Here is a 54509-nt window from a genome sequence, read left to right as displayed (position 1 = left end):
TCGGCATCCGGCTGCCGGACACCAGTCCGCTGGACGGCGGTACATCACCGATCTTCGAATCGATGTAGGCGGCATTGAGGCCGATCGTCAGGCGCTCGGCCGGGCGGACCATGAAGCTCAGTTCCGCCCCCTGGCTGCGCGCGCTGCCGGCGTTGCCCATCCAGCTCAGGCCGTTCTCGGAAACGCGCACCTGGATGTCGTCCCAGTCGATCCGGAACAGCGCCAGGTCGATCATCGCGCGGCGGTCCCAGAAGTGCGATTTGAAGCCGAGCTCGAGGTTGTCCAGCGTGTCGGCCTTGGTCATCGGCACCACGCCGGAGGTCGATACGTTCGGTCCACCCGGGCGATAGCCGGTGGCGTAGCGCGCGTAGATCATCGAACTGTCGTTGAGGTGCCAGCGCGAGGCCAGCTTCCACGTGGTCACGCTGTCATCGGCGGAGTCGGCCAGATCGATCGGCCGCGGGCCGTACAGCAGCCCGGTGCTGTGCTGTTCGAAATCCTGCTGGTTGCGCGCGTGCCGCACACCGGCGGAGACATCGAAGCGTGGGCTGAACTTATACGTGACGTCGGCGAAGATCGCCTGCTCGTCATAGGTGCCGGGCAGGCTGGCGGCACCGGGGTTGAACGGCAGCGGGACGCCGTTCGCATCGTAGGCACTGACCTGCTGGCGGTTGGTGTTCTTCTCGCCGGTGAAGAAGGTGCCGAGCAACCATTCGAAGCGCTCGTTCTCCTTGGAGTTCAGGCGGAACTCCTGGGTCCACTTGCGCGTGCCGAGGAAGACATCGAACTGGGCCTGGCCGGCCGGGTACGGGGTCAGCAGCGGCCAGGCCACGCCATAGACCAGCGTGGAATCCTGCACTTCGTCCATGCGGGTTTCGGAGAAGCTGGTGGCGGAGACGAAATCGACGTTGCCCAGATCCCAGTCCAGGATCGCCGAGTAGTAGTCGGTTTCCATCCGGTACGGCGTGGCGCGCTGGAGGATGCCTTCGAGCGGGCCGCGGATCGGCTCCAGCGTGGGATAGGTCAAGCCCACCGCACTGGAGTTGTCGGCATCCACGATCTGCGACAACGCCTGCACGCGCAGGTTGGCGGTGTCGCTGATGCGCCAGGTCAGCGCCAGGCGGGAGGCCAGCTGGTAGTAGCCGTTGCTGTCCTTGGCGTCCTCGCCGGTGAGGTCGGGTTGATCCACATAGCCGGGCGTGCCCTGGCGCGAAAGGCTGGCGCGCAGGCCCAGCTTGCCTTCGATCAGCGGCACGTTGAACGAGGTGCGCACGCCAGTGCCCACGTCGCCCGCTTCCTTGGTGGCATTGACGTCCATGCCGGCGCGGAACTCGAAACCATCCGGATCAGCCGCCTTGGTGACGTACTTGAACAGGCCGCCCATCGAGCTGGCGCCGTACAGCGTGCCCTGCGGGCCGCGCAGCACTTCCACGCTCTGGATGTCATACGGCAGCAGATCCAGTGCATAGGTGGTCGCGCGCTGCTTGTTGCTGCTCGGGCCGATCGGGGTGTCATCGATGTAGGTGCCGATGATCGAGCCACCGCCGAGGGGCGCGACACCGCGCAGTGCCATCGTGGTCTGACCCGGTGCGCCGCCGCTGTCCACCTGGAAGCCCGGCACGTAGGCGGCGAAGTCGTTCAGGCGGGTGGCGCCGAATGCCTCGAGACGCTCTTCGCTGATCACGCTGACCCCGGCCGCCACCTCCATCACGTTCTCGGCGCGCTTCTGTGCGGTCGCCACCACGCGATCAAGCTCCACCACATCGGGTGTGCTGCGGCTGCCATCGGCGTCGGCATCCTGGGCCATCGCCGCGGTGGCAAGGCCCATGCAGCACAGGGTGACGGTGGAGGCGAGGATCGAACGTTTCATCGGCTTGCGCATGTGGCGGGCTCTCCGGAATCAGGAACGGGGTCAAACAGGAAAAACGACGGCCGTGCACGGCGGTAACCGCCGTGCAGGGGTAGGGACGCGCGCGCTGTCGCAGCCGCGCCGGGTTGGCACGTCGGTAAGGGGAGGGGGCGTGGGGGAAGGAAACGGCAGGTAACGGGCGTTGGCAGGTGCAAGGCCGTGTTGCTGGCCAGCGGCGCGATGGGCGCGGAGGCTGGCGGTCAGTGCGGGTGCGCGGGCACACCGGCGGCTGGGGTCGTACGGAAACTGATCGGGCATTTCGACATCCCTACAAATCCTATGTAAGGAATATTTAGCCTGATCAGGTATATGTCAAGCGCAATCAGAAAACATAATCCCATTGCGGACTATTGCGCTGCAGCATTTCAGCGGGTGCCGAACGGCGTTGCCGCGCGGCCTGATCTGTCCCAGGGGCGTACGCCGGGAAACGGGTCGCTATCGGCCGCGATCGTCGCTGCGGCCGATCGCGATGCTCAACGCTGCCGGCTCAACCCGACGTCACGGCACCGTCGGCCGCGGCGGCACGCTGTGGTGCAGGTGCAGCATTGCCGGCGAGCAATGGTCGGGCACGTCGCTCCAGGCGCAGCATCAGCACCGCAACCAGCATGCAGGTGCCGGCCATCAGCGAGAAGAAGACGGCACTGGAGAGCGTTGACCACAGCGTGCCGACCGCGCCGGCCAGCAGATTGCCGCCGAACGAGGCCAGGAACCAGAACGCGATGATCGTGGCACCAAAACCGACCGGCGCCAGCCGTGCGAACAGGCCCAGTCCCACCGGCAGGATGAAGAGCTCGCCGAAGGTGAAGATCGCAAAGAACAGCACGGCCCACAGCCAGCCCACCTTGGCCGACGGTTCACCGCCCAGCATCGCCACCAGGGCAAAGGACAGGCCGACCACCGCAGCACCGATCGCCATCTTGGTCAGTGCGGCGGGCTCGCGGCCGTTGCGGGCCTGGCGGGTCCAGTGCTGCACCAGCATCGGCGTGATCAGGAACACCAGCAGCGGATTGAGCGAGAAGAACCAGGTCATCGGCAGGGTGAAATCGGCGGTGAGCACGCGGTCCACGCCGGTATCGAGCCAGATCGCGATGGTGTTGCCGATCTGCTCGTAGGCCAGGCGGAACACTACGATCAAGCCGGCAATCATCGCCATCACCTGCAGCAGCGGGCGGTAGGCTGGCTGCCACAGGGCGGAGAAGGGCAGCGTGGCGCGTTCGCTGCGCGGCGGATCCGGCGGCAGATGGCGGCGGCCGGTGATGTAGATCACCAGGCCGAGCAGCATGCCGATGCCGGCCGCGGAGAAGCCAACATGCCAGCCATACACCTCACCCAGCGTGCCGCAGATCAGCGGGGCGAGAAACGCACCGAGGTTGATGCCCACGTAGTACACATTGAACGCCGAGCCACGGCGCGGATCATCGCGCTGGTACAGATCGCCGACCTGGCCGGGCAAGGTCGGCAGGAACAGCCCGTTGCCGAGCACGATCGCCAGCAATGCCGGATACAGCAGTGCATCGAAGGCCATCAGGAAGTGGCCGAACGCCATGATCGCGCCGCCCAGGATCACGGCCCGCCGCTTGCCCAGCCAGCGATCGGCGAGCATGCCGCCGAACACCGGGCTGAGGTAGGCCAGCGCCGTGTACAGGCCGTAGACCATCGAGGCCTGTTCCTGCGAGAACAGCAGCTGCTTGGTCATGTAATAGACCAGCAGCGCCCGCATGCCGTAATAGGAGAACTTCTCCCACATCTCGGTGAGGAACAGGATGGTCAGGCCTGGCGGTTGCCCGAACCAGGCCTTGCGCGGTGCATCGAGGGTCATCGGGCAGGGCGTCCGTAGGTCAGAGCTGCAGACCGGTGCTGATCAGGCGCTGGGTAATGGCGACGAACGCCACCACCAGGCCTGCCAGTGCGACGACCCAGGCACCGTAGCGGCGCACGCGCGGCCAGCTGGCCGGCGCGCGGACGGCCACCCAGACCAGTGCGAGGGCGGCGATAACGCTGAGCCAGGACAACGCCTGCACCAGGATCAACGGCCCGTTGGTGTACGAGGAGATCGCGCCCGGACCAGCGATCGATTTCACGTACAGCGCCCAGGCGACGACGGTGCCCAGCTGCGTGGTGATCGACAACGTCTGCAGCCAGCGCAGGCCGCGGCGTTCTGCCGGCGCGCCGACACGGTAGTAGCGGCGCACGAACACGCCCCCGATGCGTAGCACGGCCGACAGCGTCAGCAACCCCAGCGCGACGAACAGCGCCGGGCGCAGCCACGCCGGCGAACGCCAGCCCGGAATCGGTTCAAAGCCGAACACCGAGGCGAACGGGCCACCGGAGAAGTACACCGGCCGGCCGTCCTTGACCTTCACTTCCAACAGGCCGCGGCCGTTCTCCTGCTGCCACAACCACGGCGACACCTCGCGCCAGCGCAGCAGCTGGCCGTTGAGGCCCTTCTGGCCATCCACGGTGATGGTGCCGTCATCCTGCGGGTGCACACGGATCGGTGCGAACAGCGTCAGCATGCGCAGATAGGAACTGTCCGAGCGGCGCGTGCTCTGCCAGCTCGTCCCGGCCAGCGCAGCGGCGTGCTCGCGCGCCATCGCAGCATCGACGCCCGGGCCGGCGCGTTCGATCGGCAGGGTCGGCAGGAAATTCTCGACGAAGCGCTCCCACACCTGGGCGCGCAGGGCAGAACCGGCCGCATCACGCCCCACGCTGTTGGTGGAAACGAAGACGCCGATGTTGCGTTCCGGGATCATCCACAGCCACGAGTAGAAGAACAGCATCGTGCCGCCGTGCGAGCGCGTGTCGTAGCCCCCGGTGTCCGAGGCCATCCAGCCCAGGGCCATGCGCGGCAGATGCGGCAGGATCGCCGGCTGCGGGGTCAGCATCTGTGCGTTGGTCTCGGCGCGCATGATGCGCTGGCCGTCGAGCTCACCATGATTGAGCGTGGCCATCATGAAACGTGCCATCGCCGAGCCGGAGGCATACAGACCGCCCACGCCCGGCGCGGTGTTCTTCTCGGCCGGGTAGCTTTTGCCCGAGCCCAGCAGATAGCCCTTGGCGGCGTGCGGCAGCAGCTCGGCCGGCAGCTTCTGTTCGAAGCTGGCGTACTGCATGTCCAGCGGCTGCAGGATGTGCTGCCTGGCGTAGTCCTCGAAGCGCTGGCCGCTGACCCGCTCGACGATGTACGAGGCGATGCCGGTGGCGTAGTTGGAATACGCCGGCGTGGTGCCCGGTGCGGAGATCTGGTTGGGCACCCATTCCTTGAGGTAGTTGTCGCGGTTGGCCGGATGGTCCGGGCCGAGCACGATCAGGTAGCGCATGCGCTCTTCCAGACCGCTGGTGTGGGTCATGATCTGGCGCAGCGTGATCGGCTCACCCTTGGCCGGGACCTTGATGTCCAGGTAGGTGTTGATGTCGGTGTCCAGGTCCAGCTTGCCCTGTTCCACCAGCTGCATCACCGCGGTCCAGACGAACAGCTTGGAGATCGAGCCCGGGCGGAACAGGGTGGTCTTGGGATCCACCGGCGTGCGCTTTTCAACATCAGAGAAACCAAAGCCGCGCTCGGTGACGACCTTGCCGTTCTCGACCACGGTGACCACGGCGCCGGCGAGATCGCCCTGCGCCATCAGATAAGGCACCAGGCCATCCAGGAACGTATCGACACGGGCCGCATCCAGCGTGCCGGTGGCGGCCGGTGCGGGCGTGAGGGTGTCCGGCGTCTCGGCAGCCACCGGTGCGGCGGGTGTCGCGACGGGCGTGGGTGCCTGCGCATGCAGCGGCGAGAACGCGGCGGTGGAGGCCAGCAGCAGGCCGCAGATCAGGGGGCGCCAGAGACTCATGCCTGCACTCCCTTGCCCCACACGGCATCTTCGCAATGCACCAGGCCCTCGTCGTAACGCAGGCCCGGCACGCGATCGTCGCGCAGGAACAGCGGGCCATCCAGATCCACCACGTCGCAATGCTGGCCCACGATGAAGGCCGGGCCCATCGCCCAGCTGCTGCCGATCATGTTGCCGACCATCACCTGCATGCCCAGCGAGCGTGCCTTGCCGACCATCGCCAGGCTTTCGGTGAGGCCGCCGGCCTTGTCGAGCTTGATGTTGATGACGTCGAACAGACCTGCGAGCGCTTCGATCTCTGAAACGTCCTGCACGCTCTCGTCGGCGGCGAACGGCAGCGGCCGCGCGAAGCCGTTGAGCTCGGCTTCGCGACCGCGCGGCAGGGGCTGTTCCAGCAGCTTGATGTCGTTCTCCAGCAGCACCGGAATCAGCGCATCGAGCACATCCACGCTGTAGCCCTGGTTGGCGTCCACGCCCATCCACACCTCCGGGCGCACCTTGCGCACCGCGCGCACGCGCTCGATGTCGATATCCAGGTCACCGCTGAGCTTGAGCTTGAGTGCCTTGGCCGGCGCATAGCGTCCGGTGGCGATCGACTGCATCGTCGCCGGGTCATCGGCGCCCAGCGTCCAGGTGGTCAGCAGCGGCCGGGTCTGTGAGAGTCCGGCCAGCGCCCAGGCATGCTTGCCGGTGCGGCTTGCTTCCAGATCCCATAGCGCGCAGTCCAGCGCGTTGCGCGCACCGCCGCGGGGCAGCAGCTGCTGCAGTTCGGCGCGGGTGATGCCGGCTTCGATCCGCGCACGCAGCAGTTCCAGCGTGGCCAGCATCTGCTCGGGCGTGTCATTGAAGTAGTACACGCCGCTGGCTTCGCCACGGCCGCGATGGCCGTCCTCTTCCAGTTCCACGCGCAGCACCGGCGCGTTTTCGAACACGTAACCGCTGATCCGGAACGGGGCCAGCAACGCAAGCGAGTCGATCTGCAGGGTCAGTTTCACAGGATGTCTCCAGCCCCACGGCGGGGCCATGGGTCAGTAGTTGAGAGCGAAGTCGGCCAGGCCCATCAGGACCAGGGCGTAAGCGAGCACGCAGGCCGACAGCAGCAGCAGCGCGGCCCACAGGCGCGCCAGCCAGCCGCGTCCAGCGCGGACCGTCTGCACCAGGTTCCAGGCCGTTGCGCCGATTCCGCCGATGATCGCGATCACCGTGGCGATGCCCAGCCCGATCACCGCCGGATCCAGACGATCGTCCAGGCGCGCGAAATCGGCAGACGCCCAAGCCATCACGGCCATCGCGGCGGCAGGCACCAGCAGCAGGAGCCAGCAGGCGGCGCGGCTCAGGCGATAGGCCAGCACGGTGCTGCGCGGCCAGCCCAGCACGCGGCCATGGCGGCGGCGGACGAACGCGGCGATCGGCCACGCCAGCGCGGCCAGTGCCAACACCGCCACCGCAGCGGTCAGCAACGGCTTGAGCCACAGCGCCGAGCGGTAGCCTTCCGCGACGAGGAACACGTTGAACGGGGAGGAGGAATCCACCGCGAAGCCGACCGGCTTGCCGTCCTTGAGGATGGCGGCCAAGCGCAGTTCGCCGTTGTTCGCCTGCCACAGCCACGGTCCGATCGGCTTGAAGGTGGTCGGCTGCCCGTTGGGCTGCTTCAGGCGCGGCAAGCGCAGGCTGCCATCGTCGAGGGCTTCCAGGCGCGTCTGGGTGAGGATGCCGGTGCGGCCGATGCCGGTCTCGGCGCGACGCGAATCGAGATAGCTCGGTGCGGCCAGCTGGCGGGCCTGCGCCTTGGCCAGCGCCGCGTCGACGGCCGCTGCCGGGGCCGAGGTGGCCGCCGGGAAGTAACGGTCAGCGAAGTTTTCCAGCAGTTCACGCCGGATCGGGCCGGTGATGCCATTGGCGCCGGCGCTGTTGAGCGAGACGAACAGGCCGACATCGTGATCGCGGAACAGGAACAGCTGTGAGTGGAACGAGTAGGTGTCACCGGCGTGTGACACCACGCGCTGGCCGTTGACATCGATCTCGTAGAACCCGAGCGCCATGGTGTTCAGTGGCGGCGCGAAGCGGGTCTGCGGGGTCAGCATCAGCTGGCTGGTCGCGGCCTTCAGGATGGCGGTGTCGTGACCGCCGGCTGCACTGAGGTGCGCGATCATGAAGCGCGCCATGTCGCTGCCGGTGGCCGAGAGGGCGCCGGCCGGCGCGGACGGGGTCACTTCGAACTCACGCGGCTTGCCCGAGCCGAGGGCATAGCCCTTGGTGACCAGGGCGCGCAGCGCCGGCGGCAACGGCTGGCGGAAGCTGGCGTGCTGCATCTGCAGCGGCACGAAGATGTGCTGCTCGACATACTCGGCGAAGGGCTGGCCCGACACGCGCTCGACGATGTAGCCGGCCAGGCTGGTGCCGTAGTTCGAGTACGCGGGCACGGTACCGGGCGCGAAGATCTGCGCCGGCACGCGGCGCTTGAGGTACGGCCCCAGTTCAATGCCACCGGCTTCGGCCACGGCCTCGCTGGTCCACATGTACTTGATGTTGGCCTCGAAGCCGCCGGTATGCGTCATCAGCTGGCGCAGCGTGATCGGCAGGCCGCGTTCGGGCACCTTGAAATCCAGGTACTGGTTGATGTCCGCGTCCAGATCCAGCTTGCCCGCTTCCACCAGCTGCATCACCGCGGTCCAGGTCATCAGCTTGGAGACCGAGGCCATCCGGAACAGCGTGCGGTCCGGATCCACCGGCGTCTGCTTGGCCACATCGGAGACGCCGTAGCCGCGGCGGACCAGGATCTTGCCGTCCTTGACCACGGTGACCACCGCACCGGCGATATCGCCGCGCGCGATGGCATACGGCATGAAGCCATCCAGCCAGGTGGTCGCATCGTCGGCGGTCAGCCGGGCAACGGAATCCACGCCGGCAGGCGGTGTGGCCGCCTGGGGTGGGGAGGATGGCCGCTGTGCGTCGGCCTGGAAAGACAGCAACAGCCCACAGCACAAGCCGACAAGCCCTGACAACGCACGCATGTGACGATCCCCTTCAAACCATCTCAATCAGACAACAATATTCCTGATCAGAGAAATGTCAAATGCGCGTGATCGTGATTGGATCGCGCGAACCGGGCTGAATGTGACGTTTGGACGCCCAGCGCAGGCCGTTTTTTGGCCATTGAGAACGTTTTCAGGGCGCAGAGAAGCGCTTAACGCGGCGAACGCGACAAGAAAGCATCCTGATCAGGATGGCATTCATCTCTACGTAGTATCGTATCGGCAACTTCACCAGCAATAGCCCAAAGGTCCTGTCGATGAGCCCCAAAAGCCCGACGCTCGGAACCCTGCTGCGCGGTCTGCGCACCCGCCAGGGATGGACGCTCAAGGAAATGAGCGAGCACACCGAAATTCCGCTGTCCACGCTGTCCAAGATCGAGCATGACCGCTTGACCTTGACCTACGACAAGCTGCAGCACCTGTCCCAGCGCTTGAACCTGCGCATGTCCGAGCTGTTCTCCGAGCCGGAGACCGACAGCGCGCCCAAGCCGGTCACCGCGCGGCGCAGCCTCGGCTCGCTCGACAAAGCGCTGCGGGTGCAGACCGACAACTACGATTACTACTACCTGTGCACCGAACTGCGGCGCAAGCGGATGATCCCGATCCTCACCAAGGTGCGGGCCAAGACCACCGCCGAGTTCGGTGAGCTGGTCCGCCACCCGGGCGAAGAGTACGTGCATGTGATCGAAGGCCGCATCCAGGTCCACACCGAGTTCTACGATCCGGTGGTGCTGGAGACCGGGCAGGGCATCTACATCGACAGCCAGATGGGCCACGCCTACATCGTCGATACCGGCTGCGAGGAAGCGGTGCTGCTGGCCGTCTGTGCCAGCGCGGACGAGGATCTGATGGAATCGCTGATCACCCTGCATGAGCAGGAGGGCGGGGTCTGACCTTCCCCAGTCTCACCACGTCGCCTCCAGCCGGCGGAACGGCTGCGTGAGCAGTACACCGCGTGCGTCGTAGTCAGTGAGCCTGCGCCCATCCGCCCGCACGGACGTCGGGCGTGTCCGGCTCGGCCACCACACGCGCACCGCGGTGTCCTTGCGCAGTCCCTTGCCCAGCGTGACCTGCAGCGCTCCGTCGCGCTGCCAGGCCTGCAGCGCCAAGGTGCCATAGGCGGTCGGCAGGCGATCCACGGCCAGCCCATCGCCGGCCAGCCATGACGGCGGGGTGCCCGGCAACAGTGACAGTGCGTCATCGTCTTCGCGCATCAGCATCCCGAACAGCGTGCGCCCGTATTCGGCACCGATCCAGGTATGCGGCATGTCGCCGAGGTAGCGCGGGAAGCGCAGCCGCGAGTGCACCACCTCGGCCAGCACCTGCCATTCCAGCGGGCGGCGGTCGTGCAGCAGGCCCTGCAGCAGTTCGTCGGCCGCCTCGGGCTGGTCCAGGTGCACGTAGCTCAGCACGTTGCGGATTTCATACGGCGTGTAGGCGTACAACGCGCCCGGCTCGCCGCGCTTGCGCACATCCTGCAGATACCGCGCGAACGTGGTGCGCAGTGCCTCGGCCGGCAGCACATCCTGTGCGCCGGTCGGGTCGAGCGCGATCGACACACCGGTCGGGTCGCCATCGCCAAGGTCGGCCGAAGAGGGAATGAAGTCGATGCCCTTCCACGCCATCGTGGCGCGGATCGAGGCAGCCAGCGCATCGTGCAGGGCGGTGTACTGATCGCGCGCCCACGCCGCGGTTTCGTGATCGCCCAGCGACTCGGCCAACCACGCGCCGTCATGCCAGCCCTTCAGGCCCCAGTAGTCGTCCCAGTAGCTGTGCGTGGGCGACGGGTAGCCCTCGTGGCTGATCGATGGCGCCAGGATGCCGGCGAAGCGTTCGGGCGCGGGCTGGCTGGCCATGTAGCCCGGCACCAGCGTGCGCTCGCGCAGTGCCTGCAGGAAGCGCATCGCTGCTTTCACCTTGGGCAGGTAGGCGCGCACCGATTCCGGGCCGCCATCCAGCCGCGCGACGTCGGCGACCAGACTGATGTACTGGCCTTGGCTGTCGTATTCGATATCCGAGCCGAAGCCGGTGTTGACGCTGCCGTCGTCGTTGAGGATCGGCGAGACCAGGCCGTTGGCGTGCACGCCGTGCTCGCTGTACCAGGCGAGGTAGTCGCGCGCGACCTTGGATTCGCCCATGCGCAGCAGCACCGCCGAGGTGGCCATGCCGTCACGGATGAAGGAGCGGTTGTAGTTGCGCGGGCCGGGCTGCATCGCCGGGCCGGTCTGGTTGATCAGCATGTAAGCGGCCTGCGCGCGCAGCATGTCCACCAATGAGGGGTCAGGCAGGCGCAGGCCGACCTGGCCCAGGCGCGCCTGCCAGTCGTCCGATGCACGTTTGGCCAGCGCGTCGTACGCGGCATCGGGTGCACGGGGTATGCCGGAGAGACCCAGCGCGGGCGCATCCGGCAGAGAGCCGTCTTTGGCTGCTGCCGCGGTGCCGAGCGGGAAGGCGACCACCACGGAGCGGCTGGCACCGGGTGCGAGCTGCACGCGGTAGGCCAGCGCCGCGGAGGCCAGACCATCGGTATCGCGTGCCTGCGTGACGGCGGGCAAGGTGCCGTTGGCGATCGCTGCGGTGATCTCGCTGCTGCCGTCCGGGCCGAATGGTGCCGCGCCGGCAGCATCCACCGGCGTCAGCGACTGCAGCAGGGCGCGACCATTGATGCGTACGCGTTGCCCCTCGATGTCGACTTCGCGGATCGGTGAGAGGCCACCGTTCTGCCACGGCGGATTCATCTGCATCGGCCGCACCGCCAAGGTCAGGGTGCCGTCAACGGGCGCACTGCCGGTGTTGCGCAGGCGGTGACGCACGAAGGTGACCGGCTGGCCATCGAGCTCGAGGGCGAATGCCTCGCTCTGCAGTTCAAGCCCGGGTTGTGGCGACCAGGTGGCCGAGGGCATCGGCTTCCAGCCGTCGCGCAGTGCGTGCTGCACCGGTTGGTCGGCGGCGCCTGCGGCAACACCGTCGGCATTGCGCCAGATCGGCTGCACCAGCGGCGCGCCCTTGAAGGCCTCGATGTTGCCGTACTCGTCAAAAATCGATTTCTGCCGGCCGGCATGGATGCCGACTGCGGTCCAGTAGGTCTGCTGCATGTGCAGCGAGGCCGGGAACAACGCGCGCTGCGCGCCACTGGCGGCAATCTGGTAACGCTTCATGGGCGTCATCACCGCCTTCGGCCCCAGCAGGCGCAGGCGGTCGACCTGTGGCGCGTCGCCCTCCACCGTCAGCCGCAGCGCCGTGGCGGTCACGGCCGCAGTGCCGGCCAGCCAACTCTGCTGGCGTGCAGCGGCCTGCGGATCGCGCGCAAGCTCCATCCAACTGCCCTGCGCATCACGCGCCTGCAGCCGTGCGGCGCCATGCGCGCCTGTCCAGTCCACGGCCAGGCCGGTGGTAGCCACGGCACGCGGCAAGGTGATCTCAAGCGTGTGCGTACCGTCCTTGCCACGTGGAATCGTGACCGCGCTGCCGCCTTGCCACAGCGCCGCGGCCTGGGCTGCATCCACCCCGGCCACGCGCGCACGGGTGGTGCTGTCCAACGGCTCCAGTTCGAAGATCGACACGCCCCAGTCCGACGTGCGCTCCGGGCTCGCCAGGCGAAGGTAGCGGGCCTGGCGCGGCGCGAAGTAGAGCGTCTCGATACCGCCGAGTGAATCGCGCATGGTATAGGCCGGCTGCCACTGCTGGCCGTCCAGCGAGGTCTGCAGGGTATAGCCCTCGGGATTGGAAACGTTCCAGGTGATCTGCGCGCCGCTGAGCGTGCTCGGCGTGCCCAGGTCCACCTGGAACCAGTGGCCGGGGCTGAAGGCGCCGCCGGTCACCGTCTTCGGGTCGCCATCGATCAGGTGGCTGACCGCCATCGCCGGCACCTGCTGGGAGGAACTGCTGGCCTGCCACTGGCCGCGCGGCGGCAGGGTCTGGGCGGCAGCGCCGAAGCTCAGCGCGAGCGCAGAGAAGAGCAGGGTAGCGGCCATGACGCGGCGCGGCCGGTGCACAACAGTCGAACGGTCAGCATGCAGCCCCATCAACGTGCTCCTGATCTGAACGACCCCGACGGCGGGGTGGAGGTCACGCTAGCAGGGGCTGTAATCGTTTACATGACGCGTCGCAATATCGAACGCGGCATCAGGTGAGTGGATTTGCGATCGGCTCGCGCGCGTCAGCGAATGTCCGTGCGCAGGCTGCCGCGGATCTGATCGCGCCAGACCCCGGCGACGCCGGCCTCGTCGGCAAAGTGCGGCCAGCGCAGCACGCTGTGCCGGACCTGCTCAATGATGTCCCGGGCGCGGCGGGCATTGATCGAGGCCGTCGCGGCACAGGCGGCCAGGTCGGCCACGTCGAACCCCTCGCGCTTGCCGTTGATCGACATCTGGTGCCGGGCCGTCCAGTCGCCGTCCGGGTTGTACGCCCAGGTGATGTCGAACGCCGGGGACAGCGACCATTGGCCCTGCCGGTCCATCAGGTAGGCGATGTTCTTGACGTGGTCGTCCTGGTTGCGCGCGATCACGTTGAACACCATCCGCCGGAACTGTTCCTCCAGCTGCGCCATCGGCAGGCGCAACTGACGCATGACCAGCAAGGCCTGCTCGTAGGAGTAGGCAGTGGGATCATTGAAGTCGAAGTGGGCCATCGCCGCCAACGACTGCATATGGTGCTTCCCACCGGCCTCGGTGCGGTCGAAGCGTTGGGTCATGAAGTGGCGGCGGCCGCCTTCCTCGAGCAGCCGGCACTCGCTGATCTGGATGCCCGCATCACGCGCCATCAGCGCGTACGCGTACTCGACCACGCCGTAGCCCTTGGGGTCCGCCAGTTCCTTGTCGCGGTTGTTCTGCACGCCATCGAACTTGAGCAGCCAATAGCTGAAGCCTGGCGCTGCCGCGGCTTGGCCCGATCGGACCTCGCCGGTGCTTTCGTTCCAGGCGATCACGGCTTTGGCCCGTGCGCCACCGGCCGAGGTGCCCACGCGCAGAATGTCGCGCAACGCATCGGCGCGTTCTTCATCGCCGAACGAGGCACGCAGGTTGTCGCGGTTGCTCAGGACCTCGGTGGCCAGCGCGACCAGGGCATCGATCTGGATCTTGTGTGCCGTGCGGACGCGCGGCCCATGCACAGGCGAGAACTCCAGCGCCCCCATGCCGCGCGTGCCGGTATAGCAGAGCCGCTCCACCGCATTGAAGCTGTCCGGCGTACGGCCCTGGGTCGCCAGCCACGCGTTGATCAGGGTATTGCCGTACTTGTCCGGCAGGGCGTCGGCGAGCAGGCCGGGCAGGCCATGGAAGCCGGAAGGGTTGAGGGAGGGGAAACCGTAGATCCGATCCGCCTCGAGCGGCATGGTCAGTGGGGCGACCTCAATGCTGGAACGTGCGAAGGCCGGGTCGTAGGCAAATTGTGCGATCCGCTCGCCGTCGGCCAGCGTCACCGCGCCGATCCGGCTGCCCCACAGGCGCACCTCGGCCGTGGTGCTCATTGCTCATCGCCCCAGGTCCACGGCTTGGCCGGTGCCGCCGCGGCCGCCCCCGGTCGCGCGCGCTGGCGCGGGTGGCCGCGGCGCTTCAGCAGATCGAGCGGATTGGGGCCGTCGCTGGGCAGCATCACGTCCAGCGCATCCAGCCTGCCGAGGGCCCGCAGGCAACGGATCAGGTTGGCCAGCTGGGCGGGCGTGCCGTCTTCGAGCCGCTGCACGGTGCGCTTGGAGACGCCGGCCGCATCAGCGAGCTGTTCCTGGGTGATGCCCTGCGACAGGCGCATGCGGGCAAGGCGGTGCCCGAGCTCCACCAGGACAGCCTCGTCGGTCATCAGATGTGTGATCGTCATAAAGTGCCCCTCTTGACGCTTTATCATCCACTATTTGGATGTAGCGTCAAGAATGACGCTTTGTGGCACTTAAATGAGATTAATCGAAAGCGTCACAGATGGCTATTTAACTGGCAAAAATCGCATAAAGCGCCACAAATGACGTTTAACGATACATGTATTAACTGAGGCCATTGGGACCCCGAAACCCTGCGCTCGCACAATGGGCACCGGCCAAGCAGCGGCAATCACAGGGATCGGGTCGACACGCCGTCCACCTGTGCCGGCGTTCAATGCACGGTGTTTGCTAAATTTCGCAGTCCACACTGGTCGCCGCGCACAAAAGGACCTTGAATGAAGATTGCCGTCGCCGGTACCGGGTACGTGGGCCTGTCCAACGCGGTGCTGCTCGCACAGCATCACCAGGTGGTGGCGCTGGACATCGATCCGGCCAAAGTGGCGATGATCAATGCCCGCCAGTCGCCCATCGAAGATGTCGAGATTGAAGACTTCCTCGCCAACCGCGCGCTGAATCTCACCGCGACGCTGGATCCGGCGCAGGCCTATGAGGGCGCAGATTTCGTCATCGTCGCCACGCCGACGGATTACGACCCCAAATCGAATTACTTCAACACCGGCTCCGTGGAGGCGGTGATCGGCGATGTGCTGCGGATCCATCCGTCTGCCGTCATCGTCATCAAGTCGACCGTGCCGGTCGGCTGCACGGCCGCGTTGCGGGCCAAGTTCAACACCGACGCCATCCTGTTCTCGCCGGAGTTCCTCCGCGAAGGCCGCGCGCTGCATGACAACCTGCACCCGAGCCGGATCATCGTCGGCGAGCGCTCCGAGCGCGCCGCGGTATTCGCCGAACTGCTGAAGGAAGGCGCGATCAAGAAGGACGTGCCGGTGCTGTTCACCGACGCGACCGAGGCGGAGGCGATCAAGCTGTTCTCCAACACCTACCTGGCAATGCGGGTGGCCTACTTCAACGAACTGGATACCTACGCCAGTTCGCACGGGCTGGATACGCGCCAGATGATCGAGGGCGTCAGCCTGGATCCGCGCATCGGCGGTCATTACAACAACCCGTCCTTCGGCTACGGCGGCTACTGCCTGCCCAAGGATACGAAGCAGTTGCTGGCGAACTACAGCAAGGTGCCGCAGAACCTGATCCACGCCATCGTCGAGTCCAACCGCACGCGCAAGGATTTCATCGCCGATGACATCGTGGCCCGCAATCCGAAGGTGGTGGGCATCTACCGGCTGGTGATGAAGGCCGGCTCGGACAATTTCCGCGCCTCGGCGGTGCAGGGCGTGATGAAGCGGATCAAGGCGAAGGGCATCGAGGTCATCGTCCACGAGCCGGTGCTCACCGAGGCGACGTTCTATCGCTCCCGCGTGGTCAACGATTTCGCGGCGTTCCTTGCCGAGGCGGACATCATCGTCGCCAACCGGCTGACGCCGGAGCTGGAGGGCGTGGCGGACAAGGTGTACACGCGGGATCTGTTCGGCTCGGATTGAGCCTGGAGAGCATCCACGCATGGCGTGGATCTACCCGTAGGCGACCGTTTGTCTCGGTAGGGCCACGCCGTGCGTGGCCGACTGCTCCGGGCCCCGCATCACCCCATGCGGGGGGCTATTCCCCCGGCTTGGCGGCCGCTGTGACTGCCTGTGATTTTGCCCGCCGTGCCAGCGTCGCTTCGCGGTGGGCGATGTAGGCGTTGGCGCCGAGGATGATGCCGGCGCCGATCACGGTCCAGCGGTCCAGCGCTTCATTGAACAGCAGCCAGCCCAACAGGCTCACCAGCGGCAGCTGCATGAAGCTGATCGGGGTCAATGCGGAGACCTCGCCCAGGCGCAGCGCACGGGTCCACAGCAGCTGGCCCAGCGTGCCGAGCACGCCGGTCGCGACCAGCCAGACCCACGCCAGGCCGGTCGGCCAGACCCATACGAACAGCGCGGGCACCAGCGACAGCGGCACCCAGAACACATAGGTGTAGAACACCACCGTATCGGCACTGTCCACGCGGGTGAGCTGCTTGATCTGGATCGCCACCAGCGAACTCAGCACCGCGGCGCCCACGGCGACCAGGGTGCCGGGGGTGAAGCTGGTCGAGCCCGGACGCACGATGATCAGCACGCCGATGAAGCCGATGATCACCGCCGCCCAGCGGCGCATGCGCACGGTTTCGCCCAGCCACAGCACGGCAGCGATGGTGACGAACAGCGGCGTGGAGTAGGAGAGCGAGATCGCCTGGGAGATCGGCAGATGCCCGATCGCCCAGAACGCGCACAGCATCGAGGCCAGCCCGATCGCACTGCGCAGGAAGTAGCGCGGCAGCTGCTGCGTCTTCAGCGGTGCACTGCCGGGACGGATCAGCATCGGCAGCAGCGCCAGCAGGCCGAAGGCGTTGCGGAAGAACGCAACTTCCTGGGTCGGCACGTACCGGGTGGCGTAGCGGATCGCAATCGCCATCAGGCCGAAGGCCAAGGTACTGCCGAGCATCAGCAAGGCGGCCCGCAGCGGCGTGGCCACCGGTAACGCGGGGGCGGGGTTCACCACTGTGCGCCGATCAGCCTGGGCTCCGGTTCGATCGGCACGCCGAACTTCTCCAGGACCGAGGCGGAGATCCGCCGCGCCAGCGCGAGCAGTTCTTCACCGGTGGCCTGGCCATGGTTGACCAGTACCAGCGCATGGCTTGGCGCCACGCCGGCATCGCCATCGCGATAGCCCTTCCAGCCGCAGCTTTCGATCATCCAGGCAGCGGAGATCTTGCGGCGGCTGTCGTCGTCGGCCGGGAACACCGGCAGCTCGGGGAAGTGCTGCAGCAGCACCTCCACCTGTTCCAGTGGCAGGATCGGGTTCTTGAAGAAGCTGCCCGCATTGCCGAGCACGTCCGGATCGGGCAGCTTGCGGCGGCGGATGTTGATCACCGCGTTGGCCACATCGGCGGCCACCGGCAGTTCAACGCCCATCGCCTCCATTTCTTCGGCGATCCCGGCATAGCCCAGGCGCAGGCCATGCAGCAGCGGCAGCCGCAGTTCGATCGCGGTGATCAGGTAACGGTCCGGGTCGTGCTTGAAGATGCTGTCGCGGTAGGCGAACTGGCAGCCTTCCGCATCGAAGCGCACCCAGTCGTTTTCGTGTCGGTCCCAGGCATCCACGGCCTGGATGAACTCGCCGACCTGCGCGCCATAGGCGCCGATGTTCTGGATCGGTGAGGCGCCGGCAGTGCCGGGGATCAAGGCCAGGTTCTCCAGGCCGGAGAGGCCGTTCTGCAGCGACCACATCACCAGCCCATGCCAGTTCACGCCGGCACCGGCGCGCACGATGGTGTGGTCGGCGCGGTGCTCCAGGATCTCGATGCCGCGGTTGGCGAACACCAGCACGGTGCCTTCCACGTTGTCGGCGATCAGCACATTGCTGCCGCTGCCCAGCACCAGCAGCGGCTGCTCTGCGACGCGTGGCAGGGCCAGCACCTCCGGCAATACGGAGGGATCGAACACCTCCAGCAGCTGCGCTGCCGTGGCGTCGACGTGGAAGGTGTTGAGCGCCTTCAGCGAGGCGTTTTCAGTGATGGCCCAGGCAGTCATGGCGTCGTTCACAGTGGTGCCACCGCGCCGCGGCTGGGCGCCTCTCTGCGGCGGCGGATCGCCTCCACGCAGTCATGCACCAGCTCCGGGCCACGGAAGATCAGGCCGCTGTAGCACTGCACCAGTGCGGCGCCGGCCGCCATCTTGGCCACCGCATCCGCGCCGGATTGAATGCCGCCCACGCCGATCAACGGCATCGACTCGGGCAGGCGTGCACGCAGGCGGCGCAGCACCAGGGTCGACTGGCCCAGCAGTGGCGCACCGGACAGGCCGCCGGCTTCGTTCGCCCGCGGGTCACCGGCCACCGCACTGCGGTCGATGGTGGTGTTGGTGGCGATCACGCCGTCCACCTTGAGCTCACCGAGCACGCGCGCGGCGGCATCAATGTCGCGGTCGCTCAGGTCCGGGGCCACCTTGACCAGCATCGGCACGCGCCTGCCGTGCTGGGCGGCCAGGCTTTCCTGGCTTTCGCGCAGCTGCGAAATCAGCTGGCGCAGCGCGGTCTCCTCCTGCAGCTCGCGCAGGCCGGCGGTGTTCGGCGAGGAGATGTTGACGGTGATGTAGTCGGCCAGCGGATACACCTTCTGCAGGCAGTGCTGGTAATCGTCGAACGCCTGCTCGTTGGGGGTGTCCTTGTTCTTGCCGATGTTGATGCCGAGCAGGCCGGTGCGGCGCTTGGCGCGCTCGACATTGCGGACCAGTGCATCCACGCCCAGGTTGTTGAAGCCCATGCGATTGATGATGGCCTGGTGGTCCGGCAGCCGGAACAGCCGCGGCTTCGGGTTGCCCGCCTGCGGGCGCGGGGTGATCGTGCCGATCTCCACGAAGCCGAAGCCCAGGGCCAGCAGCGCATCGATGTGCTCGCCGTTCTTGTCCAGGCCGGCGGCCAGGCCCACGGGATTCGGGAAACTCAATCCGAACGCGGTGGTCGGCAGCGGGTCGATGCGGCGGCCCATCAGCGGCGTGGTGCCGGTGCGATAGGCCAGGTCCAGCGCGCTCAGGCCAAGGCCGTGGGCGCGTTCTGCATCAAGGGCGAACAGGAAGGGGCGGGCAAGCGAGTACATGGCGTTCAATCAGTCCAGCGTGCCGACAAAGGCACGGGTTTGGTATTCAAAGGCAATCTGGCCGTCCACCGCATGGGCGTCGAACAGCTGTTGCAGTGCATCGAGCATCGCCGCGTGGCGCGGGTGGCCGGCCTGCGGTGCATAGGAAGAGGACAACAGGCGCCCGCGCAGGCCGTCGTAGTCCATGCGCTGCACGTTCGGCAGGCGGGCCATGCCGCGCAGGCCTTCGCCGAACCACGCGCGCATGGTGTCATCGTCCTGGTAGCGCTCGGCAACCTCGGTGTAGTCGGTGCCGAACTCCAGCAGCAACTGTTCGTAGCCGATCAGGAACGGCGAGGCATCGAGCAGACGCGAGTTCCAGAACACCAGCGCCATGCCTTCGGGCTGCAGGATGCGCGCCCATTCGCGGCGCACCGCGGTGGTGTCAAACCAGTGGAAGGCCTGCGCTGCAGCAACCAGGCCCACGCTGTTGTCGGCCAGGCCGGTGGCCTCGGCGGTGCCGTCGGCGACCTTCAGGCGCAGATAGTCCGGCGCCAGCAGCTGCTCGGCCGCCTCGCGCATGGCCGCGTTCGGCTCCACCGCGATGACCGGGTGGCCAGCGGCCAGAAACAGCCGGGTGGAAATGCCGGTGCCGGCGCCGATGTCGGCGACCAGGGTCTCGGCAGGTACACCGATGTCCTGGTGCAGCCAATCCAGCAATGCCGGGAGATAGTCGGGTCGGTAGCGGACGTAATCGGCCACCCGACTGCTGAAGCGTTCGGTCGAATCCGAGCGGCTCATGTGCACCTCACGATTGGGTAGCGGCAAACCAGGCCAGTCCGCCGAAGAACAACAGCACCACCACCAGGGCAAGCAGACTGCCGATCACGATGATCCAGCCCAGGATCAGGCCGGCCAAGGCCATGCCGTCGCCTTCCAGCTCCAGCGGGCGGCGGCGGATCTCGGCGCGGGCCAGGTGGCCGGTGATGATCGCCGCGACGCTGCCGATGAAGGGCAGGGCGGTCCAGCCGAGGATGCCCATGATCAGGCTGACCACGGCCATGGCGCTGGTTTGTCGGGGCGGAAGGCTCATGCAGGTCCTGGTCGCGGTGGGGTGGTTCGATGATAGGGCCAGCGGCGGTTTTATCCCATCAGGACCTGGCCACCATCGACATTCAAGGTGTGCCCGGTGATCCAGCCCGCCAGTGGCGAGCACAGGAACAACGCGGCGTTGGCGACGGCCGCCGGCTCGCCGAAGCGACCGAACGGAATCTTCGCCAGGGTGTTTCGATACAGCGCCGGGTCCTGTTCGCGCCGGCGCGCCCACAGCCCGTCCTCGAACTCGATCGAGCCCGGGGCGATGGCATTGACGCGGATTCGTTGCGGCGCAAGGGCCAGGGCCTGCGAGGTGGTGTAATGCATCAGCGCGGCCTTGGCCGCCGCATACGGTGCGCCACCCGGGCGCGGCTGCTGGGCGGCGATCGAAGCCAGGTTGAGAATGCAGGCATCGCTGGACTGTTGCAGCCAGGGCAGCGCCAGCCGCGAGGCACGCACCGCCGACATCAGGTCGACGTTCAAGCTGGCCTCCCAGCCCGCCTCATCGTCGGCCATGCCATAACCAGTCGCGTTGTTGACCAGCACGTCGATGCCGCCCAAGGCCTGCGCAGCATCGGCCAGCCAGCGGCCGATGTCGTCCAGCCGGGAGAGGTCGGCACTGACCGTATGCACGGCCAAGCCGAGCGCCCCGGCATCCTCACGCAGCGCGGCCAGACCGGCCTCACCGCGTGCGCAGACCGAGACGCGGGCGCCTGCCGAAGCAAACGCCAGCGCCATGGCGCGCCCGATGCCCTTGCTGCCACCGGCAATCAGCACCCGGCGCCCGGTGAACTCCAGGCGCGGGCCGGCCGGCAGGTGGGGCACGGGATCCATCACAGGTCGAACTTGATGCCCTGGGCCAGCGGCAGCGAGTCGGAGTAGTTGATGGTGTTGGTCTGGCGGCGCATGTAGACCTTCCAGGCATCCGAGCCGGACTCACGGCCACCGCCAGTGTCCTTCTCGCCGCCGAACGCACCGCCGATCTCCGCACCCGAGGTGCCGATGTTGACGTTGGCGATGCCGCAATCCGAACCGGCTGCCGACAGGAAGCGCTCGGCGGTTTTCAGGTTGGTGGTGAAGATCGAGGAAGACAGGCCCTGCGGCACGCCGTTCTGCATGTCGATCGCCTCGTCCAGCGTGCTGTACTTCATCACGTACAGGATCGGGGCGAAGGTCTCGTGCTGGACGACCTCGTCGCTGTTCTTCAGGCCGGTCACGATGGCCGGCAGCACGAAGTTGCCGGCGCGGTCGATGCGGGTACCGCCGGTCTGCACGGTGCCGCCGCTGGCCTTGGCCTTCTCGATCGAGGCCAGGAACTGCTGCACGGCGCCGTCGCTGTTGAGCGGGCCCATCAGGTTGGCCGGGTCGGTCGGATCGCCGATCTTGCCTTCCACCTGCTTGTACGCCTTGATCAGCGTGGCCAGTACGTCGTCATGGATGGATTCGTGCACGATCAGCCGGCGCGTGGTGGTGCAGCGCTGGCCGGCGGTGCCGACCGCGCCGAACACGATGCCCGGGATCGCCAGCTTCAGATCGGCGGTTTCGTCCAGGATGATGGCGTTGTTGCCGCCCAGCTCCAGCAGGCAGCGACCCAGGCGGTGGGCGACCTTTTCGGCGACCTGGCGGCCCACCTGGGTGGAGCCGGTGAAGCTGATCAGCGGCACGCGCTTGTCGGCCACCATCTTCTGCGACAGTTCGGTGCCGGCATCGTTGATCAGGAAGAACAGGTCCGGGAAGCCACCGTCGCGCAGCGCCTCATTGCAGATGCGCATGGAGGCGATCGCGGTCAGCGGCGTCTTGTTGGACGGCTTCCACAGGCAGATGTCGCCGCAGATCGTGGCCAGGAACGAGTTCCAGGCCCACACCGCGACCGGGAAGTTGAACGCACTGATGATGCCGACCAGGCCCAGCGGCTGGTACTGCTCATACATGCGGTGGCCCGGGCGCTCGGAATGCATGGTGTAGCCATAGAGCATGCGGCTCTGGCCCACGGCGAAATCGGCGATGTCGATCATCTCCTGCACTTCGCCATCGCCCTCGGGCTTGCTCTTGCCCATTTCCAGCGCGACCAGGGAGCCCAGGGCGTCCTTGTTGGCGCGCAGGGCTTCGCCACACAGGCGCACGGCTTCGCCACGGCGCGGGGCCGGGGTGGTGCGCCAGACCTTGAAGGCCTCCTGGGCGCGGGCGACGATGGTTTCGTAGTCGGCGTCGGTGGTCGCGTAGACCTTGGCGATGGCTTCGCCGGTGGTCGGGTTCACCGGGGTAATCACACCGGCATCGGTGGCCGAGGACCATTCGCCGTTGCCAAGGTAGGTGCCAGCGTTGGTCGCGTCGAGGCCGAGGGCCTTGAGCAGGTCAGAGGACATGCAAACTCCTGTTGCGTTGCGTTTGTAAGGCGCTGGCCGCTGGCAGGGTGGGGGGCGGCAAGCTGAACCCCGAATGGTAACAGAGGGGGGGCAATGCCTTATCTGGCCGTGCAGCAGACCATCTGTTCGCGGCGCCGCCCGCGGCGGCGGGCGACCCAAATCAGGTTGGAGCGGTCAAGGCAGATCGAGCGTTGGCTCGAGGACCTGAGTCATTCAGGCGATCTGGCAGGAGTGACCTGCAGGCGCGTAGTGGGGAGACCAGGTCGGCTGATCGCGGTGCCAGCGCCAGGCGCTCTCGATGATCGGCGCTAGTTCGGTCCAGCGGGGCTGCCACCCAAGCTGCTCCCGGGCTTTGGCACTTGATGCAACCAGGCGAGCGGGGTCTCCGGCGCGGCGCGCCGCCACTTCATAAGGAATTGAAGCGCCGGCCACCGATGCTGCCGTGGCGATCACATCGTGGACCGAGAAGCCTTGGCCGTTGCCCAGATTGAAGGTGTGTGCACCCTCATTTCGATCCATGAAATCCAGCGCCAATGCATGTGCCTGAGCGAGGTCTTGGACGTGGACATAGTCACGAACACAGGTGCCGTCCGGCGTGTCGTAGTCGTCGCCGAAGATCCTAAGGGATGGTCCTTGACCCAGTGCCGCCCGCAGAACGTTGGGGATCAAGTGCGTCTCACAGGCGTGAGCTTCACCAATACCGTGGTCGGGCAGGGCGCCCGCGGCATTGAAGTAACGCAGGGCCACTGAGCGCAGGCCGTAGGCGTGCGCCGCGTCAGCCAGGAAACGCTCAGCCATGAGCTTGCTGGCGCCATAAGGATTGATTGGCGCGTTGGGGTGCGCCTCGTCGATCACATCTGCAACGGGGTTGCCGAACACCGCTGCAGTCGACGAAAACACCAGCTTTCTCACATCGTGACGGCGCATGGCTTCCAAGAGGTTAAGTGTGCCAGTCACGTTGTTTGCGTAGTATCCATAAGGCTCCGTGACGGACTCGCCGACCAATGACCTCGCACAGAAGTGCATGACGGCATCGAACTGTCGCCCATTAAACGCTACTTCAAGCGATTCGGGATCAAGCAAGTCCGCTTGCACGAACTCTCCCCAGCGAACCGCTTCGCGATGTCCGGTGGAGAGATTATCCAAGACAGTTACAGTTTGGCCGTTGTCATTCAGCCACTGAGCCATGTGGCTACCGATATAGCCTGCGCCGCCGCAAACGAGAATGCTATTTGTACTCAAAAACCGTCTCCATAATCCGTGGAATGTGTCTGACGCCAGCCGGCGCCAGTCGAGAGAAATCGCTATTTTAACTGGGCGCGTGAAGGGCGTTTTGTTGTATCGAGAGTTTAGGTTACCCTGATAAGGCGAGCCTGTTCTCTTGCCACGTAAATCCCCGCTTCCGAGATTGATTTCGTAACCACTGAGCCCGCGCCGATAGTCACCCCGTCGCAGATACTCACACCTTTCAGAATCACTACATTCGATCCAATCCAGCAATTCTTTCCAATTTGAACTTTCTCGACATTGAACGAGTCTTTCATTGGGAGTCCGCTGGCAGAAAAGGAGTGATCATGGTCATAAATTTTGACTCCCTCCCCAAAAATTGTCCCATCATCTATCTGGATGAGCCCCATGCAATTCAATGAGCAATCATTATTGAAAAATACCCCGTCACCAATAGAAAGTAGGCCGCCATCACAGAATATTGATAGGTTCCTGCGGCAGTTTATTTGGCCATGGCAAACCTTTCCGCCGGCTCGGATCTTTATGCTAAGGCCTCGGCCGAATGCGGAGATGGGGCCTTGGACCGCGCCACCGTAAGCAATCCTAAAGGCAATCATCTTTGCGGCGGCGATTATAATCTCCAGCGCCCTTATCAATTTATATGCCATCATTGCTGCCTATATTGTGTAGCCAAGGGTGTACTGCGAGCTTTCGGCGAAGAATACCAATCCGGCTAGGACTAGAAAGAACCCGAAATACGCAAGGCTCTTAATGACTGCGGGTGCGTTCACACTATTTATGATTGCCGCGATCTGGAGGGGGAGCACTAGAAGTAGGAAGGGTATGTATCTCTCAGAAAAATCCGCCGTGTTGACGCCAAATAAGACGAGTGAGAGAAATAGGAGGCTGTAAATATGGATGGATTTATCTGCGTGAAGTGACGGTTTGCTGACTAATAGAAATGTAAATGACGACAGGGTGCAGATCCAGAAGTTTGCTGTCTTCCATACAGCGCCAATATGGGACTGGTGGTCGGCGGAAAAATATAGGTTGAACTTGTCCGAGATTTGGGCGACGCCGAGGGCATTAACCAGATCTCCAATGATTTGCGATGACAGAATAGAGAGGGCAAGCGACAGCAGCGGGATCAGGAGGTAGACGCGATCCCGATTAAAAAATGGAAGAAGGAGGGCGGGCGCCGTCAGAAATACCAAGCATGACCAATGAAGGCCAATAGAGATGGCAATGGCGAGGCTGGCAAACAAGAAGCGGCGTTGATAGAAAAGCCAGAAGCCCAATGCCCCAATCGGAACCGCCAAGGCCTGCCTCATGATGTTTCCTGAGTAAATCAAGAAGAACGTCAGGAAGACCAGCGCAAAAACCTGTGCATTCACCCCTAAAGTTCGCGCGGATTTCTTGTAGTACATTCCAACGAAGTAAAAAACCAAGAGGTAGTTCGTGATCAGCCACCCACGCGGGGAGAGAAATGGCTTAATTACACTCTGCAATGGCCACCAAAGAAACTCCGTGTTTCCGTAGGTCCGAATTCCAACGCTAACCGATGTGCTTAGTCCATTAAGCTGGTTGTAAGTGCTCACATAACGTGGCGTGTCGTTGCCTGCATCCAGTGATCGCATGGCTACAAGGGAAAAGCCGTAAATGAATACTGGTGCTACAAGGAGCAAAAGCATCATCAATTGCTTGCTTCCGCTTTTTTGATTTGAGTACGCGGGTTCCCTTGTTGCCAAAAGGCACAGCATCAGTGTCCCAAAGATAATTGGAAGTGCCAGGAGTATTGCTGCGTCAGTTCCCATCGGAAGTCACTGAATTCGTGAGTGTCGGGCAATAGGCCAGTAGAAGCTCTTCGGAGAAACGCTGAATGGAGAAGCGGGCTTTTGTCTCGTCCTTTGCGTTCTTTATCATCTCGGAAGGGTCAAGTCGCCTTGTAATGATATCCTCAATCAAATCTGCGCCTTGGAGACCGTTGTTGAACAGGAGTCCAGTTATTCCATGTACAACCACGTCTCTATTGCCTTCACAAGTAGTTGCTAGCGTTAACAGGCCACATGCCATTGCTTCAATTATGGATACGGGCAGTCCTTCCCAGCTCGCTGTCGAGAGATATATGTCACTGGACGCAAGTATTCCATACACGTTCGTCTTGTGCATCCAGCCTGTCACGTCAACTCCAGCATCATGAAGGACCTTGACCAGCTCCGGCTCGCCATCACCAATCCACACGAAATTAACGTTCAGCCCACGAGCTTTACAGTGGGTTGCAATCTCAGCGAATAGAGCGGGATTCTTCTGCGTTCGAATACCGCCTATTGTTGTAATGGTCCTGGCTCCCGGCTTCCTAGGCGAGGATTGGAGGGCGTGCGGGGAAGAGGTGTTCTGCACTTCGACAGCGTTCTCCAGCAACTTGGCATCTACGCCAAGCCAACGGCGGATGGAATCGCGCTCACTTTCAGAGCAGGCGAGATAGGTCGCTGGCTTGATCGCAGCAATTCGCTCGAGCAGAGCGTACACATAGACCTTCTTTCCAGCATCCTTCCGCATCATTGAGATGCAATGGGGGCTATAAAAAATTCGCGCTCGGCGAACCGCACCGACGGTGGCAAGTCGACCAATGAACCCAGCGAAAGATGAATGTAGATGGATGACATCAGGGTCGATGGCGATCAGCGCCCGGCGAAGATTTGCCCCCCCCGAGAGCGCAGCACCAGCGGACATGTCAATGCGCTGGAGCTTGACTGCCTCGTGAAACATTGAGCTCAGATCTTCCGGTGTCTCAGGTCTCAGGGAATAGATAACATGAACCTGCCAGCCTTTATCTGCCATCAAGTTGGCGGCGGTGCAAACCATTGAAAGAGTGCCGGTAGCGGTGGCCTCGACCACGTGTACGACGGAATTCATGGGGCCGCACGCTCTTTTTCCATGATCACGCTAAGCATGCTCTGGAATTCTTCCTTTAATTCGACTGGTTTAGCCCCATCTGGATATCGAAGGAGAAGAGTGTCTAGCTCTTTACGCAAAGAGTCCGAATCAGCTTCGGCGATGGAGACAATGTACGGGGCGCACGAAAGCCAGGTGCGAATAAGATTTCCGACCTTGCCATTACTGTTGTTAACTGCAACGCAGGGTGTGCCAGTGATTGCACAGAAGATCACTCCGTGCAGTCGGTCGGTAATCACGATCTTTGAGCGCATATAAGTTTGCCATATGTCATCAAGCACCGGCATGCGATCAGAGAGTGCGTGATGAAGATTGTCGACATTTGTATCGCGGAACTCTACCTTCATCCGAAGGTCTCGGGCGATCATTTCAATGCCCTCGATCTGCGCGCTAGATAGATTTGATTCGATATCCCGTCGAATTGAGAGTGTGATCTGGTCTTCTCGACGTGCGTGACATTCAATAGGCGAAAGATGAAGCACTGTATCTGGGCACAATCTGACTCTGTTTCTTGGAAAGTTCTCAAGCATGAGATCCAACGTTGGCTTGTCGCGTGCGATTAGCGTCAAGTCCGGATGTTTGCTATAGATTGCAATTGACTGTTCTAAGAAGCGCTCACCAGCTCGGGTCCGCTCAAAGAACATTGACTGCGGGAACTGGATGATCTTGTTGTGGGGGAAGGTCGCAATAAGAAATCGGCGCTGCAACTCTGCGTCTCTGTAAAGAGTGCCGAGGTTGCCGCCGCCAGTGAGGAAAATGACATCCTCGTCTTGAGCTTGCCTCTTTACAAAGCGAGCCGCCTCATAGGTGTCACCGTGTGGGATCTCAACGACAGAATACCCTTTCAAGTAATCTTGCAAGAACGTCTTCTGCGCAACGCCTATCGCCAAGTCACCTAGGTTGCCGAGATCCGGAACCATAAACACAAAAGCCGTTTTGCCTGTTCTATGGATTGCGTCAATGCCTTTCGGAGACATAAGGCGGTAACGTAGATGGTTCGTCAGCCCCGTTGGTAGGCATCCTTTGATTCCGTGCGCCAAAGCTAGCTCCAGGCCCAAAACGACGGTTGCAAGTCGATGTCTGAACAGAAAGGCGTAGACTCTTCCTTTGGTGCCAAGGTTCCGTGCGCTCGGGTGGCCTGATTCACTGAGGCCAGTCAACAGCGCCTTGATCGAGCGACGTTTCTCGAGCATAGAGAGTGATTCTTCTGCTACTACGCGCTTAATGTTCCATTTAGCGTCCATGTAACTGTCCAGCTGCGAGTCGTGTTTCACGAAACAAGGTCCTTCTTTTGGCCGAGCACAAATCGATTGCGAATTGCAATTACAACGTTAACTGGTAACAGACCCGCCAGGATGGACTTGGCGATGAAGAGATAGTCGTAGGCGCTTCCGCCAAGCATCGGGTAGTACTTCAGTCGGGCCCTTATCTCGCCACGCCTATTGCGAAGGGATCGCTTCTTGAAATCTGATGGGTTGACTCGATAGTCCAGAAGAATGTCGTCAAGCACATGGATTCTTTTGCCCGCAATGACCAACTTGCACCAGAGCGCGAGATCCTCCGCTCGGTGATAATCATCGTACAGGCCGACATCAACCACGTCCTGCCGGCGAAATATAACGGAAGGGTGAATAGGAGCGTCGCCTCGCATAAGTTGCTTGGCTGACTTCTCCCCAGGTGTTCCTAGCACGCGACCGGTACCCCTAGCATCGGAGAACTCTACCGCCAATGATGCTGCGACTGCGTATTGAGTGTTGCTTACCAGGAATGAGTACAGTTTTTCAATGCGATCTGGAGCTGAAATATCGTCGGTATCCATGCGGACGATGTAATCTGCTTTTGCGGCAAGAATTGCTGCATTGAGTGAGAATACGAACCCTTTGTTTCCTCCATTTTCAATAACCCTTAATCGCCTATCATTGAAGCCGGCGACGATTGACGTGACGTCGTTGCACCCGCCATCATCAACAATAACCAATTCGAAGTCATCAAACGTTTGTTCGACAATACTTTTAATGGATTGCTCTAAGTGGTGTGGTGCGGTATTGAACTCCGCCATAATTACCGAAACACGAGGGTTATTCATCTTTCTCCCGATTTGCCCTTGCCGCCGCTGGAGTCGAGGCCTGATATTGGATTTCGCTCAGCCAAATATTTGCTGGCGTCGTATGAAAGTTATTATGGAAAATAGCACTAAAAGGCAGAGCTCTGTCGCTACGGTGGAGAGCGCGGCGCCCATTGCTCCCAGCTTTGGAATTAATATTAAATTAAGCGCTATGCAAAGCACCGCGCAGATTACCTTGATTTTAATGCGGGTCATCATTTGGCTTCCTGTTGTCAGGATTGCGCCAATACTCGTACTGACAAACCGAAGGGGGGCGCAGAAGGCTAGGGTGAGAAGTATCGGCTCTGCCCCGGAAAACTGCTTTCCGTAAAGAGATTGAATAATGAAGTCACTTGCTAGCCAGACAACCAGGGTGCACGTAACGCCCAGGCAGAGCATCGCTGTTGCGCCAGCGTGGAGCAGCGTTTTTAGCTTCGCCCGTTCGTGGTGCGCCCATCGATGTATCTTTGATAGTAAAAATTTGGTATATAGGACGGTCGGTAGTAAGTAAATTGCATTCATTATATTGAACGCAGAGAAGTAAAGTCCTGCGGCGCGGTCGCCAGCGAGATAAATGAGGAGAATATTGCTGCACTGGAAATATGCTAAATATAGTAGTGCGTCGGCCCCAAAAGGCCAGGATTCACGGAAGACATCCTTGACACTTGGCGCAGGTGCCGCTCTATCCCGTGATGGGCGCTCTCCGTGCCCGCAAAGATTGAAATCACCCCGAGACATGCTTTTAAGTTGGCGATATGTAATGGTCGCCAGCACCATGGCCACCAGCGAATAGATCGCCGAAGTTCCCAGTAGCATTCCGCCTTGGTGATAGATTTGTATGAGAGCCAGCACCAGGCCGAATCGGAGGGCGTGGTGAGCTACCTGCCAAATTGATATTGCAAGGAAGCGTTCTTCGAGTTGCAGCTTCGACGCAGTCAACTCCACGGCGGCGAAGCCTAGGATGCTGGGTGCCATCCAAAGGAGGGTGGCAATGCTGTGTGGCTTATTGGGTGCGACCGCAACCATGGCGAGGTAGATCGCAATCGATACAGTCGAGGTGATCCCCAGCAGCTTTATAGAGCTCGGTAGCCACCTTGCTGCGAGCCACCCCTCCCTTCCGTATGCACTCAGCCAGAAGGTCTGTAGGCCGATACCTGCCACCTGCGACAAAAGAATCGTTTGAGCAAGGGCGCTGCTGAATGTGCCGTAGTCGTCAGGCCCGAGGTGGCGGCCTAAGGCGACTTGGGTGAGGAACGCGATTCCTGCTCCGGCGAGCGAGCCCCCCCACAGTAGTACGATGTGCGACAACGTTCGTGCATACTTCATCGTGTTAACTGTGATTCGTCTGTTGGCAGGGCGGGCATTGTGAACACGGTCCATGCACAGGCTTCCTTCCTGGGCTCAGTGGTCGACCGTTTCGCGGTCTGACTAACTAAAACTAAGGTGTGTGGTGTCGCGCCGAGGCCCGGAGGTGCTCGATGCTGCCATTGCCCTTCCTCCTACACACGCATATACACGGGGTGGGGCGTGGGGGCTGGTTCAGAGTTTAATACGCGTTCTTGTGCACAAAGCCTTTGAATAGCGTCATGAAAACGATCTTCAGGTCAAACCAAAGTGACCAATTTTCGATATAAAAGAGGTCGCACTCGATTCGCTTCTGCAGGTCCGTCGAGCCTCTCCAGCCATTCACTTGGGCCCAGCCAGTGATCCCTGCCTTAACCATGTGCTTTTTCATGTAGGCGGGGATCTCGTTCTTAAACTTATGCACGAAGACCGGCCGCTCGGGGCGTGGGCCCACGATGGACATGTCGCCCAGCAGCACATTGATGAACTGAGGGAGTTCGTCTAGGCTGGTTTTCCGCAGTATGCCGCCAATGCGTGTCGCGCGGACCTCGCCAGACTTTGCCCACACGGCACCGGAAGACTGTTCTGCGTCCACCGGCATGGATCGGAACTTCAGCATCCAGAAAGTCTTGTTGTTCCAGCTCATCCGCTCTTGGCGATAGAAGACAGGGCCGGGAGAGCTGATTTTCACAGCTACTGCGATGGCTAGCATCAGCGGAGCTATCAGCAGAAGGATGAGTGCCGCGAGCAGACGATCCTCGCTTGCCTTCAAAAGTCGGGCGCTGCCGTGCAGAGGAGTCTGCTGCAGATTGATCACGGGAAGGCCGGCGACCTGCTCCACCGAATGATTCATAAGATGAAGTCCGAACATGTCCGGCACGAATTTCACGTCCGCGGTGGAGTGCTGAAGCTGGTCCAGCGCAAGTCTGATCTGCGCTTCGTCGCGCATCGGTAGCGCAATCCACACTTGGTCGATCTGATTCTCTTCTACAAAGCTCCCCAGGCCTTCGACGTCGCCAAGTGCGGCTGCGCCACTCAAGGTGCATCGATCGGAATCGGCTGCGAACCACCCGTTAACAGTGATGCCAGTCCAAGCATTGTCCTTAAGGGTGTCGATGATGTGTTGCGCATCGGCGTTGGCGCCTACGATGACCGCAGATCTGAGGTCCATGCCGCGGGCCCGCACCCACGCAGAGCCGATGCGGACGACCACGCGCAGGGCAAACACGCCGACAAGGCTTGCGACGAACCATGTGGCAAGCCAGAGCCTCGAGAGCTCATCCGTAATTTGAATTGCGGTGGCGTAGGCCACGAGAGCCGAGAAGATGAGCGCCCACTTGAGCGTGAGCTGCGCGAACTCTGCGATCAGGCCGCGCCCTCGCCAGCTCCCGTAGAGCGTTGAGGCGCCCAGGACCAAGATCGCAAACACAGCTGTGATGGCAATCAGCCGCCAATAATCAACCGGGACCTGCAGGTCCTCGAAGCGCCATGCGTAAGCGACCAGAGCCCCCGCCACCAATAAGAGAGGGTCGCCAACACGAAGCATCAAGCTCAATGCTGCCCCAAATCGTCCAGCCGATAGGGTCCAGAGCCCAGAGTGTTGCCGGGACGGGGAGATCCACATGATATTCGTCTTCCTTGATTGAAATAACGATCCGCAACGGCCCGCGTTCTTCTTGGGCTGCGTTAAACTGGTGCGTGCCTTCGTGCGCCGGTTCCGTGACGGATGCGTCAAAATTTGAGCTCGAATAGTACCAGAAGGGCGGGGCTGATGGGCCAATGCTGCGTGGCCCATTAGGTTGTAATTGACGCCGTGTTGCCGAAGCGCCATATGAATGCCCTGATCGATGAAGCGGATCAGGGGCTCATGCTCTGATGTCCACATCTTGTCCGCACCAATGCTGTACACTGCTTGGCTGTTCAGCCTAGGCGCGGGCGTCCTGTGCGCTTGGTTCAAGGATGATGTCCCGGGGGATATGTGTTCAAGAAGTTGTTGCTTGTCTGCGTCGGAAATATTTGCCGTAGTCCTACCGCCGAGCTCCTCATGCGTCACGCGCTGCGTGACCGGGTGGGGGTGGAAGTTTCGTCGGCCGGCCTTCAGGCTCTGGTTGGGAAGCCGATCGATCCTATGGCGGCAGAGATACTACGCGAGCACGGCTTTGATCCGGACGGGCATCGTGCACGGCAAGCGACTCCTGAGGTGCTGTCTGCGGCTGATCTGATCCTTGTGATGGAGCAAGCCCACGTCTCACGCATCTTGCGCGATGCACCGCAAGTCAGTGGAAAGACCTTCCTGCTGGGACGTTGGGATTCGCTGGAAGTGCCCGACCCCTACCGGCAGCAGCGAATCGCGTTTGAACATGTTTACGCCTTGATCGATAAGAGCGTCGATCGCTGGTCCAAGTACATCAAGTAACGATCCGCCCGATCGCGGTGGAAATGAATGAAATGGAAGCCAAGATGAAGGAAACGCCCGCGCGTGCCGTCCGTGAGGACGACGAGTTTGATCTGCGAGAGATGTTAGGGGTTTTGATCGACCGAAAATGGTGGATCATAGGGACGACATTGATTTTTGCGATCGTTGGCACCGCTTATGCGTTGCTCGCCACACCTGTTTATCAGGCGCAGGCGATGGTGCAGGTGGAGTCGAAAATGCCCACGATTCCTGGTTTAGCTGATTTGACCTCTCTGGCCGGTGGCGGCAGTGCCGCCGCTACCACTGAGGTTGCGTTGTTGACGTCACGGTCCGTGGTGGGGACCGCGGTGGATGAATTGCAGTTGGACATCGTCGCCAAACCCATACGATTCCCTGTTGTTGGGGGGTTTTTCGCACGTCGTTTCGAGGCGCGCGCTCCCGATGAACTCGCCCAACCGCTGCTGGGCATGTCGAGTTATGGGTGGGGCGGCGAGTCTCTGACAATCCATCGTTTCGAAGTTCCGCGTGCCTACCTTAATGAGCCGCTGACCTTGGTGGTAACGGCTGCCGACGGTGCATTCGATCTGGTGGACGGTGATGGCGAGCTTGTGGTCAAGGGTAAGGCCGGTTCGGCGGCTCATGCGAAGGACTTCCGTATCGAAGTGGAAAGCCTTCGCGCACATACGGGCATGCGCTTCACTGTCACCAAGCTACGTCGTCTGGATGTTGTCTCGGGTCTGCAGGAAGACATCAAGGCCGGTGAGCAGGGCAAAGAGTCCGGCATCTTGCGGGTTGTCTATGAGGGTGCCGATCCGGTACTCGCGCAGATGGTCGTGCAGAAGGTCGCCGAGGCGTATGCGCGTCAGAACGTGGACCGTAGTTCTGCTGAGGCTGCCTCGCAGCTGCAGTTCGTCAAAGACCAGCTGCCCACCGTGCGCAAGCAGGTAGAGGATGCCCAAGCGGCAATGGCGAAGTACCAGTCGCGCGCCAACTCGGTCGACATCACCATGCAGACTAAGGGTCTGCTGGAACAGGAAGTGGCGGTTGAAACAGGCATCCAAGAGCTGCGGATGAAGCAGGCTGAGATGGACCGGAGCTTCACTCGCGAGCATCCTGCTTATCGTGCGCTGCTTAAGCAGCTTTCCGATCTGCAAGGGCGCAAGGACGGTTTCCGCCGTGAAGTCAATGCGCTACCAGACACGCAGCAGGAGCTGCTGCGACTCACGCGAGACCTTCAGGTCAGCAATGAGCTCTATACGGCCCTGCTGAATCAGGCACAGCAGCTGGACGTGGCCCGGGCGGGAACGGTCGGTAACGTCCGGATCGTCGATGATGCGGTTGTTGATGTCAGCAAGCCGGTCAAGCCCCAGAAAGGGCTGATCGTCCTGGTTTCGACGTTGTTGGGTCTCTTCTTGTCTGCAGGTGCTGCTTTCCTGGCTCGAATGCTCAATCCTGGCGTGGAAGACCCCGCGCAGATTGAAGAGCTTGGCCTGCCGGTATATGCCGCCATTCCGCTGAGTGTCTCCAGTAACCTCTTGAAGATCCAGAAGGGTCGGGGTGGCAAATCCCGCGTGGTGGCTGACGGTCGCTCGCATCTGCTGGCCGCTGCGGAGCCGGCAGACCTTGCCGTAGAGGCCCTGCGCAGTCTGCGGACAAGCCTGCACTTTGCGATGATGGAGGCGAAGAACAACGTCATCGCGATCTCCGGTCCGCGCCCTGGCGTCGGCAAGACCTTCATCTCCGCCAATCTGGGTGCCGTCGTTGCCCAGGCAGGTCAGAAGGTGCTCGTCATTGACGTGGATATGCGCAAGGGGACTTTGCATAAGGTGTTGGGCGTAAGCCACGCCAGCGGCCTGTCGGATGTACTGTCTGGAAAGCTGGCCGTGGGTGACGCAATTCACGCTGTTCCCGGGTTGGAGCAGATGCACTACATGACACGCGGCGATATTCCGCCGAATCCTTCAGAGCTCCTGATGCACCCGCGCTTCGCGAGTCTCTTGGAGGGACTGTCTTCTGAGTACGACCTGGTCATCGTGGATACCCCTCCGATTCTTGCAGTTACCGATGCTGCGATCGTCTCTCACCACGCTGGTTCAACGCTGATGGTGACTCGATTTGGCGTAAACCAGCCGAAGGAAATCCTGCTTTCGATGAAGCGGTTCGAGCAGAACGGTGTTCAAGTAAAGGGTGCGATCTTCAACGCCGTTGAGAGGCGCGCAACCGGCTACTACAGTTATGGATACTACGAGTACGCTTCCAACGAGAAGTGATTCGACGAGGGGCGGCCCTTGCCGCTCCCTCTGCTGACGGGCTGCAGAGCCATGATGTGATATGCCAAAAAGGCCAGGAGCATGCTCCTGGCCTTCTTTTTTACTTCCACCATGCTTGTGCTGAGTGCGACGATCAGTCGTCGATGGTCTGTAGGTTATCGAAGAAGAACTCCGGATCACGCTCCGATGTCATCTGGTAAAGCCCATAACTGCGCGCCAGGCGAGCGCCGCCATCCCGGTAGAGCGGGTTCCAGGCGAAATTAGCCCGGGCCCGCGTGGAGCGCGGCAGCAGGAAGTCGAAGGGTACGGACACATAGATGCCCTTGTCGAAGCTGCCCTCGCCGAAGTCCTTGGAGGATACGTCGGTCTTGGTTGCGTAGGCGCCCATGGTCACGCCATTGTCGAAGGCGCGGGAGACAGCCAGGGTGGCACCCCAGTCCTTGGCCAGATAGCGGCCGGCACTCAATGCAGTCACCACGCGCCGTTCTTCGCCCCACATGTAGTAGAAACTGGCATGGCCGGTGGCGACACTGTAGTCACGGAAGCTGAAACGCTGATCGAAATCGCGTTGCTTGACCCAGTTGGCCTCCACGCCTACTGCCCAGCGCTCATTGAGCGGGCGATAGAGCACTTCACCGCCGGCGCCGGCGTACATGGATTCGAGCAGGCCCGCATAGACCATGCCATACGTATCCCGCGCAAGTTGGCGGGTGCCGGTCACCTGAAGATTTGGTAGTGTCAAGTCCTCCGCCGTCATGTACCGGCGGATATTGGTGCGTACGCGAGGCAAGCGACTGGGAGCGTCGTAGCGGAACTTGTCGTAGTTGTTGTAGGCGTTGTAGCTGACGGTGCCGCTGAGCCACAGATTCCGGGCGAGGTAGGCGCTGGCGGTGTAGGTGCCAGCTACCTGGAACAGCACAAAGCCGTCAGGTCCGCCGAGCGATTGCTGATAGCCGATGTTGAACCCGCCGTCGAAACGGCGCAGCGGTGCGCTGTAAAGGGTCTCCCGGCGCTGAGCGGCGGGAGGAGCCATCTCAATATGACCGGCGAGAGTGCTCAGGTCGGTCTTGTGTTCGATGTAGTCGACGAGGGCCTTTCGTTCGATGCTGGTTTCCACGATCGGTACGCCCAACCGGGCGTTCTGCACGGTGAACCACGTGATGTCGTCAGGTAGCGCACCGTCGAGAATACGCCCCATTCTGCCTACGCCCTGTGCCGGATAGTAGAAGCGGCGCTGCTCTCCGGTAACGATCAGTTCCGATCCACGTCGACTGATGCTCTGAACGCGCAGCCCTGCATTCTGCTCCAGCTGGTTGGCGACGCCTGACCAGTCGAACAGTTCAGTGACGACATTTGTGTCGTGCTCAGACTCGGCCACGGCGGTCGTAGGACGCTGTTTCAGTGGCATCGGCAGGGGATCCAGGACCTTTGCCATTGAACTGGCTTGGGCAAGGTTCGTCCGAAGGGTGATGCCGAACATCGCCAGGTCGCCGCGCTCCCAGCCCAGGTGTAGATGCACGTTGTTGTTGACCGCGTAAGATGCGCCAACGTTGAACGGGCTCTTCTGGTGCTGGTTGTTCCCCTGCGGCTCGTGCTTGTAGTCGTTGCCGTCGTACTCCAGCTTCAACTGAAGCGCGTCCCACGGCGTCTGGTACGCGACGCCACCGAAGACGCCGACGGGGCCGCGGAACATCCCATCGCTATTGAGGCTGCCGGTACCTTGCGCTCGCGGGCGCGTTTCGAATCTATCGTCGATGGAAGTCAGGGGGTTCCTGAAATCACCTCGATTACCGATGTAGCCGGTGGCCAGGCCCACGCTGGCATCGAAAGAGCCAATGCGCTTGCTGGCGACGAGGTACTCACTTGAGAACAGACCTGTGCCGCCCAGATCGCGAAAGCCCGCCGCAACTTCGGGAACCCAGCGACTCTCTTCAAGCAGGCGGACCTTCAGATCGATCGACTTGTCCTTGTAGTTCTGCGTTCCGCTCAGCCATTCCGGACCATAGCGCCGATTGGCCACCGAAACGTAGCGAAACGCGCCCTCCAGCCAGGGCAGCGGCTGCAGCACCATGTTGTAGCGGCTGTAAGGCGAGGTATGACTGGCCGTGAAGGCGAGTTCGCCCTCATCGGCCATGCGAGCGGTCGGGGTCTGTAGCAGGCCAATGCCGCCCCAATCGCTTGCAGTCGGAGCGGGGGCACTCTGGGCATGGAGGGCGGTGCTGATGCTCAAGGTGAGCAGCGCAAGGCTCAGGCGAGCGGCCTGTGATCTGGCAAAACGAGTCACTTCGGTGCTCCGGGCGCATCCAGCACCTGGGTGGCGAGGAAGCGTGCGGCGTCCTCGTTGAAATCGGGGTTCACGTCGCGCGTTGTTCGTGCGTTGAGAGGAACAAAAATGAGGGCGCCGGGAGCGAGGGTGGACTCACCGCTGCGGTTCCAGAGTGCAACGCCAATTTTCTGTACCTCGCCGTCAGGCTGAATGACAAACACATCCTCCTTGCTGGCAGCGAGCAGGGCAGGGCACTGCCGCACATAGTCCAACGGGCGCTGGAAGGGATGATGCGGTATCGAGCAGGGCTGCTCCACCGTGCCAAGGACGGTCACTGTGCTTGGCCGTGTCGGGTAGTACAGTCTGTCACCATCGGCCAATGGTCGATTGGCGCTGAGGTCCATCTCCAGTACACGCGGGGCGAGTCCTTGGCGAATGCGGCCGGTCACTGGCATCGCAGATACTTCCCGGGCGATGCGTGTTGCGGCCGCGGCGCCTTCCGGGTCGATCCTCTGCCGACTTTCAATGGCCGCAAGGTCGAACAGCAGGCCTGTTTTCAGGCGGGTCTGCGCAACGAGCTCGCTGCGCTTGAGCAGGGCCGCTCCCAGCATGTAGCTGCGATCATCCGGCGCGCCCGCGAGCGCTGCATCAGACAATCGACTGGTTCCAGGGAGCGTCAGCACGCCCGGATTTCGGACGTTGCCGATGACCTCGACGGTGATGGCTGGTGCGGCGTGCAGGGAAACAGAAGCGGCCACGCTCAGGGCGAGGGCGGCCAGACGCAAGGTGATCAACGGTTCAGATCCGGCAAATAGGGTTTGAGCTGGATGATTTCCAGGCTGGCATCGGGTGCGATGGCCTGCACGCTCTTCCAGATGAACCCGTTGGCCGGGTCAACCCAATAATGGTTGTCGCGCTTCCAGTTCTGGCCTTCCAGCCGTTCGCGGACATGCAGCAACGGACGGGTTCTATTGAGAATCTCGACATTCTCGGTGCCAAGGCGTTCGAGAGTGCCGCTCACCATCATGCCGAAGCGATAGCCAGGCATGACGTCATACTGGCGCTGGACGGTGATGGGCGCTTCGATCTGGTGCAGGGCGTGGAAAGGATTCTGACCCTCGATCCGCATGCCCTGGAGCTCAGGGGTGCCACCATGCGTGCCTATCAGCAGCCCATCTTCAAGGAAGACGACGCTACGATCGTTGCTGTACCAGGCTTGGCGATCACCATCGAGGTTGCCCAAAACCAGAACCGCCCCGCCTCGCGGGCCGGTGACCTTGATCTGGGCATAGCGGTTCGCTGCCACGTCAGCGGCTGTGGGCTGAACGTCTGGTTTGCCCTGCATTGCCAGTTGTACGGTCTTGACGCTGGTGCGGCCCACCACGCCGCAGCCTGACAGCGCAAAGCCCATCAGTACGAGCGCGGCCAGGCCGCGCAATCCATGGTTCCGTTGCGGCGCAACGAGAGCGGTCCTGCTCATCATTGGCCAGCCGTCAATTGTCGAGATCGTTACGCGCGCTTGCCGCGTTGCTGATGATCGAGGTGAACGGCAGCAGTTGGTTCACGAAGCGGCTCCAGCGCGTCACGCCTGCTGCGCCAACGAAAACCACGTCGCCGGGCAGAAGTTCGAACTGGCTGGCAACGGCGAAGGCGGCTGGGGATTTTGCTTCCAGCTGGAATATGCTGGAGGGTGCGCTCTGCAGATCACTCGAGCCCCGGATCACATAGACGGCGTTTCCGTTGGACGTGGACTGCTGCAGGCCGCGTGCACGGCCAAGCGCCTGACTCAACGAAATGTCGCTGGTCTTGAAGCTCATTGCACCGGGCTGGTTCACTTCACCGACGACAAAAATCTCCTTCCGGTCCAGATACGGGACGTAAAGATGATCATTTGCCTTGAGGAAGACGTTGGTAGCGCCGCCGCCCTGACGGCCGAGCCGGTCGAGGTCGATGGTGTACGTCACGCCCTCGCGCGTAAGGCGCACGCCTGACAGATCTGCTTGCGCCGGATCAAGCCCGGACTGGCTGATGGCATCGCCAAGGGTCAGCGGGGTCACGGTCAACGGCACAGTTGCCGCCTGGCGCGACGCGCCGGTAACCCATACGCGCTGACTGGCGTAGGTCAGCATGGAAACATCGACCTGGGGCGCTTCGATGACTCGCGCCAACTTTGAGGTGATCTCATCGCGAAGCTCGCCGGGCGTCTTGCCGGCAGCGGCAATCTTGCCGATGTACGGATAGAACAGCGTGCCATCGGACTGGACAAGTCGACCGGCTGCATTCAGCTGCTGCTGTGGGCCGGCGGGCACGGTGAGTTCGGGGTGATCCCATACAGTGATGTACAGGATGTCGCCTGCGCCAATCTGATACGGACCAGGCTGATAATTTGTCAGGGCGATCGGCAGCGTCGGAACATCGCGCGAGGCGCGGTCCATGGCGATCAGCTTGGGCGTGATCTGGATCAGCTCGATATTGTCGTTGCCGACCGGCTGATCATCACTGGCCAGGGCGCTGGAGCGCATGTGTTGGCCGGGAGCGAACACGCAGCCAGACAGGGTAAGAGCGAACGCCAGAGTGGCGCCAAGACGTTTGCAGTCCATCGATGATTCTTCCTGGCCCTGTCGGGCAAAACAAAAACCCCCGCCGGACCTGCGCCCGGCGAGGGCGTAATGACCTGACTCCGACTAGCGGATCAGTTGGTGCCGGTGGTGCCGGTGGTGCCCGTCGTCCCGGTGGTGCCGGTCGGCGGCGGGGTGGTGCCACCGCCATTGTTGTTGCCGGCGTCGTCGCTACTGCTGTCGGATACAACGCTGTATGCGACTGCAGCGACGGCGATGCCGGCGCCGATCAAGGCAGTCGTGGTGAGGGCGCCGGTGGCAGCACCGGTGGCGGCGCCAGTGCCGGCGACTTCTGCGCTGGTGGCAGCGGTGGTGCCTTCAGCACCAGCAGCCTGCTCAACCTGGGCTTCCTGAGCCAGAGCCATCGGGGAGAGAGCCACGAGGGCGAGAGCGGCAAAGATCTTCTTCATAACGGGGTTTCCTACTCCGTGAGGTAAATTTTCGCTGTCATCATCGCTTCGAAGGCTATTCAGTGTCAAGCCAGTTTGAGCTGGCGGGAAGGGTTCTGTGCGCCGATTATTTGACGGCTATCGCACAAAATGGTGGCGGTTGAAGACCTGTTCCCGGCCAGAAAGCTCGGTCGCTATGCGCATGACTATGTCGTGCGTGCGCACGGTGGGCATCAACAAGGGTATGGCCGCGCCTACCGCCAGCGACAAGGCAAAGATTGGTAGGGGCGTGCGCCACTCCCGGCGGCTCGCAAACAGTGCGAAGGCCGTCGCCGCTGTGCCCAGCAGCCATCCGCTGACCACTTCGGATACCGAGTGGGCGTTGAGCGGAAGGCGCGAGTACGCAATGGCCGCGGCAAGGAGCGAGCCGAGCAGCGCCAAGGGCAGGGAAGGGCGGAGCCGTCCATGCGTGGCGAGATACACGGCGACCGGATATACCGCCGCCGTCATGGTCGCGTGGCCACTGAAGCCAGTGAAGTCCAGCCGGGCCCAACCAATACCCCAGCCCAGGAAGGCCAGCTTGGAGGCCAGGGTTAGGCCACCGGCGATAGCCAGGCCGGCGGCCCAGCGAATGCGAAGGGCGCGGCTTTCTTTTGGGCCGAAGAGGATCAGCACCAGGCTCAGTGGCAACAGCCAGCGGCTGTCGCCGAGTTGGGAAAGGGTGGCCCAAAGAGGATGCATCCATGTCACTCATCGCAGGGGACGGAGGAGCATAGGGCAGTTGCTGCGGTCGGGGATGAGTGGCGGGCAACCGGTCGAGCATGGATGAGGCCCCTCGTTTGCCTGTATCCTTTACGCCCTCCGTGGCCCCGTAGCTCAGCTGGATAGAGCGTCCCCCTCCTAAGGGGAAGGTCGCCCGTTCGAATCGGGCCGGGGCCACCAAAATCAATAGCTTACGATGAGGCTGTTCGGGCGATTTCGGCTTATTTTGTACAGTTTCACATTGAGTTAGGCACAGTTGGCACAGTTGTGTGATCAGCTAAGTGACTCGCGAAGCTTGCACGAACATAGCCGAGTGGTTGTCCCTGCCACTCTGTAGGCTCGGGGTGTCGTCACAAGGAGATGTGCCGTGGGTAGTGTGCCGATTCGTAGTCTTAGTGCAGGCCAGATAGAAATCATCCGCAAACGTTGGATGAACGACTCCTCTTTTATTGGGTATCCCAATGCTGAGCGAGATTCGACGCAGGACGGCTGGTACAAAGATCTTGTTGTTCGACCTGAATGGTTTTCGAAGGCGGTATCCGCCACTACTACCGTCGCAGTGGCTCGAAAAGGTGCCGGAAAGTCCGCTGTTCGTATCGCTAGTAGCGATATGCGTAGGAGTAGTCCGAAAACACTGGTAATCGAGGCATCTGCTGATGAGCTCGCTTCTTTTCACTCAGAGCGGCTTGCGAAAGCTGCGCAGAGAGGATACGGCGCGGTAGCAGATTGGGTTCAGATCTACGCAGAGCTAATTGTTCGGCATCTCGCTCGGACGATGAGTGGCACACTTCTAACCGGCGACGATGAGATCGCTGTCCGAGCATGGGCTAAAACGCAGGGCATCACCGAGCGTGACTTTGGTGAGCGAATCGTTGATGCGGTTAAAGTTCTGGTTCCCTGGGCTAAGAAGCTCAGCGAGGAGAACTCAGGGCAGGAGAAGTTTAGCCCTGATCGAATTGATCGAGTTGCCAATGCCACAAGCTTCGTGCTGTACATTGATGATTTTGACAACCTTCAGGAAGAGGGTGGTGCCACTAATCTGCGACTGATCCGAGATGCTGTCGAGGCAGCTGACCGCATCACGCACAGCAATAAAGACGGCGAAGTCCACCTCTTTATGAGGCAGGACTTGTGGCTGAATATTAATCCCGGTTGGCATTATTCAGACAAGGTCGGTGGTGTTGTTCACCTCAATTGGGATGTTGGTGATCTAAAGCGTTGGACGCAGCAGAGGCTTCGGTACGCAATTGGGCACGCGCTAGATGTCGATCTTCATACAATTAAAGTGCCTTTCGATGACATGTGGCATGTTTTCTTCCCTCAGAATGTCAGGCTGAAGAACGGCGCGGAGAGCGATTCGTTTAGCTATTTTGTACGGCGCTCTATGTATACGCCTAGAAGTTTGCGCAATATGATTAAGTTTGCACTTGATGGCTCCGATGGCTTTCCTGTTACGGGTCTTGTAATTGATGAGGCGGAATCAAACTACTCTACGGATCAGCTTGAGTTTCTAAAGACGGAGTTTGGGTCTCTTTGTGTAGGCTTGGATATCTGTCTGCAATCTTTTACGGGCAAGCCTCTCGAGTGGATCGCCTCGGATCTGTACAAGCATCTCCGGGGGTTGATCGGAAATGGTCAGGTTAAGCTTCAAAAGGGTGTCTCATCTGGCGACGCGGATATAGCGCTGGCTAGGTTTCTGTACAGAATAGGTTTCCTGGAAGTTAGGTATCCACAGGAAGACCGCTATGAGGTCAGAGACGTAATGAGATATCCTGACCATTGGAAGAGTATTCGTACCGATGATGCCGTTCGTTGGGCAGTGAGAAGCGCATTCTTTAACGGCCTGAAGTCCTACGGTAGGTGATCTTGTTTGTTAGAACGCTAGGTGTTTGACTGCTAGATCATTTCCAGAGGGCGAGAGGTGCGCGTAGTATTTCTCTGTGGTTCCATAATCTGCATGGCCGGCCAGCACTTGCACTCTCCGCAGCGGCACACCACCCATCACCATATGGGCACAGAAGGTGTGCCGCAGCCGGTGCAGATGACCGCCGATGCCAGCAGCTGCGGCGTCCTTCGCGAACCAATCCGACACCGTATCCTTGTGAACCGTCACCAGCGGGTCCGGCAGGTGCCGCAGCGCCCACCTGGCGTAGCGGTTTAGGGGCACTTCCCGCCACTTGCCGGACTTGGTCCGCCCGGCGCCGGTCTCGTCGGGGTCACTCTCGACCAAGAGGCGGCCGGCGACCACCGAGAGTTTCTCCAGCCCGATGACTTCGCCTCGGCGCAGCCCCGTGTGAGCCATGAACAACCACAGCGGGGCACGCGATGGGTTGGCCCGGTACAGTCGCCGCATCGCGGCTCGATCATAGAACTTGACCGCTACGCTCCGTACGCCGCGCGGTGCCTTGACCGAGGCAAGCGGGTTCACGTCGAGTTCCTTCCATTCGACGCCGCGGTTGAATGCCGCTTTAAGTCGTCGAATTTCCTTCCCGACCGTTTCCTTCGCTGCCTTGTCGTCCAGGAGGCGCGAGCGCTTGTATTGCTCCACTTCGACGGCTCGGATGCTGTCGATCGGGCGGTGGCCGAAGCGTTCTAGGAAGCGCTTCACCTCGCTGCGGGCTTTTGTGATCGTGGTGGGGTGCTCGGCCTCGTACCAGTCTAGATACCACTCCATGTAGTCCCGGAGCTTGGGCAGTCGCGCCAAGATCCGGACCCCGTGCGTCAGCTCGGCTTCTTTCGCGGCACGAATTCTCTCCGCCTCACGGGCGTCAGGTTGCCCAATGGACCGGCGAAAGCGCTCACCGCCTTCCGCCCAGTCGAGGTAGGCCTTTGTGCCACGCCAGTAGAGTCGAACCTTTGCCATTCCTCTGCACCTTCGATCGCGGCATAGAGCGCCGCCTTTTCGTACAACTGCTTTCCCATGAAGCGCCGGGGTTTGAGTCCGTAGCTGAGGGCGTTCTTGCGGAACTGGCCGTTGGAGACGCCGCAGTAGTGCGCGGCTTCCTCGACCGTCAGCCAGTCCTTGCCTGATAGGTCGAGCTTTTCAGCGGCGCCCATGGCCACCTCCTGTTCCTGCTCGCCGGGGCGGTGCTGGCGGCGCCAGGCCAAAGTCCAACTGAACAACGTTGTCTGCCCCGGGCGCGTCGATCGTGGGCATGACCTTCCGGGCGCTGCGGGCAGGGCGGTTGATGCGCCGCCACTGGTCGAACGCGCCGCTCGCCTCAGGGTGGCGCTGGGTCGCCCTGCACCGGCACTCAACGAAGTGGCCGCCGCCGCCGGCGGAGATGCTGCGCAGGTCGTGGATGTGGCGCGCGCTGTGACCGGCGGCGCAGGCCGGCAGCGGCTCGGGGTGGCTGATGTGTCGCTGGGTCATAGGGAGCTCTCCTGATTGGCGGCAGTTATTCGAAGATGCCTGGGCCGGATCGAACCGGCGGGTCGATGCCGTACGTCTCAGCAAGGGCGTTGGTCCATCTATACGCCGTGGCCTTGCTGACGTTGAATCGGTTCTGCACAGCCGGGACCGTCGGGAAGCGGTCCTGTTCGTGCGCCCACTTCATGAATTCCATGACCGCGCGGACGCAGCCGTAGTCCGCATAGTCGTGCTGAGCCAGCGGCCTCTCGCGCTTGGCGATGCGCGGAACTTCCATGGTGGCCGAGAACGCCAGGGCTCCCAAGCCAAATGATGGGGTCATGTTCAAGCGAACAGCTCCGGTTGGATGGGGAGTGCCGGCGGCGCCGGGCGGGGAAGGGTTGCGGCGCGGCGGCGAGCTGACTGGGCCATGCGGAACATGCACCAGAAGCCGTGGCCCGCCAGCCGCCGGGCGCGCGCCTCGCCGATAAGCACGCGCGTTGTGTGCTTGGCCTGGGTGATGGGATCCATCAGACCTCCTCCCGCAGCCTGGTGCGCAGGCCACGCGGCGGCTTGACCGTAGCTAGCGATACGGGCGCTCCAACCCCAGCAGATGCCGTGGCAAGATGATCGGCAGGCGAATGGGGGGCATGACAGTGGACTTTCTTGACGCATTCAGTTCCTGCTGGTGGCTGAGCCAGACTTGCTTGCCGAAGTGGGAAGCTTGGTCCGTAGCAGCAGGTGTTGCCGCTGTGGTGACGACAGCCATCTTGGGATTTGTCACCTACAGACTCGGCAAAGCCGCAAATCGCGCAAGCGCCGTCGCGGTAAAGATCGCGAGTTCCCAAGCAGAGAGGCAGGCATATCGAGACGAGTCCGAGCGCTTGCTGGTGCTCATGCAGATCACAGCGGAGGTATCCAGCAACGCCGGATTGTTGTCGCACCTGCTGGGGCTTCTCAATCACCCAGGTTGTGAGGTCGCCTTTGTATCCAACAAAAGCTATCAGGATCGTATTTTCGGCAGATTGAACAAGCTCTCCTTCCCATCGACGGAGCAAGTCAAGGATCGACTCCACTATCTGGACAGGGCGACAGGTGCTTCCCTGGTCCGTGCAGTTGGAATGTTCCAGCTGTTGCAAAGCAGTGACAGGCACCGCGATGGCACTGAGACCGAAGATGAACTCCGCGCAGGTCTCTCCGCAATGCGTGCAACTATTCCGTTGATAGTTTCCGATCTTCAACGTGTCGAGGCGGAGTGTGTCGCGGCTGTGCATCGCCTCGGATTGAACAAAGAACAGTTGTAGGCCGACATCCACGCACGTGGCGCGAGATAATTGATTGGCAATCCGTTGGGCAGCCACGTTGGCTGGATTTGGGCGTCTCGCTATGGACACGGTCAGACCTCCGTCGTAGCAAAAAGGGTTGGCTGCTCGGTGGCCTCGCCATTGGCGATCGCGCGCCCCAGCGCCGTGCGGAAGGTGGCCTGCTCGGTGGGCAGCTCGTCCTCATCGGTGTACGTGTAGGTCATGGCATCCAGCTCGGCGTCGGTGAGGAGGCGCGGGTACTGGCCGTCCGCCGTGACCTCGTCCTCGTCGAGCCCGGTGTCGTGGATGTAGGCGGTCAGGATGTCCGCAGCATCACCAGCGCCTGCGTACCACTCGCAATCGCTGACTTCCCAGATGCGGATCTTGGCGGCGTTGGCGGTGTCGTTGTGCGTGTCGGTCGTCATGGCTGGCTTCCCGTCTCGTGGTCTCTGATACGGTCGATGAGGTATGTGGCTTCGTTGCGCCACTTGGCGCGGTCGGTCGGGCCGAGGTGCTTCGTCAGGTACTGGAGCTTTTCGAGCGGCTCGATCAGCCAGGTGATCCTGAAAGGCATGGCAGAGCGGTGGTCGCGGAGCGGGGCGTGCGGTCGGCAGTCCGGCCCTGCGAGCCATTCGGCTTCGTCGCAGTCCAGGCATCTGCCGTCCCCATTGCTTCCTGGCGGCCAGCGGTGCTGCTGCTTTCCGACCGGCGGGTGCAGGTAGAGCGCGCGGATCACCAGGTTGCGGCGGCGCGGGTGTGTCACGTCGCCCGGCTCGGCCTCTTCCCATGGATCGTTGCTGCCGCGGCGCCGGCACTCGTAGCGGACCGGCTTCTGCATCCCGTACAGCTGCTCCATGAGGGCCTTTGCCCACGCGGCTGCGACCTCCGCCGGCACCGGCTGGCCGGCGGCACCTGCGCGTCGCATGGCGCGGACTGTGGCGGCTACGGTCGGATCAGCCATCGCGGCCGCGCCTCCACGCGTCGGGCACCTGGGTGGCGCAGAGCAGGGCGCCCATGAGCAGGTAGACGCCGGTGTCTTCGATGCCGGCCCAGGCCATGGCGAAGGCGACCGCCAGGAGCAGGGCGCCCAGCAGCACCAGCCCGCCGGCGCGCCAGTGGCGGATCAGCCCGCGCATCGGATCTGCTCCATCAGGGCGGCGAAGTGCTCGTCGTGGCGGCGCTGCAGCCAGGCGGTGGCCACGAGGGCGCCAGCGGCAAACCCGACGATCAGGCCGAAGGCGAAGTCGATCCCGCTCATGCGGCACCCGGGGTGTGGTTGCGTGCGCCGTGCGCCAGGTCGCGGGTCATGTCGGCGACGGCGCGGGCAGCGCTCTTGTGGCCGTCCAGAACCTCGCGGCGGGCGAGGGCGGCGGCACGGGCGATGTGGTGCGGGCGGTAGCCCATGCGCTTGGCAGCGATCGCCACGGCCAGGCCGGCGCCGTTGGCGCGCTGGGCGGTGTTGGTGGGGAATGAAAGGATGACGGCGCTCATGCGGCACCGTCGTTGATGAGGATGAGGGCGGTGACCAGGTCAGCCAGAGATTCGAAACTCACCAGCATCTCCCCGTCGGTCACCGTTCCAGTGATCTTTCCAGCGGCTTCGATCAGCGCATCTACGTTGGCGCCGGCTTCCTGCAGGGCAACCGCGTAGCGGCGGGTATCAGCGCCATCGTCAGCGGCACCGTGAAGCGCACTGACGGCGTGTCGGATGGCTGCGATCTTGCACGGGGCGCTCATGCCTGCGCCTCGACCAGGTCGGCGTTGCCGAGCTGCAGGGGGCCAATGCGCATGCCGGTGCGGATGTGGTTGGCGCGCAGTTCGAGCGCGGCGCTGGAGCCCTTCATGGCGAGCTCGGCCCATTCGACAGGCGAGAGGTTGATCTCGACGGTGCCGAAGGAGATGGCGACGGTATCGGTGGCGTGCACGGCTTTGACCGTGACGGGACCGGAAGCGGTGAAGGCAGCGAAAGCCATGGAGGACTCCGAGCCCCGGCCCGGATGGGCTGTTACTGGGGCGACAGAGAAAGATTAGTGGCGCTAATTCTATTCGTCAATAGGGGCGCTTATATTCACCCGTACATTTTTTCTGAACATGGTCAGGGGTGCGTCTGCATCGCCGGACCCCGTACCCGCGCGAGGTGCACTGGTAGAATTGGGCCTCAATGCAAGGCTAGGGACAGTCAGTGGAAACCATCTTCGGCAGCGTTTCGATCTTCGCAGTGCTCTTCCTGGTAGTGCTCTGCATCCTCTGGATCCTGATTCCCTTTGCCATCTTCGGGATCAAGCCGCTGCTCTCGGCCATCCTTGCGGAGCTCCGAAGGGCGAACGAGTTGAAGGCGCATGAGCTTTCAGTCCGCGGCGGTGCCGGTGTGCCCGTGCATCCTCCCGTCGAGGCGGACCGCCCGACGCTGAAGAACATCTTGGCGGAAGTGAAGCAGCCATAACGAACCCCGCTTGGGCGGGGTTGGTTTAGGGTGAGGGGGCAGGCGCCGTTGGCGCGGGCGAGCCCGGCATCTGGATCACGATAGGAGCTGGCGCGGACGTCTCAGTCTTCGAAGGTTGGATCGAGCGCACCTGGGTGATCATGATGTTCGCGATCGTGAACATACCGACCAAAACAAGAACAGCAGTGGCAATAAACCACCCTTTCATGTCGCTTGACACCTTGTGAAGATCGGCACGGACAGACTCAATGTCCGACTTCGTGGCGAGCGTCGGAACAAGGGTCTCGATCTTTACAAGGCGGCCTTCCATTCCTCCATTCTGGGGCGGGCCGCCCCCACTAGCAAGGCCCCGCGAGTTCACTTCTCCCTGGGGTGGGAACATCTGTCTGACGTTGTTGCCATCCTTAGACATCATTCTCGCCTTCTCTGGCTGTGGCCTCTAGACCAGGGTGCTTCTTAATCCATTGCGATATCGTGGTCACGTTGAATAGTTGGACGTATCCACAGTTCTTGCACGAGACCGGCAGCATAGGCAGCGCAAATCCGGTGATTGTTGTTGAAGCAGGGATGGTGTCCAGGGGCTCGCGGGACTGGATGAGCCCATAGTAGCCGGCGACCTCTGGTAGACCGCCACCGCCTCGTATGAACATGAGCTCGATGCCAGCTAGCTGTTTGCAGACCGGACATTCGTTGTTTTTATATTTCTCGATCAGGAAGCGCTTGAAATCATCGAAGGTTAGGGTCAAGGCTAGATCGTCAGGGATTGTCATTTAATTTTTCGCATCGGCAAGCGTGGATGTAGGTGTCCTGCGATCATGTGAGTCATGTGATCCCTCAATCAGCCCATCCGCCAATCCAGTGCACCCGGCCAATGACCGTGATCGGGTGCCGTTTGGAGACCATGGGTTTTGGCTTTCGCCACTGATGGTCGCCATGCGGGTTGTCGCTTTGGAAGTAGACGCCGGTGTCGAGCACCATGGCTCGCTTCACGAAGTACTCCGGGCGGGCCATGCCATCAACCTGGATCACGTACAGAAGTCCATCCGTCACTCGGGTGTCTGAGGTGTCGAATAGGATTGCGTCGCCGTCCTTGATGGTCGGCTCCATGCTGTCGCCCTTACCGTAATAGACAGCCAAGTCGCGACCGTAGATCCCGCGGCGGCGCAGGCTGGTCTTCTTGAACTTGAGGCTATGCGTCTCCGCGTACTCGGCGGCTTCCGAGCCAGCCCCCAACCCTGCAGCCTGAGAGTACCCGACGACGTCATCCCAGCCGTCGTCGGAGGGAGCGGGGGAGCTGTACTGCTGCTCGGGCAAATCGTTCCTGATATCGGTGTCCTCAATTCCTAGAGCTGCCGCGAACACCTTGAGAGTTCGGTAGTTCATCGGGATCTTGCCGTTGAGGTACTGGCTGACCGCGCCCTGGGTGATGCCCAGTTCGTGTGCCAGCTTCTCTTGGGTGATGCCGAGTGAACGAGCCTTGTCAGCCCACGCCGCCTTCAGCCGCGCTGCGGCGGCGATATCAGCTGGGGTCGGCTTCGCTTTGCGTGATGCTTCCATATGAGGAACGCTAATTAATGCGTTCATGATTTGCCAATAGCGGCACTATTGACCGATATATCAGCGGCACTCATAATCGAGCAATGGACATCCCCACCTACCGAAAAGAGAAGGGTCTGTCGCAAGCAGCTTTCGCCGCTTTGCTGACAGCTACGGGCACGCCCGCCACCCAAGGCCTCGTCTCCCAGTGGGAGAAGGGCACTACGGCCATCAAGGCGGAGCGAGCAATCCAGATTGATCTCGCTACCGGGGGCGCGGTTAGCCGGTTTGAGCTTCTTCCCGCGGTGTTCGGCCCGATGCCGGTTCAAACCGAGCGGCAGGCCATCGCGGCGGAGGCCGATAGCCGCATGAGCAAGCGCGCGCTGCGGGCCAAGTTCGGTTTCAAGGCCGACGCGCCCCTGGCGAAGCTGCTGAAGCTGCCCGTTGAGCAGGTGGAGGCCTGGCCGGAAGAGCAGAGCGTCCCGGCGCTGCCGCAGGTGATGAGGCTGCTGGGCGTGCAGGAACAGCAGCCGGTCGCCAAAGAGGCGCCGCACGACCCGGACGCTGACCGAATCATCAACGTGGAGGCTGCCTGATGGCTTACACGCGCACAAGCCGCTCGCAGGTTGAAACGACCTCAAAGCCGTCTTCAACCGCATTGACCGCACTGCCGTCCGCCAGCGTGTACCGGGCAAGGCCTTCGACCCAGCTTCGGCCGCTGAGCCCTGAGGTTTCGATGCGGGTTCGGTGCTTGATGACCGATACCACGCGTCCGTCTTGCCCTCGCGTTTCGATTCGTTCCATGTCCATGGAGAACCCCAATGTCTGAGTTGACCCCCGAGCAGGCCCGGGAGCATCACCTGTCGCGCATTCGTGAATACGCAGTCAAGCGCGACCTGAGCGGTGAGCATATCGCACTGATCTTTCAGGCTGGCATTGCTGCGGCGGGCCAGCTGCGGCCTGACCTGATCAAGAGCGAGGCTGCCTGACATGCGCGCTCGCTTTCCGCGGATCTCGTCGCTGCTGGCCAAGGAGCCGCCGAAGAGCGCGGGTATTCGGCCTGCCAAAGCGTTTCCTTCCGCAACGACGGATGCAGGCATCCAGTGGACCCTCACTGAAGAACAGGTGAGGGATTCACTGGAATGGTGGGCCGGTGCGATCACCGCTGAAGAAATTGCGGCGTGGCAGCGATACCACGCGGCTAGTGAGTCTCGCCGCGCTCCGCGAAGGTTTCGCGTAGCCGCGCGATGTGCGCATCGAGTAGCGCTGATTGTTCGTCGTTTCCGTTGGCCTTTGAAAGCAGGGAGTTGAGCGAAAGCCTGGTCACGTAGTCCTCCACGTCCAGGACTTTTCGGTGATCCAGCGCCATCGCCAACGAAAGAACCGCCGTCATAGCCACTTCGTACCTTGCTTCGTCCATGTCGCCCTCCTTGCGGGCTGTGTTGTTCGCACTTCCAGCGTAACGCAAGGCGGGCGACGCCTTCCTTCCCTGAGTAGTTGTTGTCCATGGCGCGAATCCTGCGCCACCCGGGCCAGCCCCGAAACCTTGAAACACCCGCACACCCAAGGTGAACCCATGACCTGCCGTACCTCCGCCCTCAACTGGATCGACGTCCTCTACAACTCCGTGCGCCGTACGCCCGGCGGCGTGGCCGACGCGGCCGCGTTCCTGGCCGATCGCCGCGGCAAGACCATGCACCCGGAGACGCTGCGCGCAAAGCTGCGCGGCCTGGAGGGTGAGTCGGTATCGATCGAGATCGCCGAACTGCTGACCGAGTGGATGCAGGAGAAGGCCGGCGGCAGCGAGTACGCCCTGGAGTGGATGCAGGCGCTGGCCGGCCGCTTCGGCATGGCCGTGGACGTGGTGCCGCCTCCGCCGGAGGGCGGCTGGTCCGACGAGATCGGAGCGCTGCAGCTGAAGCTGCTGGACATCACCACCCGCGTGGGTCGCCTGACCGGCACGGCGGTTGAGGCAATGCAGGACCGCTGCATCGACAGCGACGAGGCCGAGCTGATGGTCAGCGAAGCCCGCGCGCTGCGGACCATGGCGCACCGGCTGGAGCGGAACGTGGCGCGCGCTGCATCGAAGGGCAAGCAATCCAAGAGGGCGACCCGATGAGCCATCTGGCCCGTTCAACCGATATCAGCGGCAGCCATGAGGCCGCTGCGCTTCTTGTCCGGAGCGGGCGCCACGCCGCGCAGAAAGATCGCACCGAGGCTGCGGTGAAGCGCTATCCGGGCATGACCAGCATGCAGCTGGCGCGCGCCACCGGACTGGACCGGCACATGGTTGCCCGCCGGCTCCCGGATCTGATGAAGGAGGGTCGAGCGTTCCGCGGCGCCAAGACCGTGTGCCCGATCAGCAACATCACCGTCTGCACCTGGTGGCCAGTGGCCCAGGGCGACAACTACACCCTGGCGGTCTGAACCATGTCTACGATCATCATGAGCCAGTGCTGGCCGCTACAAAGTCTGAGCGTCACTCAGAAGGCTGTGCTCATCTCCCTGGCCGATCAGGCCAACGACGATGGCGTGTGCTGGCCGGCCATCGGCACGATCGCTAAGCGCTGCTGCATGTCTGAGCGAGCAGTGCGCACCGCCATGGATCATCTCGAAGCGGTCGGCCTGCTGAGCCGTGAGCGGCGCTTTAACAGCAGCAACGTGTATTCGGTGACGCCGAGCAAGTTCGACGCGTCGGCGGCTGGCACAAAGGCCAAGCGCAAGGCCAAGAAATCGGGTACTGCACCGGGCGCACGGGGTGCAGTAGATGCAGGGGGTGCGCCCGATGCACCCGGGGCTGCGCCCGATGCAGGGGGTTCGGCACGGGGCGCAGGTCTGGAGGTGCGCCCCGTGCCGCCTAACCGTCATATAACCCTCATTGAACCGTCAGATGAACCGTCATCTCCGGCGGCCCTGCCGGGCACGCCGCCGGTGGTGGATTCCGAGACCGAGCTGCAGGCCGCATGCCGGGCTACGTGGACCGCATACGCCATCGCCTACCGGGCCCGCCATGGGGCGACGCCGGTGCGCAACGCGAAGGTCAACGCCAACGTGAAGCAGATCGTCCAGCGCCTGGGCCATGCCGAGGCGCCGCTGGTGGCTGAGTGGTTCCTCCGGGTCAACGAGCGGCTGGTGGTGCAGGGCATGCACGACCTCGGCCTGCTGCTGGCCCGCTGCGAGGCATACCGCACCCAGTGGGCGACCAATCGCCAGGTGACCGAGACGAGCGCGCGCCAGACGGACCAGACGCAGTCCAACGTCAGTGCGGCAGACGAAGCGAAGGCCATCCTGCGCCAGGGGAGGGCTGCCAATGCTGGCTGATCACGAACAGGACCGGCTCGTTGAGCTGCTGGTGGTTACGGCCGAGGTGATCGGCGACCAACTGCGCCCCACCGCCGCCGCGTACATGGTCGGGGACCTGTCCTGCTACCCGCTGGCGCAGCTGGAGCGCGCGCTGGCGGGCTGCCGCCGGGAGCTGAAGGGCCGCCTGTCCCTCGCCGCGGTGCTGGAACGCATCGACGACGGCCACCCGGCACCGAACGAAGCATGGGCGGTGGCCATCCAGGCAGCGGACGAGCGCAACACCGTGGTCTGGACCACGCTCACCCAGCAGGCATGGAACACGGCGCTGCCGCTGGTCCAGGCGGGCGACAAGATCGCTGCACGCCAGGCCTTCTTGGAGACGTACACGCGGCTGGTGAAGGAGGCGCGCGCTGCACGCCTGCCGGCCAGCTACGCCCCGTCGCTTGGCTTCGACCTCACCAGCCGCAATGCGGCGCTCACGGATGCCGTGAGCAAAGGGCTGCTGGCGCACGACCAGGTGAGCGACCACCTTCAGCTGACCGCGGCGACACCGGCCTTCAACCCGGTGGCCCTGTTGGCTGGGAAGGTCGAGGCCTCCCCGGGCGCCAACGCGAATATCCGCGCGCGCTTGGAGGAACTGGCACGGGAGCTGGCCGCCTGATGCGCTCGGACAACAACCAGCTCGACATCTTCGAACACGACCCGCGGCTGCAGGGGCCGGCGCTGCGGAAGCTGGCCCAGGCCTACCGCGACTCGGCAGATGAGGCGCTGAAGCAACACCAGTTCAGCGTGGTCATCCGAAAAGAGCGCCACGAGCACTACATGGCAGAGGCGAAGCGCATTGAAGCCGAGGTGCGGCGACTCTCGCGCGCCCCGCGTCGCCGCAGAACACGATCGAAAGGAGCCACACGTGACTGACTTCACCGCCTTCAGCACTCGCAGCATGTACGCCGCCGAGATCAATGCTGGGTACTCAGCCCGATTGAACGGTGCCGGGCTGAGCACCAACCCGCACATGGTGTGGATGGACACCCAGGATGAGCTGGAGCCGCGCAAGGTAAAGCCGCTCGGCGACAAGGCTCTGGCATGGCAGCACGGCTGGCGCGCCGCCGACCGTGACGAGAAGGGCCGGGGAGGCGCGCGCTGATGTGGTCCAGCGCGCCACCGCCGAGGAAGGCCGAGGCCGCGCGAATCGAGCTCGCCAAGACCGGTCCCTGTATGGCCTGTCTGGTGCGGTTCTCGCAAGGTTTGATGGCTCAGCGCCAAGTCGTATACGGCTGCGAATACAACCACGCCAAGTCGGGAAACATCCGGCGCGGCCACTTCTTCGGCTACGCGCTGTGCCAGTGGCATCACCAGCGCTACCGGCACGAGCACATGACTCAGCAGCAGATGGTGGACCGGTGGGGCCCGCCGCTGCACTGGTCCAAGAAGTTTCACGAGGCATTCGGTTCGGACGACGAGCTGATCGCCCAACAGACCTTCATCAACGAACAGAGGCAGGCAGCATGACCAGCAAAACCAATCCGACCCCGGCTGCCGTGCGTGCT

General features: G+C 62.5%; 63 protein-coding genes and 1 tRNA gene (2 of these 64 only partly in view). 18 read left to right on the top strand and 46 right to left on the bottom strand.

Annotation, left to right across the window (positions count from 1 at the left end; translation table 11 throughout):
- The 5 genes from ABE483_RS05595 to ABE483_RS05575 all read right to left on the bottom strand — a co-directional run.
- On the bottom strand, window positions 1-1870 hold the 5' portion of the coding sequence (locus ABE483_RS05595; protein ID WP_313212690.1) for a TonB-dependent receptor. The gene continues 326 nt to the left of window position 1, outside the view; 1870 of the gene's 2196 nt are visible here — the first part of the coding sequence; the start codon lies at window positions 1868-1870; the stop codon falls past the left edge of the window.
- 526 nt (window positions 1871-2396) lie between these two features.
- Window positions 2397-3728 carry a peptide MFS transporter gene (locus ABE483_RS05590; RefSeq protein WP_313212691.1) on the bottom strand — a complete coding sequence of 444 codons (1332 nt, stop codon included), beginning with the start codon at window positions 3726-3728 and terminating at the stop codon, window positions 2397-2399.
- 19 nt (window positions 3729-3747) lie between these two features.
- On the bottom strand, window positions 3748-5748 hold the full coding sequence (locus tag ABE483_RS05585) for a serine hydrolase domain-containing protein (protein WP_313212692.1): 2001 nt from the start codon (window positions 5746-5748) through the stop codon (window positions 3748-3750).
- The gene (locus tag ABE483_RS05580; RefSeq protein WP_346481308.1) at window positions 5745-6743 is read right to left on the bottom strand and encodes a dipeptide epimerase; all 999 of its coding nucleotides are present in this window, start codon (window positions 6741-6743) and stop codon (window positions 5745-5747) included. The genes ABE483_RS05585 and ABE483_RS05580 overlap by 4 nt, the downstream gene beginning before the upstream one ends.
- A gap of 33 nt (window positions 6744-6776) precedes the next feature.
- Window positions 6777-8651, bottom strand: a complete 1875-nt coding sequence (locus tag ABE483_RS05575) for a serine hydrolase domain-containing protein (protein WP_346481307.1) — start codon at window positions 8649-8651, stop codon at window positions 6777-6779.
- A 389-nt stretch (window positions 8652-9040) separates the two neighbouring features.
- Here ABE483_RS05575 and ABE483_RS05570 point away from each other — a divergent pair, with 389 nt between their 5' ends.
- Window positions 9041-9676, top strand: a complete 636-nt coding sequence (locus ABE483_RS05570; RefSeq protein ID WP_070427228.1) for a cupin domain-containing protein — start codon at window positions 9041-9043, stop codon at window positions 9674-9676.
- Between the two features lie 12 nt (window positions 9677-9688).
- Here ABE483_RS05570 and ABE483_RS05565 read toward each other — a convergent pair whose 3' ends face one another.
- From ABE483_RS05565 to ABE483_RS05555, 3 genes are all read right to left on the bottom strand, one after another.
- Complete coding sequence (locus ABE483_RS05565) at window positions 9689-12808, bottom strand: discoidin domain-containing protein (RefSeq protein WP_346481306.1); 3120 nt, start codon at window positions 12806-12808, stop codon at window positions 9689-9691.
- 134 nt (window positions 12809-12942) lie between these two features.
- A complete protein-coding gene (locus tag ABE483_RS05560) occupies window positions 12943-14250 on the bottom strand; it encodes a HipA domain-containing protein (protein ID WP_346481305.1) in 1308 nt (435 codons plus the stop codon).
- The gene (locus ABE483_RS05555; protein ID WP_313218099.1) at window positions 14247-14597 is read right to left on the bottom strand and encodes a helix-turn-helix transcriptional regulator; all 351 of its coding nucleotides are present in this window, start codon (window positions 14595-14597) and stop codon (window positions 14247-14249) included. The genes ABE483_RS05560 and ABE483_RS05555 overlap by 4 nt, the downstream gene beginning before the upstream one ends.
- A 333-nt stretch (window positions 14598-14930) precedes the next feature.
- Between ABE483_RS05555 and ABE483_RS05550 the strand changes: the two genes are divergently transcribed.
- The gene (locus tag ABE483_RS05550; RefSeq protein ID WP_346481304.1) at window positions 14931-16097 is read left to right on the top strand and encodes a nucleotide sugar dehydrogenase; all 1167 of its coding nucleotides are present in this window, start codon (window positions 14931-14933) and stop codon (window positions 16095-16097) included.
- Window positions 16098-16212: 115 nt separating this feature from the next.
- Here ABE483_RS05550 and ABE483_RS05545 read toward each other — a convergent pair whose 3' ends face one another.
- The 15 genes from ABE483_RS05545 to ABE483_RS05475 form a co-directional block, all read right to left on the bottom strand.
- Entirely contained in the window at window positions 16213-17100 is an 888-nt protein-coding gene (locus ABE483_RS05545; RefSeq protein ID WP_313219175.1) for a DMT family transporter, read from the bottom strand.
- Window positions 17101-17132: 32 nt separating this feature from the next.
- Window positions 17133-18182 carry a UDP-N-acetylmuramate dehydrogenase gene (gene murB, locus ABE483_RS05540; RefSeq protein WP_102788374.1) on the bottom strand — a complete coding sequence of 350 codons (1050 nt, stop codon included), beginning with the start codon at window positions 18180-18182 and terminating at the stop codon, window positions 17133-17135.
- The gene (locus ABE483_RS05535) at window positions 18179-19234 is read right to left on the bottom strand and encodes a quinone-dependent dihydroorotate dehydrogenase (protein WP_313218104.1); all 1056 of its coding nucleotides are present in this window, start codon (window positions 19232-19234) and stop codon (window positions 18179-18181) included. The genes murB and ABE483_RS05535 overlap by 4 nt, the downstream gene beginning before the upstream one ends.
- A 9-nt stretch (window positions 19235-19243) precedes the next feature.
- On the bottom strand, window positions 19244-20014 hold the full coding sequence (locus ABE483_RS05530; protein WP_346481303.1) for a class I SAM-dependent methyltransferase: 771 nt from the start codon (window positions 20012-20014) through the stop codon (window positions 19244-19246).
- Between the two features lie 7 nt (window positions 20015-20021).
- Entirely contained in the window at window positions 20022-20306 is a 285-nt protein-coding gene (locus ABE483_RS05525; RefSeq protein ID WP_313212673.1) for a DUF4190 domain-containing protein, read from the bottom strand.
- Window positions 20307-20356: 50 nt separating this feature from the next.
- Window positions 20357-21142, bottom strand: coding sequence for an SDR family oxidoreductase (locus tag ABE483_RS05520; protein ID WP_313218108.1), 786 nt, complete (start codon window positions 21140-21142; stop codon window positions 20357-20359).
- On the bottom strand, window positions 21142-22674 hold the full coding sequence (locus ABE483_RS05515; protein WP_319623922.1) for an aldehyde dehydrogenase family protein: 1533 nt from the start codon (window positions 22672-22674) through the stop codon (window positions 21142-21144). Before ABE483_RS05515 ends, ABE483_RS05520 begins: the two co-directional genes overlap by 1 nt.
- 213 nt (window positions 22675-22887) lie before the next feature.
- Entirely contained in the window at window positions 22888-23916 is a 1029-nt protein-coding gene (galE, locus tag ABE483_RS05510) for a UDP-glucose 4-epimerase GalE (RefSeq protein ID WP_346481302.1), read from the bottom strand.
- 107 nt (window positions 23917-24023) lie between these two features.
- On the bottom strand, window positions 24024-24569 hold the full coding sequence (locus ABE483_RS05505) for an acyltransferase (protein WP_346481301.1): 546 nt from the start codon (window positions 24567-24569) through the stop codon (window positions 24024-24026).
- A gap of 9 nt (window positions 24570-24578) precedes the next feature.
- On the bottom strand, window positions 24579-25595 hold the full coding sequence (locus ABE483_RS05500; protein ID WP_346481300.1) for an EpsG family protein: 1017 nt from the start codon (window positions 25593-25595) through the stop codon (window positions 24579-24581).
- Window positions 25596-25704: 109 nt separating this feature from the next.
- On the bottom strand, window positions 25705-26817 hold the full coding sequence (locus ABE483_RS05495) for a glycosyltransferase (protein ID WP_346481299.1): 1113 nt from the start codon (window positions 26815-26817) through the stop codon (window positions 25705-25707).
- Entirely contained in the window at window positions 26814-28130 is a 1317-nt protein-coding gene (locus ABE483_RS05490) for a polysaccharide pyruvyl transferase family protein (RefSeq protein ID WP_346481298.1), read from the bottom strand. The genes ABE483_RS05495 and ABE483_RS05490 overlap by 4 nt, the downstream gene beginning before the upstream one ends.
- Window positions 28127-28942 carry a glycosyltransferase gene (locus ABE483_RS05485; protein WP_346481297.1) on the bottom strand — a complete coding sequence of 272 codons (816 nt, stop codon included), beginning with the start codon at window positions 28940-28942 and terminating at the stop codon, window positions 28127-28129. The genes ABE483_RS05490 and ABE483_RS05485 overlap by 4 nt, the downstream gene beginning before the upstream one ends.
- A 57-nt stretch (window positions 28943-28999) precedes the next feature.
- Window positions 29000-30340: a flippase gene (locus ABE483_RS05480; RefSeq protein WP_346481296.1), complete on the bottom strand. Its 1341-nt coding sequence runs from the start codon at window positions 30338-30340 to the stop codon at window positions 29000-29002.
- 166 nt (window positions 30341-30506) lie between these two features.
- A complete protein-coding gene (locus tag ABE483_RS05475; RefSeq protein WP_346481295.1) occupies window positions 30507-32213 on the bottom strand; it encodes an undecaprenyl-phosphate glucose phosphotransferase in 1707 nt (568 codons plus the stop codon).
- A gap of 69 nt (window positions 32214-32282) precedes the next feature.
- On the opposite strand from ABE483_RS05475, the gene ABE483_RS05470 reads away from it, so the two are divergent.
- Both ABE483_RS05470 and ABE483_RS05465 read left to right on the top strand, forming a co-directional pair.
- The gene (locus ABE483_RS05470) at window positions 32283-32720 is read left to right on the top strand and encodes a low molecular weight protein-tyrosine-phosphatase (RefSeq protein ID WP_346481294.1); all 438 of its coding nucleotides are present in this window, start codon (window positions 32283-32285) and stop codon (window positions 32718-32720) included.
- Window positions 32721-32743: 23 nt separating this feature from the next.
- Window positions 32744-34990, top strand: coding sequence for a polysaccharide biosynthesis tyrosine autokinase (locus tag ABE483_RS05465; RefSeq protein ID WP_346481293.1), 2247 nt, complete (start codon window positions 32744-32746; stop codon window positions 34988-34990).
- 133 nt (window positions 34991-35123) lie between these two features.
- On the opposite strand, the gene ABE483_RS05460 is transcribed toward ABE483_RS05465, so the two are convergent.
- The 6 genes from ABE483_RS05460 to ABE483_RS05435 all read right to left on the bottom strand — a co-directional run bounded on the left by ABE483_RS05460 (window position 35124) and on the right by ABE483_RS05435 (window position 41004).
- Window positions 35124-37274: a YjbH domain-containing protein gene (locus ABE483_RS05460; RefSeq protein WP_346481292.1), complete on the bottom strand. Its 2151-nt coding sequence runs from the start codon at window positions 37272-37274 to the stop codon at window positions 35124-35126.
- Window positions 37271-38050, bottom strand: coding sequence for a capsule biosynthesis GfcC family protein (locus ABE483_RS05455; RefSeq protein WP_346481291.1), 780 nt, complete (start codon window positions 38048-38050; stop codon window positions 37271-37273). Before ABE483_RS05455 ends, ABE483_RS05460 begins: the two co-directional genes overlap by 4 nt.
- The gene (locus ABE483_RS05450; RefSeq protein WP_346481290.1) at window positions 38047-38736 is read right to left on the bottom strand and encodes a YjbF family lipoprotein; all 690 of its coding nucleotides are present in this window, start codon (window positions 38734-38736) and stop codon (window positions 38047-38049) included. The genes ABE483_RS05455 and ABE483_RS05450 overlap by 4 nt, the downstream gene beginning before the upstream one ends.
- A gap of 13 nt (window positions 38737-38749) precedes the next feature.
- Entirely contained in the window at window positions 38750-39856 is a 1107-nt protein-coding gene (locus tag ABE483_RS05445) for a polysaccharide biosynthesis/export family protein (RefSeq protein WP_346481289.1), read from the bottom strand.
- A 92-nt stretch (window positions 39857-39948) separates the two neighbouring features.
- Window positions 39949-40284, bottom strand: coding sequence for a hypothetical protein (locus tag ABE483_RS05440; RefSeq protein ID WP_346481288.1), 336 nt, complete (start codon window positions 40282-40284; stop codon window positions 39949-39951).
- Between the two features lie 117 nt (window positions 40285-40401).
- Window positions 40402-41004, bottom strand: a complete 603-nt coding sequence (locus tag ABE483_RS05435; RefSeq protein WP_346481287.1) for a phosphatase PAP2 family protein — start codon at window positions 41002-41004, stop codon at window positions 40402-40404.
- A gap of 124 nt (window positions 41005-41128) precedes the next feature.
- On the opposite strand from ABE483_RS05435, the gene ABE483_RS05430 reads away from it, so the two are divergent.
- Both ABE483_RS05430 and ABE483_RS05425 read left to right on the top strand, forming a co-directional pair.
- A tRNA-Arg gene (locus ABE483_RS05430) sits at window positions 41129-41205 on the top strand.
- 187 nt (window positions 41206-41392) lie between these two features.
- The gene (locus ABE483_RS05425; protein ID WP_346481286.1) at window positions 41393-42889 is read left to right on the top strand and encodes a hypothetical protein; all 1497 of its coding nucleotides are present in this window, start codon (window positions 41393-41395) and stop codon (window positions 42887-42889) included.
- Window positions 42890-42898: 9 nt separating this feature from the next.
- Here ABE483_RS05425 and ABE483_RS05420 read toward each other — a convergent pair whose 3' ends face one another.
- From ABE483_RS05420 to ABE483_RS05400, 5 genes are read right to left on the bottom strand one after another with little or no spacing between them, the layout of a single operon-like run.
- On the bottom strand, window positions 42899-43729 hold the full coding sequence (locus ABE483_RS05420; RefSeq protein WP_346481285.1) for a site-specific integrase: 831 nt from the start codon (window positions 43727-43729) through the stop codon (window positions 42899-42901).
- A 17-nt stretch (window positions 43730-43746) separates the two neighbouring features.
- Window positions 43747-44082 (bottom strand): hypothetical protein, encoded by a 336-nt coding sequence (locus tag ABE483_RS05415; protein WP_346481284.1) that lies wholly within the window; start codon window positions 44080-44082, stop codon window positions 43747-43749.
- Complete coding sequence (locus ABE483_RS05410; RefSeq protein ID WP_346481283.1) at window positions 44069-44398, bottom strand: hypothetical protein; 330 nt, start codon at window positions 44396-44398, stop codon at window positions 44069-44071. Before ABE483_RS05410 ends, ABE483_RS05415 begins: the two co-directional genes overlap by 14 nt.
- A 25-nt stretch (window positions 44399-44423) precedes the next feature.
- Complete coding sequence (locus ABE483_RS05405; protein ID WP_346481282.1) at window positions 44424-44723, bottom strand: hypothetical protein; 300 nt, start codon at window positions 44721-44723, stop codon at window positions 44424-44426.
- Complete coding sequence (locus ABE483_RS05400) at window positions 44720-44905, bottom strand: hypothetical protein (RefSeq protein WP_346481281.1); 186 nt, start codon at window positions 44903-44905, stop codon at window positions 44720-44722. Before ABE483_RS05400 ends, ABE483_RS05405 begins: the two co-directional genes overlap by 4 nt.
- 119 nt (window positions 44906-45024) lie before the next feature.
- Here ABE483_RS05400 and ABE483_RS05395 point away from each other — a divergent pair, with 119 nt between their 5' ends.
- Window positions 45025-45678: a hypothetical protein gene (locus ABE483_RS05395; protein ID WP_346481280.1), complete on the top strand. Its 654-nt coding sequence runs from the start codon at window positions 45025-45027 to the stop codon at window positions 45676-45678.
- Between the two features lie 92 nt (window positions 45679-45770).
- Here ABE483_RS05395 and ABE483_RS05390 read toward each other — a convergent pair whose 3' ends face one another.
- From ABE483_RS05390 to ABE483_RS05360, 7 genes are read right to left on the bottom strand one after another with little or no spacing between them, the layout of a single operon-like run.
- Window positions 45771-46103, bottom strand: a complete 333-nt coding sequence (locus ABE483_RS05390; protein WP_346481279.1) for a hypothetical protein — start codon at window positions 46101-46103, stop codon at window positions 45771-45773.
- On the bottom strand, window positions 46100-46639 hold the full coding sequence (locus tag ABE483_RS05385; protein ID WP_346481278.1) for a hypothetical protein: 540 nt from the start codon (window positions 46637-46639) through the stop codon (window positions 46100-46102). The genes ABE483_RS05390 and ABE483_RS05385 overlap by 4 nt, the downstream gene beginning before the upstream one ends.
- Window positions 46632-46814: a hypothetical protein gene (locus ABE483_RS05380; protein WP_346481277.1), complete on the bottom strand. Its 183-nt coding sequence runs from the start codon at window positions 46812-46814 to the stop codon at window positions 46632-46634. The genes ABE483_RS05385 and ABE483_RS05380 overlap by 8 nt, the downstream gene beginning before the upstream one ends.
- Complete coding sequence (locus ABE483_RS05375; RefSeq protein ID WP_346481276.1) at window positions 46802-46936, bottom strand: hypothetical protein; 135 nt, start codon at window positions 46934-46936, stop codon at window positions 46802-46804. Before ABE483_RS05375 ends, ABE483_RS05380 begins: the two co-directional genes overlap by 13 nt.
- Complete coding sequence (locus ABE483_RS05370; protein WP_346481275.1) at window positions 46933-47169, bottom strand: hypothetical protein; 237 nt, start codon at window positions 47167-47169, stop codon at window positions 46933-46935. The genes ABE483_RS05375 and ABE483_RS05370 overlap by 4 nt, the downstream gene beginning before the upstream one ends.
- Window positions 47166-47414, bottom strand: coding sequence for a hypothetical protein (locus ABE483_RS05365; RefSeq protein WP_346481274.1), 249 nt, complete (start codon window positions 47412-47414; stop codon window positions 47166-47168). Before ABE483_RS05365 ends, ABE483_RS05370 begins: the two co-directional genes overlap by 4 nt.
- Window positions 47411-47650, bottom strand: a complete 240-nt coding sequence (locus ABE483_RS05360; protein WP_070427028.1) for a hypothetical protein — start codon at window positions 47648-47650, stop codon at window positions 47411-47413. Before ABE483_RS05360 ends, ABE483_RS05365 begins: the two co-directional genes overlap by 4 nt.
- A gap of 209 nt (window positions 47651-47859) precedes the next feature.
- Here ABE483_RS05360 and ABE483_RS05355 point away from each other — a divergent pair, with 209 nt between their 5' ends.
- The gene (locus ABE483_RS05355; protein WP_346481273.1) at window positions 47860-48120 is read left to right on the top strand and encodes a hypothetical protein; all 261 of its coding nucleotides are present in this window, start codon (window positions 47860-47862) and stop codon (window positions 48118-48120) included.
- A gap of 25 nt (window positions 48121-48145) precedes the next feature.
- Here the strand turns inward: ABE483_RS05355 and ABE483_RS05350 are convergent, their stop codons facing one another.
- The 3 genes from ABE483_RS05350 to ABE483_RS05340 form a co-directional block, all read right to left on the bottom strand.
- Window positions 48146-48430 (bottom strand): hypothetical protein, encoded by a 285-nt coding sequence (locus tag ABE483_RS05350; RefSeq protein ID WP_346481272.1) that lies wholly within the window; start codon window positions 48428-48430, stop codon window positions 48146-48148.
- Between the two features lie 94 nt (window positions 48431-48524).
- A complete protein-coding gene (locus ABE483_RS05345) occupies window positions 48525-48890 on the bottom strand; it encodes a hypothetical protein (RefSeq protein ID WP_346481271.1) in 366 nt (121 codons plus the stop codon).
- Between the two features lie 64 nt (window positions 48891-48954).
- Window positions 48955-49704 (bottom strand): XRE family transcriptional regulator, encoded by a 750-nt coding sequence (locus tag ABE483_RS05340; protein ID WP_346481270.1) that lies wholly within the window; start codon window positions 49702-49704, stop codon window positions 48955-48957.
- 56 nt (window positions 49705-49760) lie between these two features.
- Between ABE483_RS05340 and ABE483_RS05335 the strand changes: the two genes are divergently transcribed.
- The gene (locus ABE483_RS05335; RefSeq protein WP_346481269.1) at window positions 49761-50252 is read left to right on the top strand and encodes a YdaS family helix-turn-helix protein; all 492 of its coding nucleotides are present in this window, start codon (window positions 49761-49763) and stop codon (window positions 50250-50252) included.
- 4 nt (window positions 50253-50256) lie between these two features.
- Here the strand turns inward: ABE483_RS05335 and ABE483_RS05330 are convergent, their stop codons facing one another.
- Window positions 50257-50466 (bottom strand): hypothetical protein, encoded by a 210-nt coding sequence (locus tag ABE483_RS05330; protein WP_346481268.1) that lies wholly within the window; start codon window positions 50464-50466, stop codon window positions 50257-50259.
- A gap of 11 nt (window positions 50467-50477) precedes the next feature.
- Between ABE483_RS05330 and ABE483_RS05325 the strand changes: the two genes are divergently transcribed.
- A complete protein-coding gene (locus ABE483_RS05325; RefSeq protein ID WP_266084505.1) occupies window positions 50478-50645 on the top strand; it encodes a hypothetical protein in 168 nt (55 codons plus the stop codon).
- A gap of 212 nt (window positions 50646-50857) precedes the next feature.
- Here the strand turns inward: ABE483_RS05325 and ABE483_RS05320 are convergent, their stop codons facing one another.
- The gene (locus ABE483_RS05320; RefSeq protein ID WP_266084504.1) at window positions 50858-51076 is read right to left on the bottom strand and encodes a hypothetical protein; all 219 of its coding nucleotides are present in this window, start codon (window positions 51074-51076) and stop codon (window positions 50858-50860) included.
- A gap of 156 nt (window positions 51077-51232) precedes the next feature.
- Between ABE483_RS05320 and ABE483_RS05315 the strand changes: the two genes are divergently transcribed.
- The 8 genes in view from ABE483_RS05315 to ABE483_RS05280 are tightly spaced (at most 3 nt apart) and all read left to right on the top strand, a layout consistent with a single transcriptional unit that may run on beyond the window.
- Window positions 51233-51775: a hypothetical protein gene (locus ABE483_RS05315; protein WP_346481267.1), complete on the top strand. Its 543-nt coding sequence runs from the start codon at window positions 51233-51235 to the stop codon at window positions 51773-51775.
- Window positions 51772-52083: a winged helix-turn-helix domain-containing protein gene (locus ABE483_RS05310; RefSeq protein WP_346481266.1), complete on the top strand. Its 312-nt coding sequence runs from the start codon at window positions 51772-51774 to the stop codon at window positions 52081-52083. The genes ABE483_RS05315 and ABE483_RS05310 overlap by 4 nt, the downstream gene beginning before the upstream one ends.
- Window positions 52084-52086: 3 nt before the next feature.
- A complete protein-coding gene (locus tag ABE483_RS05305; RefSeq protein ID WP_346481265.1) occupies window positions 52087-52977 on the top strand; it encodes a helix-turn-helix domain-containing protein in 891 nt (296 codons plus the stop codon).
- A complete protein-coding gene (locus tag ABE483_RS05300; RefSeq protein WP_346481264.1) occupies window positions 52967-53620 on the top strand; it encodes a hypothetical protein in 654 nt (217 codons plus the stop codon). Before ABE483_RS05305 ends, ABE483_RS05300 begins: the two co-directional genes overlap by 11 nt.
- On the top strand, window positions 53620-53877 hold the full coding sequence (locus ABE483_RS05295) for a hypothetical protein (protein ID WP_346481263.1): 258 nt from the start codon (window positions 53620-53622) through the stop codon (window positions 53875-53877). The genes ABE483_RS05300 and ABE483_RS05295 overlap by 1 nt, the downstream gene beginning before the upstream one ends.
- Entirely contained in the window at window positions 53870-54106 is a 237-nt protein-coding gene (locus tag ABE483_RS05290) for a hypothetical protein (RefSeq protein WP_346481262.1), read from the top strand. The genes ABE483_RS05295 and ABE483_RS05290 overlap by 8 nt, the downstream gene beginning before the upstream one ends.
- A complete protein-coding gene (locus tag ABE483_RS05285; protein WP_346481261.1) occupies window positions 54106-54471 on the top strand; it encodes a Ref family recombination enhancement nuclease in 366 nt (121 codons plus the stop codon). The genes ABE483_RS05290 and ABE483_RS05285 overlap by 1 nt, the downstream gene beginning before the upstream one ends.
- A protein-coding gene (locus ABE483_RS05280; protein ID WP_346481260.1) for a hypothetical protein crosses the window boundary here: on the top strand, window positions 54468-54509 show its 5' end (the start). 459 nt of this gene lie beyond the right edge of the window; the window shows 42 of its 501 coding nt (coding positions 1-42); it begins with the start codon at window positions 54468-54470; its stop codon lies beyond the right edge, outside the window. Before ABE483_RS05285 ends, ABE483_RS05280 begins: the two co-directional genes overlap by 4 nt.

The sequence above is a fragment of the Stenotrophomonas sp. TWI602 genome, from assembly GCF_039674045.1.
Lineage (GTDB): Bacteria > Pseudomonadota > Gammaproteobacteria > Xanthomonadales > Xanthomonadaceae > Stenotrophomonas.
The sequence above is the reverse complement of the archived record's forward strand: the minus strand, read 5'-3'. Positions and strand labels throughout refer to the sequence as shown.

Excerpts from the sequence above, each read along its gene's own strand:
- ABE483_RS05590 (WP_313212691.1), bottom strand. The coding sequence starts at position 3,728 with ATGACCCTCGATGCACCGCGCAAGGCCTGGTTCGGGCAACCGCCAGGC.
- ABE483_RS05585 (WP_313212692.1), bottom strand. The coding sequence starts at position 5,748 with ATGAGTCTCTGGCGCCCCCTGATCTGCGGCCTGCTGCTGGCCTCCACC.
- ABE483_RS05570 (WP_070427228.1), top strand. The coding sequence starts at position 9,041 with ATGAGCCCCAAAAGCCCGACGCTCGGAACCCTGCTGCGCGGTCTGCGC.
- ABE483_RS05565 (WP_346481306.1), bottom strand. The coding sequence starts at position 12,808 with ATGGGGCTGCATGCTGACCGTTCGACTGTTGTGCACCGGCCGCGCCGC.
- ABE483_RS05560 (WP_346481305.1), bottom strand. The coding sequence starts at position 14,250 with ATGAGCACCACGGCCGAGGTGCGCCTGTGGGGCAGCCGGATCGGCGCG.
- ABE483_RS05555 (WP_313218099.1), bottom strand. The coding sequence starts at position 14,597 with ATGACGATCACACATCTGATGACCGACGAGGCTGTCCTGGTGGAGCTC.
- ABE483_RS05550 (WP_346481304.1), top strand. The coding sequence starts at position 14,931 with ATGAAGATTGCCGTCGCCGGTACCGGGTACGTGGGCCTGTCCAACGCG.
- ABE483_RS05535 (WP_313218104.1), bottom strand. The coding sequence starts at position 19,234 with ATGTACTCGCTTGCCCGCCCCTTCCTGTTCGCCCTTGATGCAGAACGC.
- ABE483_RS05530 (WP_346481303.1), bottom strand. The coding sequence starts at position 20,014 with ATGAGCCGCTCGGATTCGACCGAACGCTTCAGCAGTCGGGTGGCCGAT.
- ABE483_RS05525 (WP_313212673.1), bottom strand. The coding sequence starts at position 20,306 with ATGAGCCTTCCGCCCCGACAAACCAGCGCCATGGCCGTGGTCAGCCTG.
- ABE483_RS05520 (WP_313218108.1), bottom strand. The coding sequence starts at position 21,142 with ATGGATCCCGTGCCCCACCTGCCGGCCGGCCCGCGCCTGGAGTTCACC.
- ABE483_RS05515 (WP_319623922.1), bottom strand. The coding sequence starts at position 22,674 with ATGTCCTCTGACCTGCTCAAGGCCCTCGGCCTCGACGCGACCAACGCT.
- ABE483_RS05505 (WP_346481301.1), bottom strand. The coding sequence starts at position 24,569 with ATGGCATATAAATTGATAAGGGCGCTGGAGATTATAATCGCCGCCGCA.
- ABE483_RS05500 (WP_346481300.1), bottom strand. The coding sequence starts at position 25,595 with ATGATGCTTTTGCTCCTTGTAGCACCAGTATTCATTTACGGCTTTTCC.
- ABE483_RS05495 (WP_346481299.1), bottom strand. The coding sequence starts at position 26,817 with ATGAATTCCGTCGTACACGTGGTCGAGGCCACCGCTACCGGCACTCTT.
- ABE483_RS05485 (WP_346481297.1), bottom strand. The coding sequence starts at position 28,942 with ATGAATAACCCTCGTGTTTCGGTAATTATGGCGGAGTTCAATACCGCA.
- ABE483_RS05480 (WP_346481296.1), bottom strand. The coding sequence starts at position 30,340 with ATGGACCGTGTTCACAATGCCCGCCCTGCCAACAGACGAATCACAGTT.
- ABE483_RS05465 (WP_346481293.1), top strand. The coding sequence starts at position 32,744 with ATGAATGAAATGGAAGCCAAGATGAAGGAAACGCCCGCGCGTGCCGTC.
- ABE483_RS05450 (WP_346481290.1), bottom strand. The coding sequence starts at position 38,736 with ATGAGCAGGACCGCTCTCGTTGCGCCGCAACGGAACCATGGATTGCGC.
- ABE483_RS05445 (WP_346481289.1), bottom strand. The coding sequence starts at position 39,856 with ATGGACTGCAAACGTCTTGGCGCCACTCTGGCGTTCGCTCTTACCCTG.
- ABE483_RS05440 (WP_346481288.1), bottom strand. The coding sequence starts at position 40,284 with ATGAAGAAGATCTTTGCCGCTCTCGCCCTCGTGGCTCTCTCCCCGATG.
- ABE483_RS05435 (WP_346481287.1), bottom strand. The coding sequence starts at position 41,004 with ATGCATCCTCTTTGGGCCACCCTTTCCCAACTCGGCGACAGCCGCTGG.
- ABE483_RS05415 (WP_346481284.1), bottom strand. The coding sequence starts at position 44,082 with ATGGGCGCCGCTGAAAAGCTCGACCTATCAGGCAAGGACTGGCTGACG.
- ABE483_RS05410 (WP_346481283.1), bottom strand. The coding sequence starts at position 44,398 with ATGACCCAGCGACACATCAGCCACCCCGAGCCGCTGCCGGCCTGCGCC.
- ABE483_RS05400 (WP_346481281.1), bottom strand. The coding sequence starts at position 44,905 with ATGGATCCCATCACCCAGGCCAAGCACACAACGCGCGTGCTTATCGGC.
- ABE483_RS05395 (WP_346481280.1), top strand. The coding sequence starts at position 45,025 with ATGACAGTGGACTTTCTTGACGCATTCAGTTCCTGCTGGTGGCTGAGC.
- ABE483_RS05390 (WP_346481279.1), bottom strand. The coding sequence starts at position 46,103 with ATGACGACCGACACGCACAACGACACCGCCAACGCCGCCAAGATCCGC.
- ABE483_RS05385 (WP_346481278.1), bottom strand. The coding sequence starts at position 46,639 with ATGGCTGATCCGACCGTAGCCGCCACAGTCCGCGCCATGCGACGCGCA.
- ABE483_RS05380 (WP_346481277.1), bottom strand. The coding sequence starts at position 46,814 with ATGCGCGGGCTGATCCGCCACTGGCGCGCCGGCGGGCTGGTGCTGCTG.
- ABE483_RS05375 (WP_346481276.1), bottom strand. The coding sequence starts at position 46,936 with ATGAGCGGGATCGACTTCGCCTTCGGCCTGATCGTCGGGTTTGCCGCT.
- ABE483_RS05370 (WP_346481275.1), bottom strand. The coding sequence starts at position 47,169 with ATGAGCGCCGTCATCCTTTCATTCCCCACCAACACCGCCCAGCGCGCC.
- ABE483_RS05365 (WP_346481274.1), bottom strand. The coding sequence starts at position 47,414 with ATGAGCGCCCCGTGCAAGATCGCAGCCATCCGACACGCCGTCAGTGCG.
- ABE483_RS05360 (WP_070427028.1), bottom strand. The coding sequence starts at position 47,650 with ATGGCTTTCGCTGCCTTCACCGCTTCCGGTCCCGTCACGGTCAAAGCC.
- ABE483_RS05350 (WP_346481272.1), bottom strand. The coding sequence starts at position 48,430 with ATGGAAGGCCGCCTTGTAAAGATCGAGACCCTTGTTCCGACGCTCGCC.
- ABE483_RS05345 (WP_346481271.1), bottom strand. The coding sequence starts at position 48,890 with ATGACAATCCCTGACGATCTAGCCTTGACCCTAACCTTCGATGATTTC.
- ABE483_RS05340 (WP_346481270.1), bottom strand. The coding sequence starts at position 49,704 with ATGAACGCATTAATTAGCGTTCCTCATATGGAAGCATCACGCAAAGCG.
- ABE483_RS05335 (WP_346481269.1), top strand. The coding sequence starts at position 49,761 with ATGGACATCCCCACCTACCGAAAAGAGAAGGGTCTGTCGCAAGCAGCT.
- ABE483_RS05330 (WP_346481268.1), bottom strand. The coding sequence starts at position 50,466 with ATGGACATGGAACGAATCGAAACGCGAGGGCAAGACGGACGCGTGGTA.
- ABE483_RS05325 (WP_266084505.1), top strand. The coding sequence starts at position 50,478 with ATGTCTGAGTTGACCCCCGAGCAGGCCCGGGAGCATCACCTGTCGCGC.
- ABE483_RS05320 (WP_266084504.1), bottom strand. The coding sequence starts at position 51,076 with ATGGACGAAGCAAGGTACGAAGTGGCTATGACGGCGGTTCTTTCGTTG.
- ABE483_RS05315 (WP_346481267.1), top strand. The coding sequence starts at position 51,233 with ATGACCTGCCGTACCTCCGCCCTCAACTGGATCGACGTCCTCTACAAC.
- ABE483_RS05310 (WP_346481266.1), top strand. The coding sequence starts at position 51,772 with ATGAGCCATCTGGCCCGTTCAACCGATATCAGCGGCAGCCATGAGGCC.
- ABE483_RS05305 (WP_346481265.1), top strand. The coding sequence starts at position 52,087 with ATGTCTACGATCATCATGAGCCAGTGCTGGCCGCTACAAAGTCTGAGC.
- ABE483_RS05300 (WP_346481264.1), top strand. The coding sequence starts at position 52,967 with ATGCTGGCTGATCACGAACAGGACCGGCTCGTTGAGCTGCTGGTGGTT.
- ABE483_RS05295 (WP_346481263.1), top strand. The coding sequence starts at position 53,620 with ATGCGCTCGGACAACAACCAGCTCGACATCTTCGAACACGACCCGCGG.
- ABE483_RS05285 (WP_346481261.1), top strand. The coding sequence starts at position 54,106 with ATGTGGTCCAGCGCGCCACCGCCGAGGAAGGCCGAGGCCGCGCGAATC.